Annotated in this window: 68 protein-coding genes, 5 tRNA genes and 2 pseudogenes (1 of these 75 running past the window's edge); 4 read left to right on the forward strand and 71 right to left on the reverse strand. The window is 45.1% G+C overall.

All coding sequences use genetic code 11. The annotated features are described in order from the left end of the window. Positions 1 to 121 precede the first annotated feature (121 nt). The 9 genes from ABGU93_RS06465 to ABGU93_RS06505 all read right to left on the reverse strand — a co-directional run bounded on the left by ABGU93_RS06465 (position 122) and on the right by ABGU93_RS06505 (position 7,659). Positions 122 to 197 (reverse strand) — tRNA-Thr (locus ABGU93_RS06465). Between the two features lie 10 nt (positions 198 to 207). Continuing rightward, positions 208 to 292: transfer RNA gene (locus tag ABGU93_RS06470), tRNA-Tyr, on the reverse strand. 61 nt (positions 293 to 353) lie between these two features. Continuing rightward, positions 354 to 962, reverse strand: a complete 609-nt coding sequence (locus ABGU93_RS06475) for a sigma-70 family RNA polymerase sigma factor (RefSeq protein WP_347412662.1) — start codon at positions 960 to 962, stop codon at positions 354 to 356. A gap of 12 nt (positions 963 to 974) precedes the next feature. Further along, positions 975 to 1,487, reverse strand: coding sequence for an NYN domain-containing protein (locus tag ABGU93_RS06480; RefSeq protein ID WP_347412663.1), 513 nt, complete (start codon positions 1,485 to 1,487; stop codon positions 975 to 977). Then, entirely contained in the window at positions 1,484 to 2,470 is a 987-nt protein-coding gene (gene rlmB / locus ABGU93_RS06485; protein WP_347412664.1) for a 23S rRNA (guanosine(2251)-2'-O)-methyltransferase RlmB, read from the reverse strand. The genes ABGU93_RS06480 and rlmB overlap by 4 nt, the downstream gene beginning before the upstream one ends. 69 nt (positions 2,471 to 2,539) lie before the next feature. Next, on the reverse strand, positions 2,540 to 3,733 hold the full coding sequence (locus tag ABGU93_RS06490) for a class I SAM-dependent RNA methyltransferase (protein WP_347412665.1): 1,194 nt from the start codon (positions 3,731 to 3,733) through the stop codon (positions 2,540 to 2,542). A gap of 161 nt (positions 3,734 to 3,894) precedes the next feature. Next, complete coding sequence (gene hisS / locus ABGU93_RS06495; RefSeq protein WP_347412666.1) at positions 3,895 to 5,139, reverse strand: histidine--tRNA ligase; 1,245 nt, start codon at positions 5,137 to 5,139, stop codon at positions 3,895 to 3,897. A gap of 11 nt (positions 5,140 to 5,150) precedes the next feature. Beyond that, positions 5,151 to 6,377, reverse strand: coding sequence for a tyrosine--tRNA ligase (gene tyrS, locus ABGU93_RS06500; protein WP_347412667.1), 1,227 nt, complete (start codon positions 6,375 to 6,377; stop codon positions 5,151 to 5,153). Positions 6,378 to 6,444: 67 nt separating this feature from the next. Next, complete coding sequence (locus ABGU93_RS06505; protein ID WP_347412668.1) at positions 6,445 to 7,659, reverse strand: AI-2E family transporter; 1,215 nt, start codon at positions 7,657 to 7,659, stop codon at positions 6,445 to 6,447. Between the two features lie 192 nt (positions 7,660 to 7,851). On the opposite strand from ABGU93_RS06505, the gene lspA reads away from it, so the two are divergent. Then, positions 7,852 to 8,331: a signal peptidase II gene (gene lspA / locus ABGU93_RS06510; protein WP_347412669.1), complete on the forward strand. Its 480-nt coding sequence runs from the start codon at positions 7,852 to 7,854 to the stop codon at positions 8,329 to 8,331. 91 nt (positions 8,332 to 8,422) lie between these two features. Here the strand turns inward: lspA and ABGU93_RS06515 are convergent, their stop codons facing one another. Together ABGU93_RS06515 and ispE are read right to left on the reverse strand one after the other, a co-directional pair. Further along, positions 8,423 to 9,106, reverse strand: a complete 684-nt coding sequence (locus ABGU93_RS06515; protein ID WP_347412670.1) for a GntR family transcriptional regulator — start codon at positions 9,104 to 9,106, stop codon at positions 8,423 to 8,425. Beyond that, complete coding sequence (gene ispE, locus ABGU93_RS06520) at positions 9,096 to 9,995, reverse strand: 4-(cytidine 5'-diphospho)-2-C-methyl-D-erythritol kinase (protein WP_347412671.1); 900 nt, start codon at positions 9,993 to 9,995, stop codon at positions 9,096 to 9,098. The genes ABGU93_RS06515 and ispE overlap by 11 nt, the downstream gene beginning before the upstream one ends. Before the next feature lie 119 nt (positions 9,996 to 10,114). Here ispE and ABGU93_RS06525 point away from each other — a divergent pair, with 119 nt between their 5' ends. Then, positions 10,115 to 10,795, forward strand: a complete 681-nt coding sequence (locus ABGU93_RS06525) for an HAD family phosphatase (RefSeq protein ID WP_347412672.1) — start codon at positions 10,115 to 10,117, stop codon at positions 10,793 to 10,795. Positions 10,796 to 10,798: 3 nt separating this feature from the next. Further along, positions 10,799 to 11,488: a uracil-DNA glycosylase gene (locus ABGU93_RS06530; RefSeq protein ID WP_347412673.1), complete on the forward strand. Its 690-nt coding sequence runs from the start codon at positions 10,799 to 10,801 to the stop codon at positions 11,486 to 11,488. A 37-nt stretch (positions 11,489 to 11,525) separates the two neighbouring features. Here the strand turns inward: ABGU93_RS06530 and aroD are convergent, their stop codons facing one another. From aroD to ABGU93_RS06820, 58 genes and pseudogenes are all read right to left on the reverse strand, one after another. Continuing rightward, positions 11,526 to 12,284 carry a type I 3-dehydroquinate dehydratase gene (aroD, locus tag ABGU93_RS06535; RefSeq protein WP_347412674.1) on the reverse strand — a complete coding sequence of 253 codons (759 nt, stop codon included), beginning with the start codon at positions 12,282 to 12,284 and terminating at the stop codon, positions 11,526 to 11,528. A gap of 59 nt (positions 12,285 to 12,343) precedes the next feature. Continuing rightward, positions 12,344 to 13,351 carry a nucleoid-associated protein gene (locus ABGU93_RS06540; protein ID WP_347412675.1) on the reverse strand — a complete coding sequence of 336 codons (1,008 nt, stop codon included), beginning with the start codon at positions 13,349 to 13,351 and terminating at the stop codon, positions 12,344 to 12,346. 86 nt (positions 13,352 to 13,437) lie between these two features. Further along, positions 13,438 to 13,514: transfer RNA gene (locus ABGU93_RS06545), tRNA-Arg, on the reverse strand. Positions 13,515 to 13,578: 64 nt separating this feature from the next. Next, positions 13,579 to 13,653: transfer RNA gene (locus ABGU93_RS06550), tRNA-Gly, on the reverse strand. A 12-nt stretch (positions 13,654 to 13,665) separates the two neighbouring features. Further along, positions 13,666 to 13,750, reverse strand: a tRNA-Leu gene (locus tag ABGU93_RS06555). 105 nt (positions 13,751 to 13,855) lie between these two features. Next, positions 13,856 to 14,416: a TrkA C-terminal domain-containing protein gene (locus ABGU93_RS06560; protein ID WP_347412676.1), complete on the reverse strand. Its 561-nt coding sequence runs from the start codon at positions 14,414 to 14,416 to the stop codon at positions 13,856 to 13,858. Between the two features lie 491 nt (positions 14,417 to 14,907). After that, positions 14,908 to 15,351, reverse strand: a complete 444-nt coding sequence (locus ABGU93_RS06565) for a hypothetical protein (RefSeq protein WP_347412677.1) — start codon at positions 15,349 to 15,351, stop codon at positions 14,908 to 14,910. Between the two features lie 222 nt (positions 15,352 to 15,573). Beyond that, positions 15,574 to 16,551, reverse strand: a complete 978-nt coding sequence (locus tag ABGU93_RS06570) for an N-acetylmuramoyl-L-alanine amidase (RefSeq protein WP_347412678.1) — start codon at positions 16,549 to 16,551, stop codon at positions 15,574 to 15,576. Continuing rightward, positions 16,541 to 16,741, reverse strand: a complete 201-nt coding sequence (locus ABGU93_RS06575; protein WP_347412679.1) for a holin — start codon at positions 16,739 to 16,741, stop codon at positions 16,541 to 16,543. Before ABGU93_RS06575 ends, ABGU93_RS06570 begins: the two co-directional genes overlap by 11 nt. An 11-nt stretch (positions 16,742 to 16,752) precedes the next feature. Beyond that, positions 16,753 to 17,034, reverse strand: a complete 282-nt coding sequence (locus ABGU93_RS06580) for a hypothetical protein (protein WP_250933307.1) — start codon at positions 17,032 to 17,034, stop codon at positions 16,753 to 16,755. A gap of 61 nt (positions 17,035 to 17,095) precedes the next feature. Continuing rightward, complete coding sequence (locus ABGU93_RS06585) at positions 17,096 to 17,227, reverse strand: CD1375 family protein (RefSeq protein WP_347412680.1); 132 nt, start codon at positions 17,225 to 17,227, stop codon at positions 17,096 to 17,098. 37 nt (positions 17,228 to 17,264) lie between these two features. Then, positions 17,265 to 17,369, reverse strand: a complete 105-nt coding sequence (locus ABGU93_RS06590) for a CD1375 family protein (RefSeq protein WP_347412681.1) — start codon at positions 17,367 to 17,369, stop codon at positions 17,265 to 17,267. Then, the gene (locus ABGU93_RS06595) at positions 17,369 to 17,620 is read right to left on the reverse strand and encodes a hypothetical protein (RefSeq protein ID WP_347412682.1); all 252 of its coding nucleotides are present in this window, start codon (positions 17,618 to 17,620) and stop codon (positions 17,369 to 17,371) included. Before ABGU93_RS06595 ends, ABGU93_RS06590 begins: the two co-directional genes overlap by 1 nt. Next, positions 17,607 to 18,683, reverse strand: coding sequence for an RNA-directed DNA polymerase (locus ABGU93_RS06600; protein ID WP_347412683.1), 1,077 nt, complete (start codon positions 18,681 to 18,683; stop codon positions 17,607 to 17,609). Before ABGU93_RS06600 ends, ABGU93_RS06595 begins: the two co-directional genes overlap by 14 nt. 347 nt (positions 18,684 to 19,030) lie before the next feature. Beyond that, positions 19,031 to 21,097: a hypothetical protein gene (locus ABGU93_RS06605; protein WP_347412684.1), complete on the reverse strand. Its 2,067-nt coding sequence runs from the start codon at positions 21,095 to 21,097 to the stop codon at positions 19,031 to 19,033. A gap of 23 nt (positions 21,098 to 21,120) precedes the next feature. Further along, positions 21,121 to 21,822: a putative phage tail protein gene (locus ABGU93_RS06610; RefSeq protein ID WP_347412685.1), complete on the reverse strand. Its 702-nt coding sequence runs from the start codon at positions 21,820 to 21,822 to the stop codon at positions 21,121 to 21,123. Next, positions 21,815 to 22,909, reverse strand: coding sequence for a baseplate J/gp47 family protein (locus ABGU93_RS06615; protein ID WP_347412686.1), 1,095 nt, complete (start codon positions 22,907 to 22,909; stop codon positions 21,815 to 21,817). Before ABGU93_RS06615 ends, ABGU93_RS06610 begins: the two co-directional genes overlap by 8 nt. Continuing rightward, a complete protein-coding gene (locus ABGU93_RS06620) occupies positions 22,909 to 23,304 on the reverse strand; it encodes a DUF2634 domain-containing protein (RefSeq protein WP_347412687.1) in 396 nt (131 codons plus the stop codon). The genes ABGU93_RS06615 and ABGU93_RS06620 overlap by 1 nt, the downstream gene beginning before the upstream one ends. A gap of 4 nt (positions 23,305 to 23,308) precedes the next feature. Then, positions 23,309 to 23,644, reverse strand: a complete 336-nt coding sequence (locus ABGU93_RS06625; RefSeq protein WP_347412688.1) for a DUF2577 domain-containing protein — start codon at positions 23,642 to 23,644, stop codon at positions 23,309 to 23,311. Continuing rightward, the gene (locus tag ABGU93_RS06630; RefSeq protein WP_347412689.1) at positions 23,637 to 24,641 is read right to left on the reverse strand and encodes a hydrolase; all 1,005 of its coding nucleotides are present in this window, start codon (positions 24,639 to 24,641) and stop codon (positions 23,637 to 23,639) included. The genes ABGU93_RS06625 and ABGU93_RS06630 overlap by 8 nt, the downstream gene beginning before the upstream one ends. A gap of 1 nt (position 24,642) precedes the next feature. Next, the gene (locus tag ABGU93_RS06635; protein WP_347412690.1) at positions 24,643 to 25,338 is read right to left on the reverse strand and encodes a LysM domain-containing protein; all 696 of its coding nucleotides are present in this window, start codon (positions 25,336 to 25,338) and stop codon (positions 24,643 to 24,645) included. A 9-nt stretch (positions 25,339 to 25,347) separates the two neighbouring features. Continuing rightward, the gene (locus ABGU93_RS06640) at positions 25,348 to 28,203 is read right to left on the reverse strand and encodes a tape measure protein (protein ID WP_347412691.1); all 2,856 of its coding nucleotides are present in this window, start codon (positions 28,201 to 28,203) and stop codon (positions 25,348 to 25,350) included. A 184-nt stretch (positions 28,204 to 28,387) separates the two neighbouring features. After that, positions 28,388 to 28,813 (reverse strand): phage portal protein, encoded by a 426-nt coding sequence (locus ABGU93_RS06645; RefSeq protein WP_347412692.1) that lies wholly within the window; start codon positions 28,811 to 28,813, stop codon positions 28,388 to 28,390. A gap of 46 nt (positions 28,814 to 28,859) precedes the next feature. Beyond that, positions 28,860 to 29,360, reverse strand: a complete 501-nt coding sequence (locus ABGU93_RS06650) for a phage tail tube protein (RefSeq protein WP_347412693.1) — start codon at positions 29,358 to 29,360, stop codon at positions 28,860 to 28,862. Positions 29,361 to 29,374: 14 nt separating this feature from the next. Next, positions 29,375 to 30,691 carry a phage tail sheath N-terminal beta-sandwich domain-containing protein gene (locus ABGU93_RS06655; protein WP_347412694.1) on the reverse strand — a complete coding sequence of 439 codons (1,317 nt, stop codon included), beginning with the start codon at positions 30,689 to 30,691 and terminating at the stop codon, positions 29,375 to 29,377. Beyond that, on the reverse strand, positions 30,691 to 30,879 hold the full coding sequence (locus tag ABGU93_RS06660; RefSeq protein ID WP_347412695.1) for a hypothetical protein: 189 nt from the start codon (positions 30,877 to 30,879) through the stop codon (positions 30,691 to 30,693). Before ABGU93_RS06660 ends, ABGU93_RS06655 begins: the two co-directional genes overlap by 1 nt. After that, the gene (locus tag ABGU93_RS06665) at positions 30,880 to 31,296 is read right to left on the reverse strand and encodes a DUF6838 family protein (protein WP_347412696.1); all 417 of its coding nucleotides are present in this window, start codon (positions 31,294 to 31,296) and stop codon (positions 30,880 to 30,882) included. Then, entirely contained in the window at positions 31,293 to 31,736 is a 444-nt protein-coding gene (locus ABGU93_RS06670; RefSeq protein ID WP_347412697.1) for an HK97 gp10 family phage protein, read from the reverse strand. The genes ABGU93_RS06665 and ABGU93_RS06670 overlap by 4 nt, the downstream gene beginning before the upstream one ends. Continuing rightward, positions 31,733 to 32,089: a hypothetical protein gene (locus tag ABGU93_RS06675; protein ID WP_347412698.1), complete on the reverse strand. Its 357-nt coding sequence runs from the start codon at positions 32,087 to 32,089 to the stop codon at positions 31,733 to 31,735. Before ABGU93_RS06675 ends, ABGU93_RS06670 begins: the two co-directional genes overlap by 4 nt. Further along, on the reverse strand, positions 32,080 to 32,415 hold the full coding sequence (locus tag ABGU93_RS06680) for a phage head-tail connector protein (RefSeq protein ID WP_347412699.1): 336 nt from the start codon (positions 32,413 to 32,415) through the stop codon (positions 32,080 to 32,082). Before ABGU93_RS06680 ends, ABGU93_RS06675 begins: the two co-directional genes overlap by 10 nt. 32 nt (positions 32,416 to 32,447) lie before the next feature. Continuing rightward, positions 32,448 to 33,839 (reverse strand): phage coat protein, encoded by a 1,392-nt coding sequence (locus ABGU93_RS06685; RefSeq protein WP_347412700.1) that lies wholly within the window; start codon positions 33,837 to 33,839, stop codon positions 32,448 to 32,450. A 23-nt stretch (positions 33,840 to 33,862) separates the two neighbouring features. After that, the gene (locus ABGU93_RS06690; RefSeq protein ID WP_347412701.1) at positions 33,863 to 34,468 is read right to left on the reverse strand and encodes a phage scaffolding protein; all 606 of its coding nucleotides are present in this window, start codon (positions 34,466 to 34,468) and stop codon (positions 33,863 to 33,865) included. Between the two features lie 165 nt (positions 34,469 to 34,633). Beyond that, complete coding sequence (locus ABGU93_RS06695) at positions 34,634 to 34,843, reverse strand: hypothetical protein (RefSeq protein ID WP_347412702.1); 210 nt, start codon at positions 34,841 to 34,843, stop codon at positions 34,634 to 34,636. Positions 34,844 to 35,287: 444 nt separating this feature from the next. Further along, positions 35,288 to 35,452 carry a hypothetical protein gene (locus ABGU93_RS06700; RefSeq protein ID WP_347412703.1) on the reverse strand — a complete coding sequence of 55 codons (165 nt, stop codon included), beginning with the start codon at positions 35,450 to 35,452 and terminating at the stop codon, positions 35,288 to 35,290. A gap of 14 nt (positions 35,453 to 35,466) precedes the next feature. After that, on the reverse strand, positions 35,467 to 37,329 hold the full coding sequence (locus ABGU93_RS06705) for a minor capsid protein (RefSeq protein ID WP_347412704.1): 1,863 nt from the start codon (positions 37,327 to 37,329) through the stop codon (positions 35,467 to 35,469). 65 nt (positions 37,330 to 37,394) lie between these two features. Continuing rightward, positions 37,395 to 38,879 carry a phage portal protein gene (locus tag ABGU93_RS06710; RefSeq protein ID WP_347412705.1) on the reverse strand — a complete coding sequence of 495 codons (1,485 nt, stop codon included), beginning with the start codon at positions 38,877 to 38,879 and terminating at the stop codon, positions 37,395 to 37,397. A 26-nt stretch (positions 38,880 to 38,905) separates the two neighbouring features. Then, on the reverse strand, positions 38,906 to 40,285 hold the full coding sequence (gene terL / locus ABGU93_RS06715; protein ID WP_347412706.1) for a phage terminase large subunit: 1,380 nt from the start codon (positions 40,283 to 40,285) through the stop codon (positions 38,906 to 38,908). Beyond that, positions 40,278 to 40,469: pseudogene (locus ABGU93_RS06720) on the reverse strand (transposase); the annotation flags it as partial. The pseudogene ABGU93_RS06720 and the gene terL, both read right to left, overlap by 8 nt. 138 nt (positions 40,470 to 40,607) lie before the next feature. Continuing rightward, positions 40,608 to 40,751: pseudogene (locus ABGU93_RS06725) on the reverse strand (HNH endonuclease); the annotation flags it as partial. A gap of 472 nt (positions 40,752 to 41,223) precedes the next feature. Further along, positions 41,224 to 41,739, reverse strand: coding sequence for a DUF1492 domain-containing protein (locus ABGU93_RS06730; RefSeq protein ID WP_347412707.1), 516 nt, complete (start codon positions 41,737 to 41,739; stop codon positions 41,224 to 41,226). Then, entirely contained in the window at positions 41,736 to 42,290 is a 555-nt protein-coding gene (locus tag ABGU93_RS06735) for a dATP/dGTP diphosphohydrolase domain-containing protein (protein ID WP_347412708.1), read from the reverse strand. The genes ABGU93_RS06730 and ABGU93_RS06735 overlap by 4 nt, the downstream gene beginning before the upstream one ends. 172 nt (positions 42,291 to 42,462) lie before the next feature. Beyond that, complete coding sequence (locus tag ABGU93_RS06740; protein WP_347412709.1) at positions 42,463 to 42,897, reverse strand: helix-turn-helix transcriptional regulator; 435 nt, start codon at positions 42,895 to 42,897, stop codon at positions 42,463 to 42,465. Next, positions 42,897 to 44,264, reverse strand: a complete 1,368-nt coding sequence (locus ABGU93_RS06745) for a DEAD/DEAH box helicase (protein WP_347412710.1) — start codon at positions 44,262 to 44,264, stop codon at positions 42,897 to 42,899. The genes ABGU93_RS06740 and ABGU93_RS06745 overlap by 1 nt, the downstream gene beginning before the upstream one ends. Then, entirely contained in the window at positions 44,261 to 44,545 is a 285-nt protein-coding gene (locus ABGU93_RS06750; protein WP_347412711.1) for a VRR-NUC domain-containing protein, read from the reverse strand. The genes ABGU93_RS06745 and ABGU93_RS06750 overlap by 4 nt, the downstream gene beginning before the upstream one ends. Before the next feature lie 164 nt (positions 44,546 to 44,709). Beyond that, on the reverse strand, positions 44,710 to 47,262 hold the full coding sequence (locus tag ABGU93_RS06755; RefSeq protein WP_347412712.1) for a virulence-associated E family protein: 2,553 nt from the start codon (positions 47,260 to 47,262) through the stop codon (positions 44,710 to 44,712). Positions 47,263 to 47,274: 12 nt separating this feature from the next. After that, a complete protein-coding gene (locus tag ABGU93_RS06760; protein WP_347412713.1) occupies positions 47,275 to 49,257 on the reverse strand; it encodes a DNA polymerase in 1,983 nt (660 codons plus the stop codon). Then, positions 49,254 to 49,982: a DUF2815 family protein gene (locus tag ABGU93_RS06765; RefSeq protein WP_347412714.1), complete on the reverse strand. Its 729-nt coding sequence runs from the start codon at positions 49,980 to 49,982 to the stop codon at positions 49,254 to 49,256. Before ABGU93_RS06765 ends, ABGU93_RS06760 begins: the two co-directional genes overlap by 4 nt. A gap of 92 nt (positions 49,983 to 50,074) precedes the next feature. Then, positions 50,075 to 51,232 (reverse strand): DUF2800 domain-containing protein, encoded by a 1,158-nt coding sequence (locus tag ABGU93_RS06770; RefSeq protein WP_347412715.1) that lies wholly within the window; start codon positions 51,230 to 51,232, stop codon positions 50,075 to 50,077. Beyond that, on the reverse strand, positions 51,229 to 51,687 hold the full coding sequence (locus ABGU93_RS06775) for a hypothetical protein (protein ID WP_347412716.1): 459 nt from the start codon (positions 51,685 to 51,687) through the stop codon (positions 51,229 to 51,231). The genes ABGU93_RS06770 and ABGU93_RS06775 overlap by 4 nt, the downstream gene beginning before the upstream one ends. Then, complete coding sequence (locus ABGU93_RS06780; protein ID WP_347412717.1) at positions 51,680 to 51,910, reverse strand: hypothetical protein; 231 nt, start codon at positions 51,908 to 51,910, stop codon at positions 51,680 to 51,682. Before ABGU93_RS06780 ends, ABGU93_RS06775 begins: the two co-directional genes overlap by 8 nt. Further along, complete coding sequence (locus ABGU93_RS06785) at positions 51,911 to 52,204, reverse strand: hypothetical protein (RefSeq protein ID WP_347412718.1); 294 nt, start codon at positions 52,202 to 52,204, stop codon at positions 51,911 to 51,913. It lies immediately after the preceding gene. Then, positions 52,201 to 52,434: a hypothetical protein gene (locus tag ABGU93_RS06790; protein ID WP_347412719.1), complete on the reverse strand. Its 234-nt coding sequence runs from the start codon at positions 52,432 to 52,434 to the stop codon at positions 52,201 to 52,203. Before ABGU93_RS06790 ends, ABGU93_RS06785 begins: the two co-directional genes overlap by 4 nt. Further along, entirely contained in the window at positions 52,434 to 52,610 is a 177-nt protein-coding gene (locus ABGU93_RS06795) for a hypothetical protein (RefSeq protein WP_347412720.1), read from the reverse strand. The genes ABGU93_RS06790 and ABGU93_RS06795 overlap by 1 nt, the downstream gene beginning before the upstream one ends. 88 nt (positions 52,611 to 52,698) lie before the next feature. Further along, the gene (locus tag ABGU93_RS06800) at positions 52,699 to 53,046 is read right to left on the reverse strand and encodes a hypothetical protein (protein WP_347412721.1); all 348 of its coding nucleotides are present in this window, start codon (positions 53,044 to 53,046) and stop codon (positions 52,699 to 52,701) included. Beyond that, positions 53,043 to 53,246, reverse strand: coding sequence for a helix-turn-helix transcriptional regulator (locus ABGU93_RS06805; protein WP_347412722.1), 204 nt, complete (start codon positions 53,244 to 53,246; stop codon positions 53,043 to 53,045). The genes ABGU93_RS06800 and ABGU93_RS06805 overlap by 4 nt, the downstream gene beginning before the upstream one ends. Continuing rightward, the gene (locus ABGU93_RS06810; RefSeq protein WP_347412723.1) at positions 53,243 to 53,416 is read right to left on the reverse strand and encodes a hypothetical protein; all 174 of its coding nucleotides are present in this window, start codon (positions 53,414 to 53,416) and stop codon (positions 53,243 to 53,245) included. The genes ABGU93_RS06805 and ABGU93_RS06810 overlap by 4 nt, the downstream gene beginning before the upstream one ends. An 88-nt stretch (positions 53,417 to 53,504) precedes the next feature. Then, entirely contained in the window at positions 53,505 to 53,906 is a 402-nt protein-coding gene (locus ABGU93_RS06815; protein WP_347412724.1) for a hypothetical protein, read from the reverse strand. Continuing rightward, entirely contained in the window at positions 53,903 to 54,103 is a 201-nt protein-coding gene (locus ABGU93_RS06820) for a hypothetical protein (RefSeq protein WP_347412725.1), read from the reverse strand. Before ABGU93_RS06820 ends, ABGU93_RS06815 begins: the two co-directional genes overlap by 4 nt. Positions 54,104 to 54,240: 137 nt before the next feature. Here ABGU93_RS06820 and ABGU93_RS06825 point away from each other — a divergent pair, with 137 nt between their 5' ends. Next, positions 54,241 to 54,435, forward strand: a complete 195-nt coding sequence (locus ABGU93_RS06825) for a hypothetical protein (RefSeq protein ID WP_347412726.1) — start codon at positions 54,241 to 54,243, stop codon at positions 54,433 to 54,435. Positions 54,436 to 54,443: 8 nt separating this feature from the next. Here ABGU93_RS06825 and ABGU93_RS06830 read toward each other — a convergent pair whose 3' ends face one another. Then, positions 54,444 to 54,866 carry a hypothetical protein gene (locus ABGU93_RS06830; protein ID WP_347412727.1) on the reverse strand — a complete coding sequence of 141 codons (423 nt, stop codon included), beginning with the start codon at positions 54,864 to 54,866 and terminating at the stop codon, positions 54,444 to 54,446. A gap of 85 nt (positions 54,867 to 54,951) precedes the next feature. Continuing rightward, on the reverse strand, positions 54,952 to 55,124 hold the 3' portion of the coding sequence (locus ABGU93_RS06835; RefSeq protein ID WP_347412728.1) for a helix-turn-helix domain-containing protein. 76 nt of this gene lie beyond the right edge of the window; the window shows 173 of its 249 coding nt (coding positions 77-249); its start codon lies beyond the right edge, outside the window; it ends in the stop codon at positions 54,952 to 54,954.

The raw sequence follows: 55,124 nt of genomic DNA on the forward strand, positions 1-55,124 counted from the left end.
TGTTCCAACATTTACATGGGGCTTATTTCTTTCAAATTTTGACTTTGCCATTTGTATTCTCCTTAAAAATCTAAAAATTATCGTTTTACTACTATGTCAATTTTAATTTATGATATAAAAATGGAGCCCTCATCCGGATTTGAACCGGAGACCCCCACCTTACCATGGTGGTGCTCTACCTACTGAGCTATGAGGGCTTATAATAAATGGTGGGAGAAGATGGTTTCGAACCATCGTAGACGTCGTCAACGGATTTACAGTCCGCCCCCTTTAGCCACTCGGGCATTCTCCCACTTGCTTATTAATTCAGCTTCTCTATAATAGTTTGTTTTTCCTTTTTTGTCAACTGTTTTCTATATTTTTTTACCAATTTTTTTTCGAATGCGTTGCAAGGCATTGTCAACCGATTTATTACCACAGTCCAGAGCCCTGGAAATATCGTAGTAGGAGGCGCCCTGAATGTAGTAGGCAAGGACTTTTTTCTCAAAACTGGACAATTCCCGTTTAACATCAATCATCAATTGTTCCAATTCTTCGGCTTTGATTAATTCCACCCCGGGTTCTACACTTTTTTTTGCGGCCAGCCGATCGATAATGATATTCTGAGGTTCTTCTTCCGACACCGCCGCATAAATCGATACCGAATTATTCAAAAGCATATGTTTCTGGCGGTTGGCTGAACTGATCGCGGTTTGGATTTGACGTTCAATACAAAGGTTGGCAAAGGTTGAAAACTGTGCTTCCCGATCCGGACGAAAGTCCCAAATGGCCTTGAGCAAACCAATCATCCCTTCTTGAATCAAATCTTCATTATCCCCACCAACCAGATAATAGGAGCGGGCTCGAATCAAAACACTTTTTCGATATTTTTCCAGCAAGAATTCTTCAGCTTCCTTGTCCCCCTGCTGGGCACGATGTACTATTTCTGATTCTGATATTTTATCATTGCTCATCTTTACCATTTAGTCCTCGCATTATTCTTTAACGCGCATTTTGTTAAATTGATCCAGCGTCTCAGCGTCTAAAAAATCACTGAGCTTGACTCCCTGTTTTTGGACACCTTTTTTCTTGTCATCACGAAAGTTCTTTAACGTTGCTTCCATATCCTGGATCAGTTCCCGGACCGGAACCCGCTCGGCCCCACTGGCCATCACCATCTGCTGCAAGGTAAAATCCGATGTCACCACCCGGACGCTGTAAGCTTTAGGCAGGCTATAAACCAGTTTTTCAATATAACTGTCGGCGGTTTTATTCTTTTCGGTAAAGACCACCTTGATCCGGCCCACCATTTCTTCGCGTTTTTCCAGGGATTGCTGCTGATAGGCATCGAAAACAAGGATGGTTTCCCATCCTTTGAATCCGCTGTAGCCACTTAAATCATTGATCAGCTGTACCCGCGCCTCTTCCAACTGAATTTCTGAAAGACGTTTTAAATCATCTGAACCATGGATGACATTATAGCCATCCACAATTAATATGGTTTTCATTGAAATCGCTGTTTGGCAGCCTCTGCAAAAATGATCGCCGCTGCTGCCGAAGCATTAAATGATTCGATCTCGCCATGGACGGGAATCGATACCGAAAAATCGCATTGTTTTTTAACTTTTTCACTGATTCCAGTGCCTTCATTACCGATGACAATGGCCAGCGCTCCTTTATAGTCGGCTTTATAATAAGGATTGCCCTTCATGTCAGTAGACATGATCCAGAACCCTTTTTTCTTGAGTTCATCAATCGTCTGGCTGAGATTGGTCACCTTGACAATCGGGGTGTGGGATACTGCCCCGGATGAAGCTTTGACCGAAACGGCTGTCAAAGAAGCGGATCGACGGTTGGGAATGATCACGCCGTCAGCCCCGCAAATATTGGCACTCCTTATGATCGCTCCCAGATTGTGAGGATCCGTCAGATGATCTAAAATAACAATAAAGGGGTCTCTTCCCTTGGCTTTAGCATGATTGAGGATATCCTGAAGGTTACTGTACGGGAATGGCGCCATCAACGCCACAATGCCCTGATGAACCTGACCGTCAGCCAGATACTCCAGTCTGGCTTTTTCGACTGAATGAATAATGATATTCTGTTTTTTGGCCATATCGGTAATCTTTTTAAGAACGTGATCGGTGTTGTCTTTTAAAATCAACAGTTTATCAATTTCCTGACCGGAACGGAGAGCTTCCATAACCGGGTTTTTCCCCACAACGATAAAGGTTTCTTCGGTTACGCCGTCATCTTCCCGATTAAAGCCATCATGCTTGCGCGGTGGTTTCCGATCGTCAAAGCGACGGGGACCACGCTCCTCTTTTGGCCCTCTGCTGTCAAATTTACGCGGTTTTTTATCGTCCTTGTCGCCACGCTCTTCAAACTTACGGGGCTTTTTATCGCCTTTTGAAGCATTGTCGTTTCTCTTGCTTCGGGGCTTATCACTGGTCTTGCTGCTATTCGATCGACTATTTGATACTTTTTTCATCTTTTCACCTATTCTTTTATTTTAATTCGATTTACTTCACGATAAATCGCTTTCGCATTTTTTGCGGTATTATTCGTTTGTTTCGGTTTCGGCATTTATGCCTTGGACTTCATCCATTGGTTTTCGTTTTCTCGGTGGCAATGGCCCATAATACTGGTAATAATGGGTCTTAATGTCGCCATTATACAGTTTTCTGTTTTTGGTTGAGGCTTCACCGAAATATTTTTCAAACTTTTCATACCCGGTAATAATAAAATAAGACCAGTCCTCCAGGCTTCGAAAGACTTTGCCCATATCCCGATACAAACGCTGGATTTCTTTTTCTTCACCAATTCGCTCACCATAGGGTGGATTGGTGATAATGACCCCGTATCTTTTCTTGGTGGAAACAGACTGGACCGGCAATTTTTGAAAAGCAACCAGATCCGATACTCCAGCCAGTTCGGCATTGGTTCGGGCCTGTTTCAGGGCGTCCGCATCACAGTCGGATCCCAGCAGTAAAAATTCCTTATCATTGATGGCCTCCCGGGCTTCCTGCCGGGCCTGTTCCCACAACTCAGCCGGAATGGCATCCCAGGTTTCGGACACAAAATCCCGTTTCAGACCCGGAGCAATATTTTTACCGATCAGCGCTGCTTCAATGACAATCGTCCCGGACCCGCACAGAGGATCCAGAAAAACGCGATCCGGCCGCCAGCGTGATAGATAAACCAGAGCTGCTGAGATGGTTTCTTTCAGCGGCGCCTCATTTCCGTATTGACGATACCCGCGCTTATTAAGACCCGAGCCACTGGTATCGATGGACAGGGTGACCTCATCCTTGAGAATTTGAATATGAATGGGATACTTGCCGCCATTCTCATCAAACCATTCGACATGGTATTTCGATTTTAATCGTTCCACCACCGCTTTTTTGACAATCCGCTGACCGTCCGATTTACTGAACAGGGTCGATTTGACGCTGGTGATTTTAGCCGCCGGAAATTCTCCGTCAACGGGGATCCAGTTTTCCCAAGGCAAGGCCTTTGTTTTCTCAAACAATTCATCAAAGGTTTCGGCTTTAAAGCGGCCAATCTCCAACAGTACCCGATCGGCACAGCGGAGCCACAGGTTTGAGCGGGGAATCGCTTCTAATGGGCCGGAATAACGGATTTTTCCATTCTCAACTTCTGTTACTTCGTATCCCAGTTTTTTTATTTCGTCCTTGACCACACTTTCGATTCCGAAAGCAACCGTGGCAATTAAATTTACTATTTTCGGCATTCATTTTTCCTTTATCGTTATTTTTGATCCACTTCAAACTATCAATATTACATTATAGCATAAAATTTCAATTTATTCTTAAATAATTAGCGTTGTAACAGAAAATTGAAAACAAAAACACCGGTATGACTATTGCACACCGGTGTTTGGGGTAATAAAAATTAATTTTCCTGAAATTTCTTTATTTCTTCATCCCGACCGAAGACCAGAAAACCTTCGTACTCTCCGTTATCCCAGACGGCGATCTGTTTGCCGAATTTTTTCTTCATCGCCACCAGATTCACCAGATAGCCTTTGCTCCGCCAGAGATCGCCGGCACCAATGACATCTGCCACGTTACTGGTTTGGGGGTCGTAGAACAGAATCACTGCCGGATCAACCTGCCGGGCATCTTTCTGTTCTTCCATGAGAATGGTAATAATCCGTTCGAAGCCAATTGAAAAGCCAACCGCCGGCACCGAAACCTTGTTGTACTTCCCGATCATGTTGTCATAACGGCCGCCGCCGGCAATGGAATAGCCATAGGGGCCATAACTGACTTCAAAGATCAGGCCAGTATAATAACCCATGCCCCGGATCAGCGAAAAATCGAAAACCACTTCAAATTGTTCTTTGGCCAGAGTTTTGACGGCATTGATCACCTCGGTCAATTCGCCGATGGCAGCGGTATCTTCCACCCACTGCTCCAAATTGTCCAGATTTATGCCGGTAACACAGGCCATCAGCTTGTCTACTTTTTCCTGCTCGTGTCCCTTTTCCAACAATTCGCCAGTTACTCCAGCGACTCCGATTTTATCCATTTTATCCAATGAAATACAAACCGTTCCGACCTGATCCAACCCAAAGCCCGCTTTTATAATGACTTCACTTAAGAGCTGGCGATGATTGACTTTTATCGTGAACCCGGCGAACCCCATCGCCAGCAGCGCTTTGGCCGTGGTATCCATCAGCTCAATCTCGGCCCGGACGGTGGGATCGCCGATAATATCGATATCACATTGTTTAAACGCCCGAAATCGCCCTTTTTGAGGTCGTTCCGCCCGAAAGACGTTGCCAATCTGTATGGCCTTAAACGGCGTCTCCAGCACTTCCTGATTGTTTGAATAAAAACGGCTCAAGGGCAAAGTCAAATCGAATCGCAAACCCATATCACATAGATCTAATACACTGGCATCCTGACTTAAGTCCAGCTTTTCACCACGCTTCAAAATGGTAAAAAGCATTTTTAAATTCTCGCCTCCATCACTGCCTAACAGCAATTCCAGATTTTCCATTACCGGAGTTTCAATCCGGTTGAACCCATGAGAACGATAGACTGCCAATATCTGTTGTTCCAACCGATCTCGAATTTTCATTTCCTCGGGTAAAATATCCCTGGTACCTCTTACAGGTTTTGAACTGATCATCTGGTCACCTTCTATATTAGATTAATTTGTTTGAATGCTTTTTTGCCCTTTTTGAGAACAATTTTTCCATCTTTAAAATCTGCCGGTGTTACCAACAGTTTAAAATCGGTTACTTTTTCACCATTGAGCAGAACCCCGCCCTGTCCAATCAAGCGACGTCCTTCACTACGGGTGGGAATCAGCTTGGCCACTTCCAATAAAGCCAAGATGTCCAATCCTTCGCCCAATTCGATTTTTGTCAATTCGACGCTGGGTATCTCAGCATCACCCTGATCTCCCGCAAAGAGCTTTCGGGCGGCATTTTGCGCTTCTTGAGCAGCTTCCGTACCGTGAATAATCTCGGTGACTGTAAATGCCAGGATTTCTTTGGCCTGGTTGATTTCTGAGTCTTTGAGCGCCCCCAGTCGACGCACCTCATCCATGGGAATAAAGGTCAGCAAAGCCAGACATTTTTCCACATCGGCATCCGCAATATTTCGCCAGTACTGGTAAAATTCATAGGGCGATGTTTTGTCCGGATCCAGCCACAATGCTCCTTTAGCCGTTTTCCCCATTTTAATGCCTTCACTGGTGGTCAGCAGCGAAAAGGTCATGCCGAAAACCTGCTCAACATCTTTACGCCGGACCAATTCCACCCCGGCAATGATATTGGACCATTGATCATTTCCGCCAAACTGCATCTTACAACGCTGTTCTTTATGCAAGACATAAAAGTCATAAGCTTGAAGCAGCATATAATTGAATTCCAGAAAGGTCAGTCCTTTTTCCAACCGCGATTTATAACAGTCTGCAGCCAGCATGCGATTGACTGAAAAATGTGCCCCGATTTCCCGTAAAAAGTCAATATAGTTAAGGGGTAACAGCCACTGGGCATTATTCAGCATCACGGCCTTGTCATCTTCAAAGGTCAGAAACTTTTCAAAAACCTTTTTAAATTTTTCGCCATTTTCGGCAATCCGTTCCGGTGTCATGACCTGACGCATGTCGGTCCGGCCCGATGGATCACCAATCATCGTGGTTCCGCCCCCGATCAGGGCAATGGGACGATGGCCATGCCGTTGCATGTGGGCCATGACCATGATCTGGATAAAATGTCCAATATGAAGGCTGTCCGCTGTTGGATCAAAGCCGATATAGAAAGAAACGGATTCTTCCGCCAATAGTTTTTTAATCTCATCTTCGTGGGTACATTGTTCTATAAACCCCCGCTCCTGCAATACGTCAAATACACTTTCCATTAATCTATGTCCTTTCCTTATTCAAAGGGGTTTTCCCCTGCAATTATGCTAATTATTCTGTTGCCGCTTATTCCAGTGGTTGCTCCAGCAATTCTTTTTTTCGTTCCCAACGGGTTAACGCTTCTTCAAAAAAGACTTTAATCACAGCAAACATCGGAATCGCGACAAACATACCCAAAACACCAAAGAGACTGCCGCCGACAATAACCGAGAACAACACCCAGAAGGGATTGAGCTCCACAATTTTCCCCAACACATTGGGGGCTAGAACATTGCCGTCAAACTGCTGCACCACCAGAATCCATATTCCTACCCATAGGGCCTTGGCCGGCTCGTCAATAAAGGTAATAATGACCGCCGGAACTGCTCCGATAATCGGACCAAAATAAGGAATCACATTGGTAATGGCCACAATCACCCCAAATAAGGGGGCATATTCCACGCCGATCACCAGCAGTCCCAGATAAAACAGAAATCCAATCAGCATCGATGTTAATATTTTTCCAGTGAAATACTTGTAAAATATTTCATCAATGGTCAGGATCGCCCAGTGGGATCCGTTGTATAAGGTCTTATTCAGCACTGCTTTGGCAAACCGATCAACCTGATCGCTGATTTTTTCTTTATCCAACATCAAATAGAGTCCGACAAAAAAGACGATAAAAAAACTGATGACAAAGCCAATGGTTCCTTTTAAAAAGACAAAAGCAAAATTCCCGATGTTTTTAATGGAATCCGGATTTGCCCCAAAATATGACGTGATCTGATTGAGCACATCCATTGCCGTCATATTTTGCAGACTGTCAATAGCCACTTTCAGTTCGGTTAAAATATCCTTTGCGGCGCCGCCTTTGGCCAGACTTTCTCCCAGATAATTGTCAATGATTGTTAGATATTGGGGAGTCTGGGCAATCAAACCGGTAAGGCTTTCAATGACTGACGGAATAGTGGCGTAAAAAAACAGGACGATTAAAATAATCGTGATCACATAAACAATCAGGATTGATATCAGACGAATCGTCCGCTCGCGGTTCTGGCTTTTGGGAATCGTCTTGAAAACAAACTTTTCAATGCCCCGCATTGGTCTGAACAGAAAATAGGCCAGTACCACGCCCACCAGAATGGGCATCAGCACTTCTAATGTACCGGTAATTACACCACCGATGGTAGCCGTAACCACGGCAAAGTTATCCAATAATTTATATATCAAAAGCAGGATGAGGCCACCAACTAACAAGTAGCTGTATTTTTTAACCAGTTCCATATCAATTTTAAATTTCAATAGCTCCTCCTGTACCTTTTTTAACTCGAGTTATATCTTAACATTTAACTTGAAAAATTTAAAGCAGTTTCAAATAGATTCTTAAATTATGATTAAACTAAAATAAAACAGCTATGAATTAAAGTTTTTCCTTGTATTTTAGAGAAAGTTATCATAATATTTTTATAGTTAATTCTTTATTTAGGAGAAATCATGATCTATATTGCCATTATTCTTTTTGCTATTTTTCTCGACCAGTATTCTAAATACCTGGTCGTTGCACATATAAAACCAATTGACACACTGCCGCTGATCCCCGATGTTTTTCACTTAACCTATGTCGAGAACACCGGTGCGGCCTTTAGTCTGTTTACCAACATGCAAATATTTCTGATTATTTTGACCCTGATTTTTATTGGTGTCTTGATTTACTTTTTAATTAAAATCCCGGATATTAAAGAAAATCGTGTCATTAACGTCTCCCTGGCCTTTATTATTGGCGGAGCGGCTGGAAACCTATTAGATCGTCTACGCCTTGATTTTGTAGTGGATTTTCTTGATTTCCGGATGATTAAATTTGCAATTTTTAATTTTGCGGATGTGTTCGTGGTATGTGGCAGTATTATTCTTGTTCTTGCCTTATTTAACAATAAGAACTTTTTGGAAAATAATGATTTCGGAACGCTGGAATAAACCCATAAAATGTCTTTATACTAAATAAAACGCTTCTAAGGGATAAAACAATCATTGTTTTATTCCTGGAAGCGTTTTTTTTATGATCAATTCACTCTGTTTTTTCCAGCAAACTGAGCATGCTGTCGCCGGTGGTGTAAATATGGTCGCAGGCGGCCAGATTGGCTTTTCTGCACTCACCTTTTTCAATTTGTCTGATTATTTCCATATGCTGATTCACCAGCGGGGTTTTATCTTCAATACGATGGACGTATTCGGCCCGAAACCGTTGCATCTGTTCCCGCAAACTATTGATCATCGACTGCAGTTTGACATTTTTTGAAGCTGCATAAATCGTCTCATGAATATGCATATCATGTTTGATAATGCCCTCTTCGTCATTATGCAGAGCTGATTCCCCGAATAGCTCGTTGGCTTCATAAAGCCTGCCGATTTCGTCTTTCGAGGCATTCATGGCTGCCAGTTCAGCTGCCAGACCTTCCAGCGCCCGCCTTATTTCCATCATTTCTTTGAGGTCATTAACCGACATCGGTGTCACATAGACGCCCTTTCTGGGCACCATTTTTACCAGTCCTTCCAGTTCAAGCTTCCGGATCGATTCTCTCACCGGTGTTCTGCTGACCCCCATTTGTTCTGCCAGCTGAACCTCCATTAAACGTTGTCCCGGCTGCAGTTCGCCGGTAATAATGGCACAGCGAATGGTTTCAAAAACAATTTCCCGCAATGGCTTGCAGGAACTTATATCAAGACTTAAGCCTTTTTTATCATCCCACATCGTTTTCTCCCTCACTTTCTTCGGTTTTACTTAAAAAACACATCATATATTTTTCTTTGAATTGTTGCCAGGACCTTACTGCCAATTCCTGATCCCGATAATAACCAATTACCGTCGATCCGCTGCCGGTCATAATGGCTGCCAGGGCTCCCTGCTCCAACATTTCTTTTTTAATCGCTTCTATTTCGGGATAATCGGTAAAGGCAATCGCTTCAAAGACATTTCCCAGGTTCGCTTGCAGCCCATCATAATCGTCATCTTCCAGCAACTCAATGATCGCCGCAATATCCGGATGTTTTGCAATGATTGCGTCGTCCAGTTTTTTGAAGGCCCAGGGAGTGGCGATATCAATGTCCGGCTTCACCACCAGAACAGCCATTTTTCGCAACTCTTTTAAGGGTGTTATTTTCTCCCCGATTCCTTCCACCAGAGCTGTACCGCCAACCAGACAATAAGGCACATCCGCCCCAATGGTAACACCAATTGCCAAAAGCTCCGACTGTGAGAGCCCGAGTTGCCAAAGGGTATTCAGACCCTTCAAGGTTGCCGCGGCATCGCTGCTGCCTCCGGCCAGGCCTGCCTGCGCCGGAATCCGCTTTTCCAGATGAATCTTAACCCCCTGTTTGACATCGCACTGACGGTGCAATGAGCGTGCCGCCTTAATCACCAGATTACGCTCGTCCAGGGGGATGGCATCCTCATTAGACGTCAGCCAAATTCCCTCGTCACAGGCTTCAAAGGTCAGCACATCATTCAGCTCGATGGAATGATTAAGCATTTTCATTTCATGATAACCATCTTCCCGAATACCGATGACATCCAGAGATAGATTTACTTTTGCTTTGGCTTTTTGAATAACCCTGTTCATGTTCCCTCGCATTGCACTCATAATATTGTATACTTTATCCATTATAGCATAATCGCCCTTTCATTGGAATAAAAAATCATGGTTGAAAACCTCGTTTTATAGTGTATAATCAAGGCATTACTTTCCTGAAAGGTTCCACCATGATAAGCAAACACATTCGCGCTATTATTTTCGATTTTGATGGCACCCTCGTCGATTCCATGAATCTCTGGCACCAGATCGATGTCGATTTTCTAGGCCGTCGCGGTCTTGTCTGTCCCGATGATTTGTCCATGGCCATCTCCGGAAAAAGTTTTACTGAAACTGCTGAATATTTTAAAGAGCGGTTTCTACTTCCCGATTCGATCGCCAAAATCAAGGCCGAATGGGACGAGATGTCCCGAAATACGATTCTCAACGAAATCGGGTTTAAGCCTGGGGCACTGCCCTTTCTATCCTGGGTTTATGCCCACTCCATCCCCATGGCGATAGCCACTTCAAATACCCGGTCAACCCTTGAACTATTCTTACCGCAATACGGTATTGACCGTTATTTTCATTCACTTCACTTTACCTGCGAAGTGGGCCGGGGCAAACCACATCCCGATGTTTTTCTCGATGCGGCAAAAGCTCTTGACGTGTTACCGGAACACTGTCTGGCCTTTGAAGATACCCTTGAAGGGATCCATGGCGCCCAATCGGCAGGGATGGCAGTCATTTCTGTCGATGATGCCCTCCAAACCCATCGGGTCGACCGCATTAAAGAATCCAGTCTATACCATATTCATAATTTTCGGGAACTGATGACCCCGGAATTCAGCAAAAATTTTATAGGAGATTAAACGATGCCAATTCATTTTGATAACGATTGGGAACAACCCATTCAACAGGAATTAAAAACAGACTACTATCTGACCCTACGACACTTTCTGATTAACGAATATCAGAGCCGGGTGGTTTACCCGCCCATGCATGATATTTTCAACGCCTTTCACTTGACGCCGTTATCACAAACAAAGGTTTGTATTATCGGCCAGGACCCCTATCATGGTCCGGGACAGGCCCACGGACTGGCTTTTTCCGTCAAACCCGGGGTTGCGATCCCCCCTTCGCTGCTTAATATCTACAAAGAACTGGAAGCCGATTTGGGCTGTCCGATTCCCAGCCATGGCTGTTTAACTGCCTGGGCTGAGCAAGGGGTGCTGCTGCTCAATGCTGTTCTGACCGTCCGGGGCGGTGAAGCCGGTTCCCACCGAAAGTCCGGTTGGGAGATTTTTACCAGCCGGATCATCGAACTATTAAACAGCCGGGCCGAACCGGTTATTTTTATACTCTGGGGCCGCGATGCTCAAAATAAAAAAGCCCTGATTACCAACCCCTGGCATCCCATCATCGAATCCCCTCATCCCAGTCCACTTTCGGCCCATCGGGGATTTTTCGGCAGCCGGCCTTTTTCCCGAGCAAACGAGCTGCTGAAGGCCCGGGGGATCGCCACCATTGACTGGTGTATAAAAAACAGTGATGCTACTGTCTAGGAAAAAAGAAATCTACGAAAAAGAATGGCTCTGATATTTATATCAGAGCCATTCTTTTTCGTAGATCGATTATTTCTTCCAGACTGAGCTGCCCCGGCGCTGTTTTGCCGGCTCCCGCCGTAAAGGTCAGGGAACCGCCGCACAGATCAGGCGCTATTCTGGTTATTGACCCCAATGAACCCATCGCAATGGCAATCATCGGTTTCCGGGATTTTTCGTTGTATGTCAGGGTAGCCTGAATTAAATGGCGCACGTCATCCATTGATTGGGGCATCACCGCCAGTTTAAGGACATCACCGCCGGCTTCTTCCATGCCCCTGAAAACAGCGTTTATTTCAGCTGTAGCCGGGGTTTTCTCAAAGTTATGATGGGAAACCAGCCATTGGGTTTCACTCATCTTTAGAGCCCCTTTAAGCGGCTCCAGCAAAGCCGGATCGCTGTTAAGTTCTACATCCACATAGTCGACCCGGTTACTTTTTATTGCGGTAGTCACTGCAGCGGCCCGAATCTCATCCCGAGTTTCACAAACGCCACCTTCCAGATGACTGCGATAGGTATAAATAAGTCCCTGATCAGGCATTCTGGTTTTTATTTCAATTAATAGCTCCTGTTCTTCGGCAGCTGTGAGCAGCACCCCCGGCATGAAATGATCCCGGCGCCATTCCAGAAAATCGCAGCCGTTCGCAACTCCCACTTCAACATCAGCCAATAGTTCATTCCGATTGGCGCTGATCAATGGAATACACGAGATAAAGGTGTTTTTTCTGATTAATTTAAATGCTTTTTTCATACTCATAAAATTCTTCCTTTCACATCTATGATTCATCATTGTAAAAGCGTCAACAGTGCGGTCATTTATTTCTGGTTCAGCAGTCCGATATTCTTAATTTCCACAGAGATGGTGCCATCCGGATTGTTTTTAAACTCAATGATATCATTTCGCTTCAGCTGATCCATGGGGATACTGATTTCAATGCCCGTATCCGTAATAAACTTTTGTTTGCCAAATATCTTTTTTTCAATATTCGGGGTAACCGGAATCTTCTTTTCATAAAGCCCTTTTTCTTCCAGAGACGACCTGAACCGATCCTGAATAGTCGAATCCCCATCAAAAACCGTTTTAGCCAGATTATCCACGTCAATTTCACTTTCGGTTTCATAATCATCAGCCAGCACCGTTTTAGCGGCATTCAACTTTTCATAATCGCCGCCATATTCTCTGACAATCACTTCCTTGACGGTTTTATCGATAATATCAAAGGCCTCTTTTTCTGAAATAGCCGGCTCACAGAAAATTAACTGACTGGAAATATAATAATCCTTCTCATTATTGATTGGATATTTCTTTTCCTTGATCAGTACCTCATCGCTGGCCAGATTGATGAGAATAAACTCATCCAGTTTCTGGCTTTCTGTTGGTAGTACGCAGGGCTGAACCAGAATGTCGTTGGTCAGACCGTTATCGGTATTGACATAGTGGATGTAGCCCTGCTTGTAGTTAAACTTGAAAATACCCAAATAGGTTTCGTGTTCCACATTAAAGTCCACAAAAACCAGATCGGCAGATGGTATTTCAATGTTTTCCAGCATATAATCAAAAAACAGCTGAGATATTTCAGAGCTGACTCGAATCAGCTCATGGGGATTATTTTTATAGTCAATGATCCGCTCTTTAAAAGGACTGCCTGAACGAAAGATTGTCCGTTTGATCTCCGGATCCTTCAGCGATCTTTCCACATGTTTTTCTACATATTCTTTTACCAACACGGTCATATTCAGAAGCATGTCCGATAACACCGGAATGTTTGCGTTAGTATCCAATACATGTAAGATCGCTTTGTTAATACTTATTTCTGATTTCATTTAGTTTTCCTATCTGGTTACAAATTGATTAAAACAAATTTTTGGTAAGAAAAAAACAGCCACGAATGACTGTTTAAGCACGTTTATGGTACGCCCAGAGGGGCTCGAACCCCCAACCTACTGGTTCGAAGCCAGGCACTCTATCCAATTGAGCTATGGGCGCACATAAGTAGATTAAAAAAGAATGACCAGAGTAATACTCAAGCCATTTCGAATTTATTAAATTTTGGAGCGGAAGACGAGATTTGAACTCGCGACCCTCGCCTTGGCAAGGCGATGCTCTACCACTGAGCCACTTCCGCTTATGATATGACTGGTGCGGATGAAGGGACTTGAACCCATACATCAATTGATACTAGATCCTAAGTCTAGCGCGTCTGCCAATTCCGCCACATCCGCTAAGCAATGTTGTTTTCTGTAACGTGCCTGATTATAATAACAAAACATATGGGTTTTGTCAACCCGTTTAGAAACTTTTTTTGACTTTTTTTTAATTATTTTTATTTATTCGATGCTATCTTTGAAAAGCTCCATAATGTTGCTCTTGGATCCATAAATTAAAACCCGGTCACCCTGTTTAATCTCATCAGATGCAATGACATGATCCATAATTGTATTGCCTCGTTTAATTAATAAAATATTTAATTTGTAGGTGTGTCGAAAATTCATTTCCAGCAAGGTTTTTTCTCTGATCTCTGTGGGAATGCAAGTTACAAAAACCTCAGCGATGAGTTTGTCGTGAAACATTTCTAAAATCCGGACATTATTGCAAAATGCCCCTTTCGTTTTGTTTTTGGCCAGCCGTTCCACCAGCTCATCAAATTTTCTGACAATCCATTTTGTTCGGGTTATTATCAGAATCACCACGAGAAAAACAAGTGAGTAGAGAATCGTCATCCAGTTGATCTGGTCGCCGGACGAACGTATAAACAAATTGACTAAAAGCGAAACCCCGGACACCGCAAAAAGATATCCAAATAGCATCATTACCCGGGCCAGGTTACGCCGGGCTGCAGAATTAAGAATCAATTCACTTTCCCTGGTCGTAAAGCCACTGTTAGTCATACAGGAGACCGCCTGGAAACGCGCCTTATCCTCCCTTAAACCGGTTAGACGGAAAAGCACAGTGAATATCTCCACCACGATAAAATAAGCGATTATAAGGACAAAAAACTTACCAGTGATAAATTAAAACTCATGCTGCTCCTTTTTCGCAAGGTCATCTATCTGAACCGTTTCCGGTTTGACCTTTTGTTTATACAATTCAGAATATAACATCTGTACCCTTTTCTAAATAGACTAAGTAGCAAATAACAAAAAAGTGTAAAATTGCTGTTGCAACTTTACACAAGTGGTTTTGATGGCTTTATTATCTTAATATGGAGCGGAAGACGAGATTCGAACTCGCGACCCCCGGCTTTACCCCTACCACTATATAATAAGGTAGATTGTTTTAAATTGCAACAAATTTTTTATAAGATACAGATCAAAATACTTTAAAACGGATAATAATAGGTAAAGTTATAGGTAATGAATCGGCAACATCGCCCAGCCCCTCAACCGGGGCTATTTTCAATCCAATTAAATTCTCTCCGCAATATAGACTTTAATATTATAATGCATTTTGGGTCCTTCTCTTTTTCTTCGAAAACTTTTTTAATTTTAACAACTGCATCTTGGTTTAATACATCATTCTGGTCAAATTCGCCGCTTCCACTTCTAATTATTATAATTTTGTTAAATGGGTTCGCTGACACCAGACAACCATTTCCAATATTTACCGCAGAGCAGAAAATTATATTTTTGTTATCTTTTGTCATCGCGAATTTATTCCCTTTGTGCCACCAAAAATTAAAATCTTTATTATGGTAAAAATTATGGTCGAGTTCATATCCGGATTCACACTTATGTGGAGATACAGGCTCATCGCCCAGCCATTGCTCTCGCGTTAACCCGAGGGTTTTTATCATATCGTTTTCCCAGTATTCTTTATCTTCCATTTCCGCCCCTTTACAATAAAAAAAAGACCACCTCAATCAAGAGATGGCCCGCCCCGGAAAATCCAACCCCGTCGAATTCGACGGGTTTAGATCCGGCAGCTTATAACTGTATAATAACCGAACATTTTGTTGGAGTCAACAAGTCATAAGAACGATTGTTTAATGCGGATCAAAAATAAGTCACCCGTCCGGTGCCGTCCTAAACTGTCCGGCCAGTCCGATCTATCCAAAATACGCCAAAACCCCGTCCAGAATCCCCAGCGCTTCCAATTCTGCCCCGCCATTGTTAAACAGCGCGCAATCTGCCGGTGAAGAAGCAAAAGAAGCTTCAGTGATCACAGCCGGCATATCCGAATAGGTCACATCAGAATCATCCCGCTGGATCAACCCTCGCTGTTGCAACCCTAAGCGGTTGTAAAGTCCGTTCAGACATAGGGTAGCCAATCTATAGCCATTTTCAGATCCCGGGTAGCAAATCGCACAGGTGCCGGACGCATTGGGATCATTCGCTCCGTTGTGGTGGATACTGATAAATAGATCAGCTCCGGAAACATTGGCGATTGCTGGCCTGTCTGATAGCGGTACACGGACGTCAGTAGTTCGAGTGTAAACCACATTCCCCCCGCGCTCTGTTAATAACTGGCCTAATCGCATGGCCACGGTCAAGTTCATGTCCGATTCCCGAAGATCTCCACAAGCCCCCGGATCACTTCCACCATGGCCGGGATTAATACAGATGATCTTTCCGGAAAGATTGCCCGCCGGTTTCGCTGGTTCAACGGGCGGTATCGGTTTCGGCTCGATGTTCACCCCAGCCCGGGCATCGTCAACGCTCAATGGTTCGGCCGATTCGATTAATTGGATTGCTTCAACCCGCAACCCACCACTAGTTGTTCCCGCCATTTCACCGTTTCTTGCCCAATCCAGCCAGCCGAAGTTTTCGGCGTGAACCCTGTAATTAACATCTTTACCATTGATCTCAATCGCTTCGATCCGTTTTCCCTCCCCGACAGTTCCGGCCACTTCACCAGCCTTTACCCAGCCTGACCAGTCTTTGTCTTGGATATGCGCCCGATAGGAATCAACACCCTCGATGATGATTGCTTCCAGTCTCAGGCTTTCCCCTGACGTTCCGGCTCGGCGGCCTTCTTCGACCCAGTCCGTCCAGCCCTTATTTTGGATGTGAACTTTATAGCGCATCTTTTTTAACCTCCGGTAATCCAGCTAAAGATGTTAATATCGACAATACCCCCGCCAAGCCTGACGCTGACAATACGACCAACCAATCGACCTCGGTCATTAACGCCGTTGTTCCAATCGTGGCAATTGCTGTTTGGCAACAAGTTTTTAGGGCGCGAACGCCTGCCGCTTTTATAAATTCTATATTCATTTTATTTCTCCTTATTTTTCATGTGATTTCCTCAGCATATACTCATCAATTTCATTAATCGAATCATCCACATTGCCATTACACCGTTTCCCGGACACTGCTTCAAGAGCTGCCTTTTGAGCCCTGAGCAATATCATACGTTCTTCCAGGCTATCATTAATGCAGTCGTCATGCTCCTGGATTTTTTCCTCGATTTTATCCGCCCTCCGGCAGAACTTATAAACCACCCCAAACAGAGCACCTATTGTCAATAGCGCCCCCGACCAACTCCCCAATACTGTGATGTCAACCATAAACCGTCACCTTTCAAATAAATAGGGACGGTTTCCCGCCCCTGGCAATAAAAAAAACAGCCTAAGCTGCTTCAGTCAAGTATTCACAATCCAGATCAATCAGAACTTGTCTGACCTGTTCTCTGATTCTTTCAGGAACTTCTGCAAAGGTCTTTCTGCCTTTGATAATTAGCGTTGCATAAATAACCGCCATCTCTTTCACCTCTTTTCTGTATAAAAATAAAATTAGATTAAGCATCGCCCAGGATCTCAAGCACCGCTGCCTTCAATTTCTCTGGCACATCATCGATTGTTTTTAACCCTTTGCGGATCAGATCTGCATAAATTTTAGCCATTATACTGCCATCCCTTCATAAATCTCGACCAGGGCAAGCTGGGTATCAGTTAGCCCGGCTTCTAGCTGGATATTCTTTTCAGCAATGAGTTGTATATACTCATCTTTGCCATATTGGATCAGATCATACTCAAACCCCTGGAATTCATCCTCTGCAATCTCGACGATGTTTTCACAGACCCAAACGCTTGACTCATCAACAACCAATGCCTCTGGGTTAACCGTGCTTCTGGTATTTTTAAATTCTTTCATGATATCTTTTTTCCTTCCCTTTGATGTTTTTTAAATAAAAGTTTTCTGTAAATTCTCGAATTGGTCCGATGTATTTATCTTCCAGCCGGTAACTGTCACAGTGCATCAGCCAACCTTTGTAAGAGTTGATCGAGCACCATTCTGAAAAGGCCAACTCCAAACCGGCCAGCTGCTTTTTATTGATCGCCCTCATTTTGCGTTTGAACTGGGTACAGGTCGATTTTCGCAGCAGTTTGTAATTCCGGAAAGTTCGATAGCCTACAAAATCAATCCCTCTGATAAATGTTGGAAATACTTGCCAATTGCCTTTTACTGCTAATTTTAAATTTTCTTTAAAATATGTATCAATCTCCTTTCTAAGCTGGTGTAGCGCTGCCTTATCAGCGCCGAGAAACACAAGATCGTCCATATAGCGGTAATAGTTTTTAATGCCTTTAACCTCTTTTACCCAGTGATCAAAATCTGAAAGGTAATAATTCCCGGAATACTGCGACAAATAGTTACCGATCGGGATGCCTGCTTCGCCTGGTGTGGAGTCGATGATCTCATCGATCAGCCACAAAAGATCAGGGTCCTTAAAAAGCTTTCGGTATTTACCTTTTAGGATCCCGTGATCAATGGAGGGATAATATTTTCTAGCATCCATCTTTAAACAAAACTGAGCGCCGGCATTATCTTTGTGAATAGCCCTATTAAGCCTTTCCAGGCAAAGGTGGATCCCTCTGCCTGGGATAGCTGAGTAGGTATCATTGGTAAGATGCCGCATGAGATACGGTTCAATGATCTGCAGCATTGCCCATTGACAGACTCGATCCGGGAAATAAGGCAGTTTAAAGATCTCTCGTTCTTTCCCACTATCTGTTTTAATAAAGGTCTCATATTCAGATGTTTTGTATGTCTTATCGATCAAGGATTTTTGTAGTTTCTCAAGATAATAATCAAGCCGGTTATCAACCATTTTGACCTCTTTATACCAGCCTTTGCCCTTTTTGGCATTCTGGTGGGCTAGTTTCAGATTATCCATATCATAAATCTTTTCATATAAATTTCCGTGTCGCTTCACATGTTGTCCTTACTTTCTGTCAAATTGTATGCACATTTCAAGCCGAATCTTCGGTTGTTAATCTACCAATACAGCTGAATGTTTTTAAAGCTTGTGTTTTGCCAAGAGGCAAGGCAATCAAAATCTCATTTTTTTTATGTTTGTTATTATATGTGCATGTACTGAGTGGCTGCTGATATTCCGATTCCGATTAGAAGCTGAATTATTAACATTCCAATTAAAGGGGCTGGTATTCGACGAATTATTCCAATTGCTACCAAGCAGAGTAATTAACTACCTTTATTGTTTTATTATTAATGCTAATCAGCATTTGATTGCCCGTATAACTGTCTTTTTACTTTATAATATTACGCCGTGGGTACATACACCGAGCGGCCGCCGATAGTCCGAGTCCGACTAGCAGCCGAAGTACCAACAGCCCAATAAAAGGGGCCGGCAGACGACGAATAAGTCCAATCGCCACCAAGCAGAGCAATCAACCAACTGGATGCCTGTGAATCTTGGTAGAGCATATCCCCAACCGGTACGGCTGAGCTTCCTGCTACCTCTGATGCAAAGAACAACCAGTCGAACTCTTCATTGTAAGCGAACGCTGAAATATACCCCGTCGTTTTTGCAATAGTTATTCCCGCATCTTTGTAAGGCGCGGTATTGATCCCGTCCGTAAAGCCATTGTCGGCGACATACAGGCTATGTTCGCCGTAGGCATAGATATTTAGCCCATCGACAAATTTCCAGATATTCCCCCAGAAATTTTCCTCGCCACGATATGAAACGATCTGGAAGCCGTTGATATTTGTAACCGCCCCTGAGGCATTACCCAGCACGGATGTTGCGCCGGTGCGTTCAGACATATTTGTCAGGCCGTCATCCGTTTTCGACACGTTCCCCATACCGATAGCCGTCTGCATATTAAAGGCCGCGTATTCGATCATCATCAGCATCTGTGAACAAGCCACCGTGGCCGCATATGCCTGTTGCCAACCGGTTCCACGATTCCGGGCCAGTATTCTTGTTTTTGCCCGGGTCAGATCTTGAGTTAATCCGCTGGCGGGTTTGGCATTGGCGATAGAACAGAGTTTATCCCCGGTTGTTGCCGTGAAATCTGCGATCTGCGCATCATCTAAAATGTATGTTTCGGTTGATACGTCAAATATTGATCCGTCAAACGCGGGTAGATAGATAACATCCTTTTCCACACCATTTACGATAAACGCGGGATGTAGCTTAAACCCGGCTTTTTTAGTGTCAGATACATAATATCTTGCCTTGCGCAGATGGAAGCCTTTACCGATGTAGCCGGGCTGTGTTTTTGTTACGGTGGCGGTTACGCCTGTGGCTGCAGCAGCAAACGTAGCGGTGATCTTTTTCCCGGTCACGTTGCAAGTAAATATTGCGGATGTACCGGACCCGGTGACTGTCCATCCTGCGAAGGTTGCCGCTCTAATCTTCGCAGCGACTAAGGAGGCCGTGTTATCCGCGGCAAGAACCGCAACCGTGAAGGGCACACCGTCCAGGGTGATCGTCAGTGACCCGTCCGCTGTGGCCCCGGCTGTAATGGCCAGCGTGTCAACTTCCTTAAAAGCGACCCTTTCCAATGCCATTGGCACAACTTTGTAATAAAACTTCGGCTGTTCCACCATGGTTTGCACAGCGGTTCCGACTGTGTAAGTAACCCCGGCCTTGATGATTTCCTGCAAAGTAACGCCGGATTCTGAATAGCCTGGTTCGCCATAATATGCCAAAACCTTCCCGTCGTCCGTCAAACTGCACCGGCGACGCCCGCCAAAGGCCTTGATCGCGTCGAACAGAGCCCCAGGGGTTTTATTGACGGCGCCTGCTTGCCGGGTAAAGGTTTTATTAACAAAATCAACCTCGACCCCGACAATATCGGCGTCGGTATACCCGATATAAGACTGCAGGTTTGTAATCTGGCCTTGAAGATCGGCAATATTCCCAATCGTGGCCACCGCGCCTGAGTCCACCGCCAGGCTGACGCTGGTCGCATTCGATACGGTGGTAATCAGTTTGAAAAACGCCCCGGATACATTGATCCCGTTATACGGCGGCATGTACCCTGCTACGTTGGCAATGGTAACAGCATAGAGGATTTCTCCCTCCTGGGGATCCATCGCATATAAGCCGATCGCTTTCATGTAATACCCGGCAACCAGCGCAGTGTTGGTTACGGCCCCCTCGACCTGAATAGCCACGTCGTTTGTTCGCAGCACTTTGCTGATCGTTGCAGTCTGCTTGATCCCAGTGAGTGCGGTTAACGCGGGAAGCTGGGCATCTGTATAAACGGTGTCTGAGACACAAATCTTTGTGAATTGCACGTTCCCTGTTCCTGCAATCATTTTAGCCATTAAGGCCTGTCCTTTGGTTGTAATAATTAACTGTTTAAATTCAGCCATGTGTTATTTCCACCTTTCAATTTTTAAATTATCCCGATGTCTGAGGTTATAGCAACCCCTGACCCGGCAATACTGTTTCCGTTAACTGTTATGTTTTCCACAAAATTATCAGACATGATAATCTCAACCCTGTCTGAGTAACCACCAGCGATTATTGAGTCGCCAGTTATATTAAATTCGGCTTTGCAGGAATCGGATAAATCAACTATTTCACAACTTGCCATTCCTGCTGCGACAACGCTGTTACCGTATGTCGTACAATGAATCTCGTTAGAGTAATCTATTACGAGATTGCAAGGTACAAACCGTTCAAGCAATCTTGCTAGTTCGTTTACCTGTCCCGGTAATTCAAGATAGGTAATGACCCCCATCCTGAAGACATCAAAATGGGGTACCAATTCAAAATTATACCCCCCGCACAACAGTGCCATTTTCTGGGTCAGGGTCCTAAATGTGTACGGTAGCTTTTCATTTTTCCGAGCCAGTAACCGAAACCGCCTGGCATCCAGAGTATCGGTCCCTTTTGGGACTATTCCCATGATCTTTTCCAGGCGGCTCAGCCCGTTTTCTGTCGCGGTCTCAATAAACTGATCACTAAATAGGTTTTGATAGGCTGATGCCATGAGGTTGCATTCTGCTGTTTCAGCCGCGCACAGGGCTTTAAACTCCGCCAGTTCCTGTAAATTTGGTGGCAGGTAATCAAGCAGATTAATTTCTCTATCCACTGATAATTACCCCCCTGACTGGTATAGCGTCAACGTCCAATGTCAGATTGCTGGCCACCATGTTAATCGTAGTGTTGGCAATATCCAAAACACCAACGATCCCCAGCAACCGGGTTTCAATCTGTGATATCCGCACAACCAGCCCGGTATTGGTTGTCGGTGTCTGCATATCTTGCCAGGTCTTTGCTAAATCGAGAAAATAACTATCGATCGAAGCCAGCGCAGCGGCTTGAATATCTGCCCAGGCATAATCATCCTGGTAGGTGATCGTTGTCACTATATTCACAGTCGTTTCTGTAACCCCGGATACCGTCACAACATGCCCTACCGGGGCGATGCCGTCACCATTACCCTGTGTCGCTACCGGGTCGATGGCCTCCTGCACCGATGCGATCAGCTCAGGCGTAGGCATTCGGTAGGTAGAGCCGATAATAACCAGCTTAACTGATCCACCGCCATCTGGGGCCCGGTATACCTTTGCTCCTCCGACCCCTGCAAGCTCATTGGCGTTTTGTCGGTAATCCGCCCGGTTGCCTCCAAATGGCACGTCGGAAAAGGAATCAAAGAATTCATTTCTTAAATCCTCTGTGGCTTGCGCATCTTCACCAGGAATCAATACTTGAGTCAGTTTGCAAGTCTCAAGCCCCTGCACATATAGCACCGGGACCATATCCCCTAAATTTTGATTGCCGATCACCCCGGCTGTTTCACATTGCATTTGATAAATTCCGTCTGAAACTTTTTCTTTTACAAAATAGTTCAGACCGCCCAAACTAAATCGGGTATCCAGAGCGATCTCTAAATTTGAGGGGGTAAATTCCCCTTTCAGAACCGCATAGGTGGCCGGATCAGGTTCAACGCCAGATTCAGCAGCCCGTTTTATTAAATTGTCCCGGGATGCCGTATCAGCAAAAGTCTCATTCATGATCACGTCCAATTGCTGATAATACTGCGTCTGTTCAGCAGAGTTGCCGGCCAGCGCGAAAAAGATTAAAGACCCTTCGCGCGTATCCACACTAGGGTCTAATTCGTTGATAATGGCGATTTTACGCCGCATCAATTCGTCATAAGTTTGGTCTTCATACATTATATTTCCACCTCCGTTTCGTTTGTAAAACCCCCAAAAATCGAGACAATCCGATAAGACGCCATCAGGTTGCCACCATCCTCTGTAAACTCAAAATCAACCACATCGATTATGCGGTCGTCCTGGGTTAATGCCTCTTTAATAAATCGTTCGGCCTCGATAGCAGCAAAATCCATCGGTTCTCCGAATAGTTGGCGCATCTCATGGCCAAAGTTCCAGGACAATGTAGGGTATTCAAAACGGTCAATGTCAAGGATTATAGCAGCAGCCTGTTTGACCGCTTCCAATCCATCAATCATCCCCACAACCCGCCCGTTTTCACTGTCAATAGCAAAAGTTTTGGAGGGTGCTACCTCTGTGTTTATTGTCACCGCCTCATTATATTCAGGTAACATTCCATCACATCCTATCTATCACGGTATATTTTTGGCCGCCCTGGTCCCGGATCATAAAAACGGATTCCCCAATTTTCAGGCCGTTATGGACCGTTACGGTTGTTCTCCCTGAGATGCTGTCGCCACGGGAATCAGAAACACCGTTAATTGTAATATCCACATCATGATCCTTTACAGCTGTAGTTAACCTCAACATCTTCCCGGTTAATAATATTTTTTGATCGATTCTGATCTTAACCGGGCTGACGGATTCCACAACGCCGGTTGCGATGATTACAGGGTTCAACCCCGCCCCCGTCTCAGCCGATAATTGTTTCAGGGCCTCAACGATATCAGCCATGTTCAAAACCTCCTTCCAGATCGAGATCCATTATATGGAACCCAGTTTTAAATCGATGAGTTACTTTCGTAACTATCATCCAGCCATGGTAGGTTATACCGTTATAAGCAAACCCCATATTGGCATAAGTGTCCAGATTGATTACTACACTCGATCCGCCTCTGACTCTGGCATCGCCGAAACAATCGATCATTCTCAGCGTTATTTTTTTCCATGCTTTTTGCTTTAGCAGAATCTCTGCCTTGTTATCGCCGTTCTCGTCATCGGTGAGGGTATCACTGTACTGCAGCAGCCCCCATTGGATAATACGGTCAGGGTTAGATTTAACAAATACTTCCCGGGTGCCGTCGTCCTTTTCCCGAAACAGCTTAATCTGGTTATAGGTATCGTCATCAATGTTTGTTTCAAAGTCAAAATCCCCCGCCGTGTCGTTGCCGATAACAAGCGGTATTTTATGAAATTCAGTATCGTGAAGGGCCACCTCTCCGAAATTATCCCAAAGAATATAAGTCTTTCCGGTATTCTGACCGGTCAAATCGATTGCTGACACAACCATGTCAAGATACGCTTTTTGTTCTTCGATCCGGGAAGGGATCACATAGCCAGTATCCATGATGTCCGCACCTGCTTTAATCTGGCAATCACCACAGATCATTCTAAGCAGTTCTGTTAATGTCTTATTTTCATAAACATAGGTATCGGTGTTTTTTAGATATCGGATCTGATCATAAGCCGTTACGTTAATAAAACCGTTTTTATCCGGCCTGAGCCGAAACACAAACCCCTTGAAAATGTTATGTGTTTCCCCTTTGGGCTCAATTTCATCAGATGTGAAAGTGACCAGGTTCCCCTCAACAATTTCGAGATTTTTCTTGTCCGATAGTAGCTTAAATTCCAAAACAGACACGCTATTTTTCTCCCGGGTGAGTGTGATATCGCCTTGAACAACCGGCAAATACACCCGGTCGCCGCCTTGTATTTTTAATTCAGTAGCCATGTCAAACCCCCGTCAAGTCGAGTTTCTGGCCAGGGAATATACTGCCTGGATCGGCGATATTGTTTTTCTTTGCCACATCCCAGCATTTCCCGCCATTACCCAACTCCCTGGCACAAATGGCCCATAAGGAGTCCCCAGACTTCACGGTGTAAGTTCGCCGTTGATCCGGGAGTCGCACAAGTGTTGGCTCTAACGGCCTGTCTGGTTCTTCAGGAGTCGCCACGTCGTTTTGGATCTTGAAGGTTTTAGTACCGTAATCAGGATGCGCTTTTAAGACAATGCTCATCATAATGTCAAAGCCGTTATCAGCGCTTTCCTTTTGTTGCAGATCCTCAATTGCGACTTTAATGTTTGTGCTGAATGATGTGTTAAACTTACTTGTAGTGTCGCCCGACGGCCTCCTGACAAACCGGGATAAAATAAATTGAAAAGGCGTTTTCGTGGCCCTCAGTTCGGTTAACTTTTTAATATAATATTCTGCTGATTTGAATTTATTGCCGTTATATACAGCAAACGGGTACCGCACCTGAGGGAGTAAAAAATCAAAGGTTATTTCTTCTAATCCCGGCACTCTGAGAATATTAACCTCAGAGCCGTTAAGCAAATCAAACGTTTCGTTTTTCCCCGGTGCGTGAATACTAATGTCGCCAGGCGTAACTGGAAGGGGTATTTTATTAAGGTATACTAAATATGACACTTTGCCCTCCTATGACGCCACGCTGGGGCGTGTGTTCATTTTTCCAACGATGATGTCACCTATTTTGTCGGCCACATCATTGACGTCCATATCGTTACTGAAAATATTGTCACCGGTAAGTTGAACGGTCAGGTAAGTAACGTTTTTCTGTGATCCACCGGCGGTGCTGTTGCCGAATGCGGTAAAGTTCTTTGTTTTTTTGGAATTAAGGACGGTTTCACCGCCGCCAAAACCGATGATCTCTGGCCCGTTTTCACCAACCAGGTGCAGTCCTGCTCTGGCTGACATCGTCCCAGATGAGTAGCCCCATAAGGCCCCCGGATCAATTGCTTGACCATCCTGGTACAACCCAAAGTGAAGATGAGGCCCAGTTGAATTACCAGTTGAACCGACGTAGCCAATTGTTTGGCCAGCTGACACTGTTTGGCCCAGTGATGCCGCAATACTTTCCATATGCGCATAAAGTGAAGTTAACCCGTTGCCGTGGTCAATTTCTACCATGTTACCGTAGCCGCCATTCCATCCAGCAAAGATTACCGTACCAGCACCAGCAGCTCCAATTGGTGTGCCTGCGGCGGCCCCGATGTCGATACCTTCATGGTATGTTGACCCAATACCATTTGTTTCTTCAGGAGGACGGTAACCAAAACCACTAGTTACATCGCCAGCTAAAGGAGTAATCAGCTGGCCCAATGAAGCACCGCCAATGCCGATCGATTTAAAGAACTCAGCAGCACCGCCGCCAAGGTATTCTACCCCTGCTTGAAGGTTAAAGTTTCCTGACTCAAAAGCGGCTTTCATATCGGCAACAATACTTTCACAGAAAGTCATCATTTCCGTATCACTTAAGCCTTCGATTAGACCGTCAATTGCGTAATAGCCAAACTCTCTAAATACCGTGGACGGGGAGTTAATCCCCATCGCCTTTTTGAAACTATCTTTTAACGCTGTAGCAGCTGAATCCCCGCCGGTTGCAATTTGGCGTTCTCGATCTTTTAAGCCTTGGATAAGGCCGTCACCGACGTAATTACCGGTTTGTTGGAATACTTTTGAGGGTGAATTAACATCTAAGGTCGAATTTGTAGCATCGATCAATATTTGCGCTGATGTTTTTCCGGCGTCGGCAATACCGGTGGGGTTTCCTAGTGCGCCCGCTATAAACCCGGCTGTTGCTTGCTGACCCGCTTGCTCGCTAGAGTACGGCAAAGCCGCGAATCCTACTTGGAAGCCGGTCGTCATTCCTGTACTGACGCTACTTCCTACACCAAGGCCTATTGTGTTTCCGGCCGCTGTTGCATTTGTTGTCAATTCAGTCAATGGCGTGGACACAGCAGACACCATATTCGCGGCAGCGGCGTCGACGGACCCCCTGTTTGCCTCCATTGCGCTCGCCAGCATAGTTGACGGGTCCGGCGCTTCACCAGATGCTTTGGCTATGTTTTCACTCATCCTGATTAAGTCTTGATCAAACTGAATAGCTGCATCTTTAAATGCTTCAGGCCCCTTAAAAAATGCGGTTTGCATATTCTGAACGTTTGTCATGATGGTGCCTAAATTAGTAAACATTGAAATCATCGAGCTTATTTTGTCGATCTCAAAATCCATCGCTGAAACAAGGCCGTCCTGCCAGTCGACGCCCTTCAGGGCTTCGTTATCTGCGGTGATACGATCATAAAATAATGTCCATGAACTTTTTGCATGATCTACTGATTGAATCATTTCTGGTGATTTTTCTTTTATTTTTTCGGTAATCTGATCAATGTTGGTTTTAAACATCGATGACGCAGCACTGAAACCCGTGCCGATATCCGTTGCCAAACTCTGAACTTCAGGGATGCTGAAAACAGCACCGATGCCACTGCCGATTGAGGTTAAAGCGCTTGCGGCCATCCCGACACCCCCAGCCAGCCCATCAAGAAATCCGTCAAGCGCATCACTGTTCGCTAACTGGCCCATCTGGGTAAACACACCCTGAAACGCTCTATTTGACTTATTTTGAAAGATCGTCCAGGCTTGGCCAAACGTCATCCCCATGGCTTCAAATTTTGCGTCAGTCGCATTAGCTGCCTTGAACATCGAGTTTTTAATAATATCCGCGGTGATCTCGCCTTCGGACGCCATATTTCGGATCTCACCGATCGGCACGCCTAAATAATCCGCAATGGTCTGAATTAGAGTCGGGGAGTTTTCAAAAATACTGTTAAGCTCATCACCCCTTAAGACCCCGGATGCCATAGCCTGCGTTAATTGGAGCATCGCATTACTGGTTTCACCAGCACTGGCCCCGGATATGACAAATTGTTTGCTTACCTGTTCAGCAAAATCTACAATCTCATCATTGTTTGAAAACGCATCGCCAGCCATCAGGCCCAGTTTTGAAACCATGTCAGACATTGATTGGTAACTGGCGTGAGAATCATTGGCAGCGTTAAATATTTCTGTCTGCAATTCGGCCGTGGTCTGTAAACCATCGTTCATCAGCCCTAATCGGGCCGTGGTCTGGGAATAGGTATCAGACATATCCATAACGCCTTGAATAGCCTGAAGTGACATATAGCCGGCAGCCAGAGCCCCGACTTTACCGATCAGACCGCCCATGGAGCTGGTGGAGGCTTTCGCCGTGCTGTTGAACTCTTTTTGGCTTTTTTCAGCTTCTTCTACAGATTTCTCAAATTGCTTCATAGCGGCTCCGGCTTTAGCCATTTCTGATCTGGCCATCGCCATGCTTTTCATGTCAAATGCTCCGGCGCTGGCTGTATTCATATGCTCAAACCCCGAAACCATGGCATTCATGCCTTTTAGCATGGAATTAATGGCCGGGCTCATTTGATCGGATAACCGGATACTACTTGATATCGAACTCATCGTTTTTTACCTCCTTTCTTTTTGCGTTCTTTCTCGGCTTTCTTCCGGGCTTTGACTTCCAGATCAACCGCCGCCATGATTAAAGCTTTTTCCCACACATCCATTGCCATAAAATCAGCGGGTCTGATGTGGTATTCTCTTAATATGAATATGGCGTAATTTGCATCCGGGTCGCCGCCCTCGATTAGTTTTTTGCTTCGTCAACCTTTTCCTTCGTAACGGCGTTGAATCCGTTTACTTCCTGAATCTTGTCGAACAACTTTTTATATTCTTTGATGTTCAGCATCGCGTTCAACAGTGCCCCGGGCTCCAAGACGTTGTAAAAATTCTGCAACTCTGCGTCATTTAGGTTCGGGAAAATAACCGACTCAACCATTAAGTTTTTTCGATACTCGCCCTCTTTAAATTTCGTGATGAGGTTTCCTTTCGCGTCAACGTCGGGGAATACCGCCTCACTCAGTAACTGATCGTTTTTTTCGGGGGTTACCGGTCTTAACACCCATTCCATTGGTTCGCCGTTTTCACCTTTAAAATCGACTGATGCGGGGTATTTGGTGGGCTCCTTAATCGCTCTGTTTTTCACCATAAATGCTTTTAAATTGTCTGCCATGTTGCTTACTTCCTTTCAAATTAAAAAGAGACGCATTAAGCGTCTCTTACAGCATCCCCGCAAGAATCGTAAACTCTTCGGGCATTGTTACTTTCTCGAATGTGAAATCCAATGTTTCAGTTAAATAGGTCGCGTCCGCATCAAATTGCGTGATAATGGACGAGTCAAGGTTGCAATCCTGTAAGATGACCGTCTGACGGCCAGCAGCGGATGTTGGATCTTCATTTGTTACCTGTGCATCAAAATAGAAATCTTCGCCGGTATTCATGTAGTGGATCATCAGTTTTCGCATGATAGAAGTGTTGTAATGCACCTCCATGGACCCGGAACCTTTACCACCCACCGCTTTATTCCCTTTGGAGATCCGGCCCAGAATGGGCACTTCTTCTTTCGACTTTTCAAATGATGCGTCCAAGCTGATCGCATTCATGAAATTGTATCGATCCGCCCCGATTGTCACAAAGCATTTAGCGGTGGCACCAGAAATCGAATCCTGGGCCCGCATTAATACCTCCGCGAACAGTTGTAAATTCATAGGTTTCTTCATTTTTTCAACCCTCCTTAATTAACCACAACGGTCATGTATAACTGACGCATTGCTTTGTTTGGTGTGACCGCATCGGTGACATAAACTTCATCGCCGCCATCGTTCCCGCTGACAACCACGTCTGTTGGGTTAAAGTTCTTAATTGCTTTGCCCATCATCTCATGCTGTTTGACGATGTCACTCCACAGACTGACTTGCCCGTCTTTGTCGCCGTTGATTTTGCCCAGGTACCGCTTATTGAAAATAAGCGAACCCACATCGATCGCGATCTGATCCAATACCCGGATAACCTGATTTTGAGCAAAGTCTTTTTCTTTGCCTGGGGCAAACGACGTGAAGCTGTTAATATCATCCAGTACACAGATGTCAGAGCCGTTTCGGTGATAGACATAAACCCCGTCATCGATGAAAGTCTCCAATTCGTTTTGTGTGTAGTCCGTATCAATGATGTACTCACCGATATATTTTGAGTTCAGAGTCGTGCCAGTAATAGCACACGATGCCTGATCGCCGGTGGTGTAAAATACCAGCTCATAACCGGTTGCACCAGCATCGGTAACGGTATTACCGATCTGGATCACACCCTCGTGGTCGACAGCGGTTGTTGATTTGGGGCGTACAGTCTGGAATTTTACCCCGATAGTATCCCGCATTCGCGCGGTATAGCTGTCAAACAACGCATGTACCAGTACGTCGGTTGACGGGCAACCCAGCGTGTTGAACGAATATTGTTCCAGTTTTGACAGGAAGGTCAGGAATAGCTCACCAGTGATGTCGGTGATGTTGGTGCCACCGGACAAAGCAAGCCCAGCATTGGCGGCTAAAGTCGCCCCGGTTTTAAAATCAACATAAGCATTGCTAACTAATCCCGCTGCAGTTGCCACGGTTTGGGTTTCAAAAACAGCATCATCGACCAGGGTCTTGACATCGAATTTAGTCACATCGTCAACATTGACAGCAACGACGATCTTAATATCATTTCCCCGGGTCCCAGTGTATTTCGCCGTCGCAAAAGTGTTTGACGCTTTGACGCCGCCGCCATCGAGACGATAGCAGTAAACTTTGACCGCTTTTTTAAACAATTCTCTGAGATTTTTCATTTTCTCATGTGAAAATGGGTAGCCAAAGATCTTTGCGCAATCTACAGAATAGAACTGCTCCTGAGTCACCTCAAAAACCTCGCCGCTGATCCCCCAATCCAAAAGAAGCGGCATCGCTGCAACGCCTCTGTCCGATAACGTAGCCGCGGCCCGTTTCGCGCTGATGAAATTGATATAAGAACCGGGAAGCTTTTTATTGTAGGCCGTAAATAGACCTCCTCCTAATGCCATTAGTTCACCTTACCTTTCAAGAATGTATCAGCCAGTTTATCAACCTCGCTGAATGTGTAAGTTTCCGAATCCAATAAAACAGCCCCCAAAACATCAGCTTTAGGGGCGTATTTCTTAGACTTTATTAATTGTTGTTTTGTGAATCTGTTTTCAGCCGGGATTTCCTCGACTGTTTTTTTAGTAGCCATTTATTTAATCCTTTCTGTGATTTCAATTGTTTGCATTTTCGCCACTGCTGGGCCCTGAATGTAAAGCGATGCGTCATAAGTCACGAAAATATGACCCTCACCGTCAATCGGCTTTCCGCTGATCTCAATCCCCCTGATCTTAGTACCATCAGGAAGCGATACAGTGCGCAAATTAGCCAGTAATATTGGGAGGTTAGCATTGATATCAGATAAGCCGTTTTCGGGAAAATAGACCACCTCAAAGGGCATGGAGTGAACAAACCTCCCAGCGATCCGATCCCGTTGATCTACGTCGATACAGTGGATATAAAACGCCGGTTCGACTAAACCCTGTTCAATTGGTTCCGTGTAGACCGTTGAATCAGGATAAAGGCCGGCAATCATCGTGGCCATGCCTGTTATAATTTGATCGATCATTTAAAAGCCTCCTTCAGGTACTCTGCCAGTCTTTTTTCCAATAGCGCCGGGGCCAGATCATTGACTTCATTTTCGCTGATTGTCAGGAAGAACTGGCCGTCAACCCAACCGCCACCACCTCTGGTTCGGTGTCCGTAGTTGACATAACTTGCATAATCCGCGGTATTGGTCAGCGTGCATTGATAAACCCCGCCAATGTGCTCCACATTGATCTTTAAGCTCTCGCCCGTTCCGGTCGATCCAATAGTCCAGCTTCTTCTCAGGTTCCCGCCATCTTCTTCACCGACAGGGGTCCGCTTGATCACCCTGGACAGTAGCCTCGTTAAAAGCTCGATCGTGCAATCCTCCATGAATTTCTGCCTGGACTTATTATCCAAAGTCTTTTCCAGCTTCTTTTTGAACTGCTCAAACTGCTTGTAATTAACGTTTTTTCCCATCATCCGTACTTATCGAAAATTACTAACGATATCTCCTGATGCGATGGGTAGACAGCGGGAAGACCGGACCCTTTAAAGTCCGCTGTCCTGCCATTCTGAGTAATTGTTATTTTAGACCCTGGCTTGATGTCAAGATCCGGGGAGATCAGCAGTTTGATTGATTGCGACTGCACCGCCACGCCATTCACAACCGCCGTGGTATCTGAGGACTTGTGTGTCATCTTACAAGGCTGGTCGGTCAGGACAACCACCGGGACCTGCTTTAAGATGTTTGTTACAGGATCTTTGACACCCTGCATTTCTGTTACGGTGCATTTGCCAGTGTAGCGGCTTTCAACCGCCTGTCTCATATCCATGACAAATCCCTGTAGCGATTAAGCTGGGAATAGTAGTTTTTCAGTAAAGACTTTGTGAAGGTCTCATTCACCCGGAAACTAACTGACGTGTCCCCATCTGATTGACTAGCTATTAAGCCGCCGTCAGATGCTACAGAACCAAAGTTTTCACCTCGGTACAGGTCCATAGCCATTCGGTAAGCCGTGTTTTCAAGTCCTGCCGGCAGCTCTTCCAGGTTGCAGTAGTTAAGAATCGCCTCGGTAGTATTGTCTAAACAAAATTGCAAGGCGAAATTCTTACCATTGTCGGTTATTCCCAAAAGCAGTTTTAGTTTTTCAATATCCATAACTTAACCTCTCAAGTAAGAAGAGGCTGTTATTAGCCTCTTGAAAGAATTCTTGCAATCGGGATCGCTTTGTGGTCGAAATAGGTTCCAGCACCATCGTTAACCAGTTCCCAGTTAGCACCGTTTTCAAATTCGGTATTGGTTGGGGATAAGGTGGCCTGTACTGCTTTTTTATACGAGAATCCGTAAGGAGCCAGGCATTTTCGTTGGCGACTGTATAGCGTATCCTCGCCACCATTAACTTTAGGATCCCGGTCCATTTCATAGGCTACTTTTGCGCCGATATCTTCATAATCGAACGCTCCTAAACCCATGGTGTAGGTGGTGTATTCGGTGTAGGCAGCAGCAGCGGCAACAGCAGCCACGGCGGTTACGCCCTCGGTTGTTTCTGTAATGGTCGCAACCAGGGTTCCGTCAGTATCGTTTTTATTAACGATCAGAGTTGGTACATCTTCAGCCAATGCGACCTTTTGGGTAATAGTAATAGATCCGCCAGTCCCCCCAAAGGTGTATTGCGGGAAGTCCGCGGCCAGTAAGGCTTTTAGTGCAGTTGCGTCAGCTGTAACGTTCGCCCCTGCATCCCATCCATCGGTTGTTCCGCATACATAGGATTTTTCACCAAGTGTTAGGGCGTCGCCCGCGATTGCTTTAGTAGTAACCGCCAGTGTGTACACTCCGGGAACGCCAGTAACAGCAGATACAGCATCCACGGCGGGAACTTCACGAACTGGCATGGAATCATCAACCAGTACGGTCCGGCCATTCCAGGTCGCAATGTTCAGTGATCGCTGGATTCCATTGGCGTCGGTGTACTTCATGTACTCTAACAATCCCAGGTTTTCCAGATTAGTCGCTACAACAGAGTGCATCAGGACGATCTGGAACTTATCTTTGTTCTGGCCGCAAGCTTTCTGGATCGCTGAGTTAAGCGTTGAAGCGCCAACAGCTGTTGCGATTTCGTAGGTGTGGTTGGTTGAGAAAACAGCACTCCCGGGATCAGTCGTGGCATAAATACCTTTGATCATGGAAAGCAGAACTTCCTGATCCACTTCTTCCCAGTAACCGGCTACCTGATTACCTACATTGCTCATAAATTTCACGCCGCCGGTAATGTCTTCTGAAAAGTCTTTTTCGGTCCAGGCTTTTGCTCGACCAAAGACAACAACGCCACGCTCAAAAGTAGCGGTGCTGGTTGACGTAATGTCGGTCTGGCCGTCATAGTTCAGGGCCTCGCCACCAAGGTTGCCAAACATGGGAATAATCCCGTAAGCGGTGGTTGTTTGGGAATTAAACAGAGCTCTGATCTCTGCATTGGGTGTCAATGCTCTGGATTTCAGCAGCTCGTTTCGTTTCAGATTAGGGACTTTTTCAACATACTTCCCAAATGCTTGGGGGTTGAATGATTTAGAATCAAATTTACTCATGTGTTAAATCTCCTTTTAATTTTTTATTCTTTGGGTAGAATTGCGCATAATTCCTCATAAGAGGGGTTCGCTGGGTTGTCTAAGTTCTTTGGTGTTCCGTCTCCACCTTCGGCGGGGTTAATCCCCCTAAAGTTGGGCTTCGGGTCTTCTGCAGCATCAAACAAAAACTTGGAATCCTCGCCGGTGGTCAGTGCTGTAATCTGGTCGTCAAGTCCTTTGAGGTTATCCCCGTCAAGCTCGACCTTTTCCATATCCAGCAGGGCTTTGACCGCTCTGAGGTTCTTTGCTTTCGCCCCGGATAACGCTTTTTCAATTGCATTATTCAGTTTTATTTGTTTGATTTCTTCCTGATACTTTGCTTCTGCCTTGGTGTTTTCCTGCGCCATCGTTTCGATGGTTGTCTTCAGGGTTTCAATATCACCAGCAGAATCTTTCAACTCTTGCAGCTGGGTGTCTCTGGTTGCGATGTCTTTTTTAGCCTGTTTCAGATCGTTGCTGACAGCATTAAAGGTTTCCTTTGGCACTGCCTGTTTCGGGAACTCTGCGCTAATCTGGGCCATTAATCCATCTATATCAAGAACACCTTCATTGATCTTTGCTGCTTCTAATAATTTCTTTAACCATTCCATCTTTTATATCCTCCATAGCTTTTTATGCTGGTCGCTGCCAGCTGGATTCAGTTGTTCTTTATGCCCTGCAACATATAAAAGGGCAGTGGAGCCATAACCCCGGCTCTGGGGAAGATTATCGACCACTTCCTTTGCTAAAGATTTTGGACAATAAAAAAACACCGGTCAATGTATCGCGAGCCTTTCGCCCCAATTCGCCCAATGCGAAGGATAGTAATTGCCACCGCTTCTTGCTTCGCGAAACTTTTCCCAGTGCCCTCCTAGTGACAACAAATCATCCTCTGTTGTTACTTTAATAGTTTCTGCTTTTCCAATAAGGGATAAATTTTCATTGGGCAAGACAACACTGATTGAAACATCTTTTCCAACTACCATTTCGCTTTACCTTCCCTCTGGCAAATACCATTTTCTTTATACTTGCAATCCCACCGATCCATACAAAACTTACAGCTTTCATCTTTTGGGTAATCTGTAAAATTTACCCCGACATATAAAAGACAGCCGGTTTGCTTATAGGGATCTTTTAACGCCGGATCAAGGCAGGCGCCATCCCGATTATGCTGGCACGTTGAGTGGATGCAGTCGTTGGTCATATCCAACCCCACCAAATCACCAGCCTGAATAAAATAAGGATTATGATCGTTTGAGTTGTCAAATTAATTAAGAGTACCAAAAATGTCCGCAAAAACGGATGTTTTCTTGCAAATTCTTCCTCTGGCGTTTCGTCCTTTAGAACGACGATTCTTTTTTCGCTCATAGTTGACTCCTTTCAAATTCCGGGCATTAAAAAACCACCTAACTTTTTACAGTTGGTGGTTTTTATTCTGGTTTGTATTTGGCAACAGGTGCTTCGAATAAGTGCAACTCGTAAGGAATGTTTATACCTTCGGCCTTCGCCTCGTTACGGTCTGTAATTATTTCATCAATGTACTCGCCATCCCAACCGAGTTCTTTCATTTTTTCTCTGAATTCATTATCTGTCATGATCAAAACCTCCTTTACTGATTTCCGAATTTACTTTTATAAGCATCTTCGATAATTTCTCCGATTGTTTTTGCGATCTCCCTGGGATCTGGGTTGTTGCAATATTCTGCCCATGCTTCAGCGACCATTTCGCTATATTTATTCGGGTTTGTATTTTTCCACGAGTATGTTGATAGGGCTTCAGTTATTTCTGTAGTGCTTCTACTGTTGTAAAGCTTCTGAACATCAGGCAAGCCGCTGATTCCCAGTAGATCGTCGAGCTGATGCCCGATCTCATGATCAAGCATTGATCGAATCGTATCACAGCCCACCGGATGGAATTTTACGCTGGTGTTTCTTTTTAAGGCTTCCACAAATACAGCCGAATCTTTTCCCCAATCCCCATTCACAACAACACCCCTAAAATCAGACAGCGGTGCGATTTGCGGTGACCAACTCTCTGCGAAAGTCTTTTTCTTAACCCCCATCTTTTGCATAAACAGCTTAATTTGCTTATCCGCATGTGGCTCTAGTTGCGCCAAGGTGTGATTGGGATTATTTTTAACAAGTTGATCAAGTATATGTTGCCTATAAATCGGCTTAAGCGCCTTATTTCTTTCGCGCGCCTCGCCAACAAAACCAAAGTTATTCTTAAGCTCAGGGAACTTTTCAAATGACTCAGCCAGCCCTTGATTCCAGGCATTTGCTGTTTCCACATCAACGCCTTTGTAAGAAACGTTTTTAACCCCAAGTTCATTCCTTGCGTATTCTTCGGCATCTTTAACAGATGTTGCTGGTTGGAATGGATTGCTTACATTGATTATACCACCTTTCAAGACTTCTAAACCATCTTTGCTGCCACCATCAATAAAACTTTTCTCCCAAGCAGGGTATTTCATATCCGCCGGCACGTGGTAGGTTTTGCCTGTCTCTGGATCTCTGGCAGCCCGTTTGGTGTTTAGTTCAAATTCATCATTGAAATAGGGTGCCGATGTGGTTCTGCAACGACCGTGAAAAGGCGAACAGGTCACTCCCGGCTTACGGTCTTTCATATCAAATACTTTGCCGTCCATCGACCTACAGATTGGAGAGGTTAGTCCGTCAAGGGTCGCTATGATCTCATACTGCTTGACGCCCAGATCATTAAAGCAGTCTGTCTGCGATGCTGAGCTGAAAAAAGCTGACTCAGTAATAACCAGGTTCTTTGCCTGCGATTTTGAGACGTTGAACCGGTCGGCCAATAGTTTTGTCGTCTTTGCATAGCCATCGCCCCTGATCGTCGCCTGAGTGAGAATAGAGGGCATCTCTGTCATGAGTTTATTCCTATCCCGCCAGATCCTTGATGAAAAGTTTTGACCGTCCGGGGCCCACGGTTTAGCAATCAATTTACCAATCTTGTTATCATCCAGCTTCATGACATCAAAGCCAACACCGAACCCTTTCTGAAACTCAAACATCGTTTTGTAATACCCGGCTTTGTATTGATTGGCAATGAATTTATCAAAGGTGTCCAGCTCATATCCGTACATGACTTCTATTTGCTGCTGCATCTGTAATTGCATGGCTTCCAGTCTGGTTACATGGAACTTAGCAGAGGCCCGTTCCAGCTCCTTTTTCCATTGGTCAGAGTAGGGAAGTGTTTTACCCTTCTTGATATAGTCATCAACGGACATTTTAAAAGCGCTCAGTTCGCCTTTGGATAACACTTGCTTAGCTTCAGCAAAAGTAATACCTTCGTTTTTGGCAAATCGGGTATACCAGGAGGCCAGTTCTTTATCTACATTCCGTGCCGCCCTGCTGAATTCATCTTCCAGAGTGGAGTAATAATCCAGGGCCTTTTTGTTTTGGGCGTCTTCCAGCTGGGTGAACCGGTTCTTCCAGTAATCAGCCTGTTTCATCGTCGTCGCTCCTTCCGATAAAATATATTGATGGCGACACTACACCTAATAATTTTTTTAGCCTTTTAATTATCAATTTCACCATCATTCACCGGGTCGCTTTGCTGTTCCAGGGGGAAGGGCCCATAAGAATCAACCATCTGTGCTGTTTCTGCTTTTAATCGATCAAGTTCTTCGACAACGTCATCCACAAATGGGTGTTTAGCCAGGATCGTTTCTTTACTGACAAGGCCGCTCGATTTCTGGCAATTGTCGATCAGCTCAGCGGTGTTAATTAAAACATTCCGGTTAAAAGTAATTTCAAAATCAACATCTGCAAAATCTTTACCAGTTGTGTTGTAAATGTGTGTATCGATAAAAAAGGCCAGTTCTTCAATAGCCGCCTGGTATTCGGTTTCCATGTCGTCAGCATCCAGATCAATGTCAGAATACATCGACTGGATGTTCATCTGGTTCGGGTTGCTGCTCATGCGGTCATCTTTGGCATCATAGCCCCGGGCATTCTCAATCAGGGCTTTTTTAAACAGCTCAAGGATCGCCTTGAAGTTATCCGCTGTAAATGCAATGTTTAAGGTCGATACGCCGCCGTGACTTCCTTCTTCAGATCTGACTTTAACCGCTCCAAACTGTGCTAATTTCTGCCTAAACTCACTGAGATCAGCACCGTCGTAGTTTTCCAGGACGATAATGGTGTTCCAGGCATCCTCCTGCATTCGGTTCTCAAAGTCGGATAGCATGATGTTAATACCATCTTGAAGACTCTTGACCCGCTTGATCAGTGGCATTTCTTTATTGTTCGCCTTAAATGCGATTAGAGGAATCTTGCCCCAGTTGTAACGCTCGGCGTCCTCGCCATTTTCGATTACCAGATAATCGCTGTGCGGGTTCTCTGGGTCAGGGATCAGGCTGCCATCATCCAGAGTGTAACGGTCAATACCTTGCTTGGTATAGACCTCGACCTTTTCAACCAGCTCCATCGTCTCATTGTCTTTGTAGACATCGACCTCGTAGAGTCTCACCGCGTATTCCAGATCAGTGTGGTCCTTGTCGTTCCAAAATGGCAGGATCTCGTAAGCCTCAAACCGCTTAAATTTGAGTTTTCCGTCTTCCCCGTAAAAAGGGTGCACCCATCCTTTACCCTGATTAAATGCGTCCTCAGTGACGTTTTTAAGGGTGCGCGTGAAAGCTTTATCGAAAAAACCTTTCAGGGCTTCCACATAGGTCTTGTCATCGCTGGTGATTGTGAAGGGTTTGCCGATCAGGTAGTTCTTTTTCTGGTCCACCATCTTTGCGTATTGGTTGTCAATGATCTTGTTATTGGGAAGACCTTGCAACTCAACGGGTTCGCCATCTTTTCCGATCATTGTTCGCTTCCGGAATAAAATATCATGCTCATTGCCATAGTATTTTTCACCGGTTATTTGCAGCTTTCGTTCAGGTCCCTTTTTCCATCGGGATATTTCCAACTCAAGGAACCTTAGATCACTGATAACGTTCTGGGCTCCCTGGGTAATGATTGCATTGATTCTCGATGTTTCTGATATAATCAAGTTACCGCCTCCTTTCAAAATTGTGTTTAGTCGAAACCGACTAAAGATTTTCGGTCGATCTTCTCAGCAACGCCTGTCATTGCGTCCTGAGCATCGTCATGTTTGTTTTTGCCTTCTCGCTGATATTTGATCATTGAATCGTAAAAGTCGGGCCAGCGGTTATGCCAGTCCTCGGGGTAATAAGCGTGATCCATTACCCAGGTTGCATTTGTTAATATACGAGCCTGCTTGTTTTTAGATTGGTGGAACCATTGGATTTTTGTTTTGTTGCTTTTAAGTAGTCGCTCAACATTTCGGGCAAAGCCGCGGCCGCCGTTATTTGACTCAATGTTCGCAACATTAACATTATCTTTTTCCAGCATTCTTGCCGTTTTCGACTCGGTTATTTCCATAGGGTCCTTAGTAAAAAGAACATCCAGAATATAAGCCTCGTTGGCAAACGTCACGCCATAATTGATAGAGCATAAATAGTCATCCCCAGTGTCAGCGGTATCAGTGTAGTTCTTAATCGCTTTGAAGTCTGGCAACTCGCCGGAATAAGTTTTGAACTGGCTGTATAACCGGCCTTTAAGGTCAATCGGTTCTTGCTGGTAATTTGCTGAAGCGATGTCGGGACCCATGGCCGATACCTTGGTCATGTATGATTTATAGCTTAATATCTCAGGACAAAGCATTTCGCCAGTCTCTTTATTCAGCGCCTGCATTCTGACATATCGGTGTTTTTTGCCTTCTTTGACACACCAGTCCAATATCTTACCGGCCAAATCGTTGCTGTGCCAGCGGGTCATGATGACGATGATCTTTCCACCTTCTTCAAGCCGGGATAGCATGGTATCTGTGAACCATGACCAGTGCTTTTCTAAAACATCGGCGTTGTTTGCTTCAAGGGCCGACTTGATTAAATCGTCAATGATCATGATGTTACAGCCGAACCCTGTGGCGGTTCCTGTCGGACTGGTGGCCAGGTAATTATTATAGCCACCTTCAAGGCTCCACAGATTCATGGCCCCGTCCCCTCGTTTTATCGTGACGCCGGGGAAGATATCCGAAAAAACAGGCTTTGACAGATCTGCCTTTTCTTCCTGAATCGTGTTTCTAACATTTTTCGAGAACATGGTAGACAGGGTCTCATTATAGGACCCGGTCATGATCTTTCGGGTCTTATCTTTTCCCAGCAGCCACTCGACCAGGTTCCCGCCGGTTCGGCTTTTGCCGTGGCGCGGCGGCTCTGCGATAACAATAACTTCTTCGTCGGACTCAATAAAATCCTGCAACTCATTGCAGAGGTCCTTTAAATAAACCCGGTCTTTTTTATAGAATCCCGGGGCCTTTGTCCGACAATAAAAATAGAACTCACGCCTTGCAAGCTCTAACTTTGCCTGTAAAGCGATTTGTTCTTTATCCATCATCTTCCCCCGCCAATTTCAACAGTTGCTCTTTTGTCAGTTCCTCAAAGGGGTTATTAAGGGCGACACCGCCGGAATGCTCAACATCTCGCTTATCCCGGTAGTCGTTCGGCTTTCGGTTCTTAAGCCAGAATATTTGGGCTGTTGTGTCCGGCGCAACCATTTTAGTAACTACTTTAGTGACGACCAAATCACCTGTATTCGGCTTATCGATTTGGCTGAAATCAAGCGCAAAATCAACATAAGCAACAATTTTCTCGGCTTTTTTAGGATCATAAAACTTTTGGCTTTGAAACCATGAGAGCCACTGCTTATCTTTCTTTGAACTGTTACAACTCTGGCAAGCCGGGATGATATTTGAAATAGTCAATCCCCCGCCGTTTGCCAGCGGGTCAAGGTGATCTTTCGTTAAATTACCAGATCCGCCGCAGTAAGCACAAGAATGTCCAAAATAAGATTTTGCCATTTCCCATTGTTTTTCTGTCAATTCGGACTCGCCACCATGGCGCTGGGCTTGTCCTGTATCAATGATCCGCTCTTTGGTCACTTCTTCATACTCAAAACCAAGGGCTCTTTTTAATAAAGCATTCTCGACTTGGCGATCAACAACTTCTTTGCCCTTTTTTAGGGACTCAGAAATCTCAGGATATTTGTTTTTCCAAGCATAAAGAGTTGTCGCAGTTATCCCAGTATTGTGGGCAATTTGTTCGTCTGTCAGCCCGTCCCGGGCCCATCCTTCAAGCAAGGTGAGACCGTCTTCTGTTAACCAATATTCATATTTTCCTTTAGCCACTGGCCTCACCTCCTTTTCTGGGCGCTAAAAAAGACACCGGTTTCCCGATGCCTATAACAACAATGATAACGCCGAACCCTATTAGGTGGTTGCCGATATCATCAGTTGTTTATTTCATTGTATCATAATAACACGATCTCATGGCTCATTGTGGCTCATGTTTTAAAATTTTCAATGCCTCATTGTGCAATCTCCTTACATGCTGGTAAGAGTATTTCATTTCACAGCATATTTGCTCAAGGTATAAACCGTCCACGTACTTGTAATAAAGCACCAGCTGCAATTTGTCATCAGGAACGGCGTCAATCGCTTTTCCGATCTCAGCCCTAACTTTTGTCGACTGCGATATTTTCTCTTGAATTTGACCCCGTATGTCTGAAATTTCAGCTATGCAGTCGTCAATCCCTAATCCACTTGATCCATGAACCACAACCGGCAACATATTATTGCGTCTTAGCTCTTGCCGGGTCATCTTTGCCAGGACTTTCTGGTCACTTTTATTATTGCTGTCATAATATTTAAAATGAACTGGCGCTGGGACTGTATTTGTCGCCCGGGATCGCCACCGCTCGGCTTCGGCTTCTAGGCGCTTAATCTGGTTCTCTAAGATCCGGTACCGGCTTAACCATTTTACTTTTTCTGTTCGTTCTTCAGGTGTCATAATTCCTCCATCTCAATCAAAAACGCAACGTTTGTTGCTACATGCCAAATATGGGGTAACCCACTCTCTGGATCAATACCCTCGCCTTCCAAGTAGGCCAGCCAATGCCGGTATAAAGCGTCCTTGTATCGTTGTGGTTCGACTGACATCCAATTATCATCGCTTTTGTACTTCGTCGCGCCATACTCACGGATAGCTGTCACGGCCCGGATCAGTGATGTTGGGGTCAAGGTTGGTCGTGGTTTACCGTTGTCTGCTTTTGCTGATTGGCTTGTGGCTGGGGGCTCCCAATTAAGATATGTACCCTCCCCACTACAACAACCTTCGCACGGTTCTTCTTTCGGTAGCGTTTTTGCCCATCTACAAACATAACAGCTTTTTTCGGGCTCTGGTTCGATTGGCAGCCACTTATCATAGCCATAACAACTTTTAGTGCATTTTATTTTTGACCCGTCATTGTTATCACAGTTATCACAGCTCTTTTCAATCCCTTCTTTTAATCCAAACACTTTCATGAAATTTTCTTTTATTTCTTCCCCTAACTTTTTCATCGCTTACACCTTTCGCACTCAAAAATACAAATCTCAATCGATCCCTTATAGTTCGGGCAATCTTCACAATCCATGTCGTCCGGCTCATCAGGGTGTTTCCAGATATCATATCCAAAATAAACATACAGTGTAGGAACCAAGACAACTAAGATTATCAATAAAATGTCTAAGGTCATCGCAGCCCTAACCTTTCTAATCCCTGCAATTGTCCATGCGTCAAGTCCTGGGATCTGGCCCGTTCGTTGTATTCGGCATAATTTACTTTGGCCCGTTTCTGTTCGGCTTTCGCTTTCCTTTTTTCGTCGTATCTTTTATTGATCCCCCACGGTCTACCGGTGTAATACTCCGAACACTCACTGCTGCAATGATGCTGGTTTGATGATCGCTGGATAAATTTCTTACCGCATTCACAAGTTGAATAAATAACATACTGCTCACACTCATCGCCCAGCACTGATATTAAATTCTTAGCTGTTCGAGGACTGTATTTGTTATGTCGTCTGATCGCTGAAATATGGTTCTGGTGTACCCCGGACCGCTTTGAGACTTCTGCGCCAGACAGACAATATTTTTCCATATATTGGTTTAATCGTTCTTGTAGGGTCATTATTTTTTCCTCACTTTCTCGATTCTTGCTTTCAAGCTTTCCAGCAGATCCCGCTGGGTAACGTGTTTCTCTTCCAGGGCGGCGGCGATATCTTCATCGCGGCCACCTTCTACAATCAGCCGATGGATAATAACTTTCTGCTGCTGCCCCTGGCGGTGTAGTCTTTTATTAGCCTGCTGATACAGTTCCAGTGACCAGTTAAGCCCAAACCAGATAATATGGTTCCCGCCATCTTGAAGGTTTAGGCCGTAGGCTGTACTGGCGGGGTGGGCAAGTAGGACATCAATCTTTCCGGCGTTCCAATCATCCTCATCCTGTGGGGTTTTAAATACCCGAACTTCCAGGCCGCTTTTTAATAGCGCTTTGGTGATCCGGTCCAGATCGTGCTTAAAACTATAAAACACGATGGCCGGTTTGCCGTTTAGTTCTTCAAGCAGTTCCAGGAACCGTTCGATCTTAGAACTGTGAATTTCATGAACGCCATGATCCTCGTCATAGATCGCGCCATTACAAAGCTGTTGAAGTTTATTTGATAATACTGCTGCACTGGTAGCATCCACGATGGTTTCCGGATCGACTTCTAACAACATCTTCTTTTCCATTTCCTTGTAGGCTGTTTTACCTTTGCCTTCCAGGATCACTGGGATATCATCCACAATTACGTCAGGCAGATCCAGATAATCCTCGGACTTCATGGAAATACAAAGACCTTGTAATTTATCCCGGATGGTGTCTTCAGCGCCGGGCTTGATGTTGTATCCAAAACCATAGGACTCATTGTCAAAATACCGGTTTCGATAAGCAGTAATGGTTTTGCCTAATCGCTCGCCCTGATCCAGTAAAAAGATCTGTGCCCATAGGTCAATATATCCTTTCGGGGCCGGTGTACCGGTTAACTCGATCAGACGGTCAATTTTAGGTCTGACACTTTTTAAAGCTTTGAACCGTTTGGCCTGGTGGCTTTTAAAACTGGATGCCTCATCAATGACCACCGTATCAAATGGCCAATCATTTCGGTAATAGTCAACCAGCCATTGGACATTTTCCCGGTTGGTAATGTAAATATCGGCGGGTAGATTTAAGGCTCTGATTCTCTGGGTCTGGCTGCCTAACACCTGGGATATTCTCAAAAGCTTCAGGTGCTGCCATTTATCCTTTTCCCGGTTCCAGGTTCCCTGGGCGACCTTCTTAGGTGCAATGATCAGGGTCTTGGTAATTGCGAACCGGTTGTATTTCAGATCATTAATCGCTGTTAAGGTGATTGAGGTCTTGCCTAATCCCATATCAAGCCATAGGGCCAGATTTTTATTGATGATCATCTGGTTAATGCAGTATCGCTGGTAGGCGTGGGGGTTAAACTGCTTCACGGCCACTCTCTCCAAAATTCTACCAGGCCGTTGATGGTTTCTTTATTATCGATCACAAAAACGTCACACCCAAGATCATGCAATTTCTTCATTTGGTTATTCTGATCTGGTCTGGTTTTGCAACCAGGGGCTTTCAGTTCTACAAAAACAATTCTTCCCCCGGGAAGACACACCAGTCTGTCTGGCACACCGTTGTTCCCGGGGCTGGTAAACTTAAAAGCCTTCCCACCAATTTCTTTAACCTTCTTTACCAGATATTGTTCAACTTCTTTTTCTCTCATAAATCAAACCTTCTTTCAAAATAGAGGTCTTAGAAAGTGTAACTGAAACAATGTAACGCGCGTATACGCGTATTTACGTACAGGCGGTACGTGTGCGCCCTCTATCTCCCTAATACCTCTATTTATTTTATTTATATAGATTAATGTTACAATGTTACAAAACCCTATAGCCCTTTATCTGCCTTGCTTTCAGGCGTAACATTGAATGTTACAATGTTGTTACAATGTTTCACTTCATTTTGTAACATTCTCTGAATGTTACAGTTTGTTTCAGCTGAATGTTTCAGCTTTTCAAACCCTCTTTGAACGCCATAAGATTTACCAAATCGCTGGGTGCTTTTACTCTTTTTCCACTCCTTTGCATTCTCAAGAACGTTGTTTATTTCTACCGTATCTTGTCTTTTCATGTATTTGAGATCCCCTCCCAAACACTCGCAAAATACTTCGGCGGCACACACTTTGTCTCTTTCAACCAAATCGCCGCTGCCCTGCGTCTGTTCGGTAGCCCAGAACATCCGACGCTCGTTAAGGTTTCTTTTCTCCCAGTTTGGTGGTACCTTCCTTTCAAGAAATTCCAGGATGATCCCTTCTTTAATACTGACTTCCCGGTGTCCTTCCTGAATCTCTTTAGCCATCGCCTCAATATCTCCGGACAAAAACAGTTTTTCGCCTAATTGCCAGGCCACATAAGCCTCAGCCCATATTTGGCTTACTTCAACTTTTAAGGTTGAAAATATATCTTTTGTCGGTTCCACGATGCCAACATCAACCGGCCAGAAACGGCGATTCCCGGTTCGATCTCTTAAATATTCATTATCGTTGGTGGTTCCAAAGAACACACAGCGCCGCGGGTAAATCCCGGTTCGGCGCCCATACGGTTCTCGATAGATATCTTCCGTTCGGCTTAGAAACTGCTTAACTGCGTTATTTTCTGACCGGGAAAGCCCGGTTAATTCACCTAGCTCATTAATCCAGATCCCCTGGATCATCTCACTGGCTTCTTTGCCTTCAAAGGTCTGTAAGCTGTCGGAATACCATTTGTGGCCTAATAGTCTTAAAAAGGTACTCTTGCCAATCCCCTGGGGTCCGCCCAGTATTGGCATGTAATCATATTTGGTACCTGGGATTATGGCTCTGGCCACGGCTGCGGCTAAACTCTTTCTAGCCACGGCCCGGGTGTAAATATTGTCCTCAGCGCCCAAATAATCAGTAAAAATAGTATCGAGACGCTTAACGCCATCCCAAGTCAAACCGGTCAGGTAGTCTTTCACGTCATTAAATTTATGCCGTTGTGAGCAGATTGTCATAGCAGCATAAAGCCGCTTATCAGATAGCTGGATCTTATAAACATGTTCCAGGTAGTGGAGCAGCCCCGCATCATCCGGGTCACTCCATGCCCGGCGTTCGCCCCGGACATCCCAAGGGAGGGATCCCATCGCTAAACCACGGTTGGCGAACTCATCGAAAGCCAGTTTGCCTTTAAGTCGGGGGTCGTTTTCCAGAATGATCAGCACGTTGTCAATTGTTTTAGTCGGTAAGCCGGTTGTCGGTGCCACTTCCATCTGGTTGATCCAGTCGAGGTTCTCTGGTTCTGGCAAAACGTTGGTGGTTCCCTCAACGGTTCCATTAATATTTACTTTGGAAAATTCTTCGGTTGCCTGTTCATAGCGTTCCTGATTCATCAGCCCAGTTACCGCTTGATCAGCGACCGCAAACTGACACATCGCCGTAAAACTTGGTAACCGGTTCGCCGGCGTTCCTGGCACGATGTTATCATCCTGATCGCCAAACTTATGCAGCCTTACCAGGTCAAACGCATTAACCAGCTTACCGCTGCAGGGGTCTGTTGCATGATGGGAGTATAAGAAAAGCCCATCCTCATAGACAACAGCGCCTCCGGTCGTTGATCCGCCGGTAAAGGTCAACCGGTTATCAGCGGTATCACAAGCAGCATATTCCCCAGGTATGAAAGTCTCAATTGCTTTATAGATGTCATAGGTTTTACAGAACGCACCCACAACACCTTTTTTAGTAGTCGGGTCTTCCTGCTTTTTAAGAAGTCGTTCATGCGCTTGATCCGTCCCTGGCACCACTGGCCACTCGGAAATATTTCGCCAATCGGTGTACATTCCCAGCATTCCATCTGTGTTAATTAGTGGATTATCCCAGACGTGGAACACATATTGACTGTCAGAGCAACACGACGGCCAGTACATTAAGCGCATTGACTGGAAGGTTGTCGGATCACAGAACTCAATGCCTAAAATACTGGCAAGCTTTCTGGCTATCGGCTCATACTCATCAGCGGTTGCCGTTCGGCTTAGCGGTGCCACAATTCGTAATCTCGGTTTAATTGCTTCATGTTTCCGGGTCGAATAAACCGCACAAGCAAAACCCATGGACCCGATCCGTTGTAAAATGCCGGTGGTACCTTCAGAGGGGATATTATCCATATCCAGCGTGATCAGATCCCGACCGATCACATGACCGGCCTTTCTGATGTTACCTTCCAGGGTTCCCCCCACAAAGCCCCCAACGTCCTTCAGATCGTCCTGGATGCCTTTGTTATAGTTCAGATATTGCTGTAAAGATTCCGCACTTCTAACAGGCGTTTTCAGCCGGTCAACGAATTCAGACCACATAAGCGTCTGTGGTGGCCAGGAGGTGGCTTTTCGGCTGCCTGCTGCGGAGATTGTTAGTTGTTTATCGTGATTCAATAGATAGCCCTCCTAGTCTTTTTTATAGTAGTTGGTAATATAACCTTCGGCGTTGAGTAAAAGCCCCGGCGCCCATTCAATGGGGGCGCCCATGATCGCGTTGATCCGTTCCAGATCCGCCTGTTCAACCGGGCAATCGATAATAACCTCATCGTGAACCGACATCACCACCTCATAACCCTCCTGGGCTAATCGATCAATGGCCACAGCCAAACAGTCCCGGGCGATTGCCTGGACAATGTTTTCCACCAGCTTACCGCCATAGGTCTGTTGAACACCCCATTTACCAGTTTTCTGGTCCATGCCCTGGTAGAATAACGCTGGCTTTTCCCATTGATTAGGGGCAAGAAAAGGTTTGACGTAGAATAGCTGCCTCCCGCTGGGTAGTCGTATTGTTAAAAAGTCCTGGTTATTTTCAAAATCACCTTCCCGGGCAAAGATAACACCCTTTACTCCGGTTGGCTGCCCGGTCTCCAAAACACCAATGGCGGCGTTGTCCATTTTGTACCAGAGATCCACGATCCGCCTGTTCGATCCCCGCCACCGGCTGACAATATCAGGCAGCTCATCCTCGGACAAGCCCATTTTAAGGGCGCCCATGGTGATCAGGGCGCCGGCCGCTCCCTGGTAACCCAGGGCCAGTTCTGCGATCTTTCCTTTTTGTCTGAGTGCATATTCCGGGTTGCCTTTTTTAATCTTTTCGAGCGGCACGCCGAACATGGCGCTGGCTGAAGCTTCATAGATCTTGCCGTGGGTGGCAAACACTTCCTGTCGCCACTGTTCGCCGGCTAACCAGGCAATGACCCGGGCTTCAATGGCACTGAAATCTGAAACGACAAACGTTCGCCCTTCAGAGGGGATAAACGCCGTCCGGATCAGCTGAGACAGTGTATCCGGGATATTTCCATAAACAATTTTTAAGGCGCCAATGTTTCTATCAATAACGCAATCCCGGGCATGATCCAGAGTATCCAGATAATTTCTTGGAAGGTTCTGCATTTGCACAAAGCGCCCCGCCCAGCGGCCCGTCCGGTTCGCTCCATAGAACTGCAAGAGTCCTCGGATCCGGTCATCGCCCATGACGGTCTCAACCATGGCCTGGTATTTCTTTACACTGGTTTTGGCGCTTTCCTGCCGGATCTCAAGCACCCGTTTATAGGCGCCGGTGGCTTTAACCATCAGCTCTGCAACGGTGGCTTTTTGGAGGTTATCCGTCTCAACGCCCTGAGTTTTCAACCAGTCGATCATTTGGGTAACGCTGTTCGGATTATCCAGTTCTGTGAGCTCCACGGCTTCACTTCTTAATTCGTCCATGACCACGTCATTACAATAAATAGCGCTGTTGATCAGGTCGGTGTTAACCCGGATGCCCCGGACATTCATCACCTGATCCAGATACCAGTAATACTGTTCTAAATTCGGCACCGGGAAGCCGGATAACCGCTTTTCAATCTCCATCTCCACGACAACATCCTGCACACAATAATCCTTGAACAACTCCCAGCGATCCGTGTCATGGTGCGGGAAATTCCGTGTTCGGCCACCATTTGATTTACTGGGTTTACACGGTACACAAAAATATTGAATCAGGGCTTTCCCCGACCGGTCTTTCTGCTTGTCATCCGGGAACCCTAAAGCCTTTGCTGTAACGCCCAGCCCTTTGGTGTAGCCGCAATAAAGGCCGTGGAACATTGTGCATTGCCACTGTAATAACCAGGTATTGCGGTTTTGAATATTAAAATGTTTCGATAAACAAAACCACTCAAAGGGGGCATTGTATGCGTGTTTGATAATGTTGGGATCAAAGAGAGCGCTTACAATCGAATCGGGCAACTGTTCCCCCTGAGCCAGATCAGCGATCTCAACCGGGGCGCCGTCCAGAGAGTAAGCAAAAAGAAGAACTTGAAAATTAGGGGACTCTACATATTTGTAGAGTCCCGATTTAGTAATATTTACATCGCTATAGGTTTCAATATCGATTGCTAGATGCCTCATATCCCATACACGCCCCCGATAGGAAGCCCGGTGATCGGATCAATTTGCTGTGGAGCGGGTTGCTGTTGATATCCTTGTTGGTAACCTTGCTGCACTGGTGGTGCCTGGTATGTTTGGGGCGGCGCCTGGTATCCTTGTTGAGGTTGACCGCCTAATTGATCGGGCCACTGGCTATTCTGCTGTGCTTGCGCCACACTGGCGAAATCATTAGCCGCGGTAGTCCGTCCGCCTAATGGCTCCCCGTCCGCGACCTTGGCGACGTTATTTAGGCCAATTCCAATACCTTTGTTTCCGCTAGCTGCATAAGGGAAGAAATTAAGTGATACCAGGGCGTAGATACCAGAGTAGATCTGCGATTCGTTTAAGATTCTTTCAAGACCTGGATAATTGACCACTTCAGGCGCATTCTTACTGGATGCCGTAAAGACCCAATGCCCTTTACACTCAGGTCCAAATGCTTCGCCATTAGGTCGCACCCCGTCACCGTCATGGATTGACAGATTAATTTTTGGAGGGCGAACGCCGTTCCAGCTCTTGGTGATGCCCAGTTCAATGGCTGCATTAATGGCGGCGTCAATGGCGGCTTTTGTGGCCACATCGGATTTAGGCAGCAGCATGGTGGTTGAATACTTTGGCTCTTGACCTGGCTGATTTGAATAAGGCTGGAATAAATGAGGGAATGTCAATCTTACCTGTCCGGTTACTACTTGCGTTGGTTGTTTCATAATTTTATTTCTCCTTAAGATTTATTAATTATTTTTTCAATTTGGTCTAACTGCAAGGCCTCTATGTAGGCCAACTCACCACGATCCATGGTTTATACTTGAGTGTTTGCAAAGTCTGTCTTTGCATCATTTTTCAGGGTTAAGGGTTCTCGCTTATCGGTTGCTTTTGCCAGCGCCGGCTTTCCGGGTGGCTTTACCACAAACTCAGATAAAGCGGTATTAAATTCTTTCTTACCTAAAAGAGTCTCTGTTTCAGTCAGTGTGATCGGCTTTCTGATATAGAGGACTTCTTCTTTAGCCAGCCCCTTTGTCGTCAGCTCTTTAAAGGCGGCATCAACATCGGTAAAGCATCGATTAGACCGCCCTTCCACAGCTTTCCATCCGGGAACAGTCTCGCCGGCTAAACACATTTTTAAAGCGTGTTCTTTCAGATCCTCCGCCCACTTTGCCAGATCCTGGGCTTTTAATAACAGATCTCCAACTTCTTCATTACTGAGTAAAGGGGGTAATTTCCCTTTGAAATCTTCCAGTGCCGTGTTGGTTACGCTCCGGGCCCTGCACACCGCTTTGGCCCGGCAGAATCGGCAATGATCGCCCGGGATAAACTCACCCTCACCCTTGAACGCCTGCTGGGCTAAAGGCTTAACAAAAGCATTACCCCAGTTTAATAAAGTTTCGGCTTCCATTGCGTCTACAGAAATATTATCCAGTCTCGGTTGAAAAATCACCATTTGGACACTTTTGATCGCATAGATGAAGTCATATTCTTTAAGAGCGCCCAGCGCATACAAGCGCATCTGAGGGTTTTTCTCAGCCGATACCGGCACCCCTTTACCATATTTAAGGTCAATAATGTGAAGCGTATCACCGCTGATTAAAATACAGTCGGCCGTGCCAAATCCCTCAGGGGCATAGGATGAAAAGTCCACTTTTTTTTCTATTGTAATAGTCGGTTGAGACGGGTATCGCAAAGCAGTTTCCTTGATATAATCCAGGTATTCGTCTGTATAATCCTCCATTTCTTTGGTGTAGAGTGGATCTGCCTTGATCTTGTTATGGCGTTTCGTGAAAGTCATTTTTGACATCGGGGTAAAATATTTTTGCAGTTTCAGCTCACCCAGCGCATGAGCCAGCGTGCCTTCGGCTGCGGCTTCACTGGTTGAGTCTGGGAAATCCTGTTCTAAGCGGGCGCTCGGTGGGCAATTAAGCCACCGCGACGCCCCGCTTGCATTAAGCAGCGCATGACTCATAATTTCGCCCCCATTTGTCGCAATTCATTTGCGAAGGCTCCATACATTTCTTTAGGCAACTGCATCAAGGAAGGGGCATTAAAGCGGTTCAATAGCGCTCTGACTGCGTCCATTTTACCGGCATCCACTAAAGAGGTCATCGCCACCGCCAACTGTTCATTGGTGTAATTCACATCCGATGTTGGAATCCCGGCAGGAGGTGTTTGAATCGGTTGCTGCACTGGTTGCTGTATTGGCTGATCCACGGGAACCGTTACCGGCGAGGCCATCTGTTGAGGGGCCGGCGCATATACTGTCGGGGGATCTTGGTTAGCAGGTGGCGCTTGCAAGGGTTGTTGAATCGGCTGGGCTGCACTACCTATCTTTATATCCTGCAGCACATGAGGGCTAGCCATCCCCTTTAACGCTTCCACCAAACTTTCTAATCCTGGGATATTTACTGTAATTTCAATCATTTATTTTTTCTCCTTTTTTAATTTCATAATCGTCTTCATCTACAAAAGACACTCTTTCAATTGCGAACTTGATCATATTTGAAGCGGCTTTTTGAACCGAAATCCCGGCTTCATGCGCCACTTTGACAATCTCGTTATAGGAATCGCCATCAACCCGAATAACCTCACTTTTGGCTAATGACTTAGCTTTGCTTTGTCTCACAAATATTAGTTGATCAGCCATTTAAACCCCTTTCTTTTTTAACCTGTTTGAAACATCTCTGAATTCTACAATACCGACAACAGATGAGTTTTTACTTTTGTACTTCAGAATCACACCGTTTGACGTGGGCTCAAATCCCAGAATATCAATCTTTTTATTTTTCATGAATTTCAAGTAAGGTTGTTCAGCGATCATTGCCGTTTCGCCGGTTGCAGTTACCACCGGTATCAATTTCCGGTATAAAGAACCAGATCCACGAGGTTCTTCAAAATGATAATTTTCTCTAAGTCGTTCCGCTTCTTCAATTGTTATCATTTTGCCCCCGATCTTTCCATCGCCTTGTCCAGTCTTGTCAGCATCCAACCGTTGACCCGGAACAGATGCCCGCCGGCAAAGCCCTCAACAACCTTGATGTCATGACAGCCAGGTCTTGAATAAACAAGTCCTTTATCCTTCTTGCCGTTATAGCCGTTCGCTTCCAGGATCTCCTTGATCCGTTCGGTAGATAAAGTATGATCAATTGCTTGATCAGCACAAATTTCCATCAATTTACCCCCTCAAAATACTCTGGGTGGTTATGTCGTAAATAATTCCAGCATTCCCCTGCTGACATCGAATTAATCAGCTTTCCATCTTTCATGATCCGTTTCTTGCTCGGATACTGGCTCGGCCAGGACTCATAACCCAATTCTGTTAAAATGTCATTTAATGATTTACTCAATTTGCAATATCCTCCAATTCGTGATATATTTGTAATAACTATTTTTGTAACGGCTCCAAACATCGACTGCAATCGATTGGAGTCTTTTTCATTTAACCCCACACTTCTTTTTGTATACTGTGTATCCCCCGACGGCTACATCATGGTCGCCAGCGTCGTGTGGTTTGCGTTCCTTGTCAAAGCAATCCCAAAATTGGACATCTGTGATAGTGGTAAATTCACAACCGTCAACTGACATCAATCTTTCATGAAGATTTTTACAATAACCTCCCCAAAGTAAATGAGGACAGAATTTATAATCTCCATTGCACCATTTCCCCTTAGGCGGTATCAACAATGTCTGAGCCTCTGGTACATATGGCGCATATTTTTTAGCGGCCTGTTCAAGGCGATACTTAACGTGTTCATGTTCTTCACATATTTGTTCAGGTGTCATTTCGTACCCTCCTTCTTAACAACCTGCAGTTTATAACCCAGTGCTTCGAGAACCATTTGTAATCCATCAACGCGCGGTACTGAAATCCCTTTCTCCCATTTGTGAATTGCTGTATTTGAAATTCCTGACATCTTTTCAAGATCCCTTAAACTAAGATCCTGGGTTTCTCGTAAAGACGATATCACGAGGCCAGCATTCATCTGCCACCTCCACAATAACTGGGTCGCTGTCTGGCCCGTTGATCCAATTCGACCTGAGCTTTAAACTTATCTGAATCACCCTGTTTTTCAGCGAAATAATGACCAACTTCCCGGTTGATCTTCCTGGTGTTAAGCATCTGGTTCTGTTGGTCGTATGTCAGGTTACTCATTTCTTCACCCGCGGTGTTATATCCACAGCCTGGCCGACGATCACACCGACGAACAAGCCAACCAGCAACGCTGATAAATATCCAAAAATCATTTACTTACCTCCATTTCATTTTTCAATCCTGCGATCTTGCTCTGTAGCCGCACATTCTCATCATTGGCCCGGGTCTCACGCTCTTTAATGGTTTTGAGTTGTTTTAAGAAACTAGATCTTAACTCCTGTGTTTCTTCCGTGTGTTTGATTCTCAGATCACGAATATCTGAAACCAGTTCACATAACGCTTTACCGGCATCCACATGGCTTTTAGCATATTCAGCATGAAGATCGTTGATGTCTTTTAGCAGTTCGGTGTTTTCTTCCTGCAGCAGTTTGATCTCACCGCACCGGCAGCCATCGCCAAGGCTATCCTCAGCTTCTTGCAATATGTACTTCAGTGCCTCGATTTCGGCTCTTAATAGCCGGTTGTAATCTTTAAGTTCATGTTTTTTCATTGTGTTCGATCCTCCAATTGTTTTTGAAACAGTTTCCTTTTCCACTCCGGCAATCGTTCCGGCAATACTTTAATGTTCCGGTCCCCCAGCACCACATAAGGAAATGTGGGGTCGCTATGGATTAGACCGTAAACACAGTTGATACCAACGCCAAGGACCTTAGCAGCCTCCTTGACAGATAACAGTTCTTTTTGCATTAGATTGGCTCCTTTCTAACTTTTCATTACATTATTTGTTGTTTTCATGACATCGCCGTAGTTTCTTTTTGTTCCTACTCCTATACTTAAGTTATCAGCGTCGCACCGCTGAAATTTAGGAAAGGAGGTGAATAGTAATGTTAAAACCATTTACAGGCCACTGTCCAACGTTTGATGAGGATCGGACGATTATGGTTTATTTCAAACCCTTTAATGTGCTTGGCGGAGATTCACCAGTACATAAAGCCGCAACACATGACTGCGATGATGTTAATGAGTGCAAAATTGGCAATTGTCCGATATTTTTAAAAGCGGCTAAAACCAGAGTTTAATCTATAAGCTACTCTTTATCCTTGCCCGATGAGAGTAGCTTTTTTCTACCATGTCGGATTTTCATTCCGGTAAACTTGATCACTTCGTCTAAGTTGTCGAATGCATAAAATTCACATTCTCCCAAATAAAGTAATGGGCAGAACGTACAGGCTTCACCTAAGCTGGCGGGTCTGCTGTCTGATGATTGATCAAACAATGCGTTATAGTGTCGCATCAAGCAAACCAATGATATTAAACTAATTTCTGTTGTATCGTTGATATCTCTACCTTTTAGTGACTCAATCTGTTCGTCCAATTTTTTAATCATCATCCCGGTATCGTCCGGCTGACCTTCTATCGCTTTTAAAGCTGCGTCTTTCTTTTCTTCAAAAGACATTTTGAAATATGGATTGTCCTCCATTTTGATTTTCCCCCATGCTTGCATTTTCATTTAATTTATTCCTTTCTTTAATATACTGAATTCGCAGCAGTAACTTGTTCTCGTATCTGTTTCCCTAATTCATTTAAGTCACTTATTAAGTGACTTTCTTTGCAAAAAAAATCTCCACTGGGTTTTCGATCTTCAGAATCGAAATCATTTGTTCTATTTCATCGGAATCGAAAACACCTTTTTTCATCTTTAAATGAAAAGTTTTCGGCGTAATACCAAGGATATCAGCCATTTGCGCCTGTGTTAAGCCATTGGCAA

The organism is Acetobacterium sp., from assembly GCF_039830195.1.
In the GTDB taxonomy this organism is placed as follows: Bacteria; Bacillota; Clostridia; order Eubacteriales; family Eubacteriaceae; genus Acetobacterium.

Coding starts and splice junctions, on each gene's coding strand:
- lspA (WP_347412669.1), top strand. CDS start 7,852: ATGATCTATATTGCCATTATTCTTTTTGCTATTTTTCTCGACCAGTAT.
- ispE (WP_347412671.1), bottom strand. CDS start 9,995: ATGAGTGCAATGCGAGGGAACATGAACAGGGTTATTCAAAAAGCCAAA.
- ABGU93_RS06640 (WP_347412691.1), bottom strand. CDS start 28,203: ATGAGTTCGATATCAAGTAGTATCCGGTTATCCGATCAAATGAGCCCG.
- ABGU93_RS06705 (WP_347412704.1), bottom strand. CDS start 37,329: ATGAAACAGGCTGATTACTGGAAGAACCGGTTCACCCAGCTGGAAGAC.
- ABGU93_RS06810 (WP_347412723.1), bottom strand. CDS start 53,416: ATGAGTAACCTGACATACGACCAACAGAACCAGATGCTTAACACCAGG.
- ABGU93_RS06575 (WP_347412679.1), bottom strand. CDS start 16,741: ATGAATATAGAATTTATAAAAGCGGCAGGCGTTCGCGCCCTAAAAACT.
- ABGU93_RS06690 (WP_347412701.1), bottom strand. CDS start 34,468: ATGGAATGGTTAAAGAAATTATTAGAAGCAGCAAAGATCAATGAAGGT.
- ABGU93_RS06490 (WP_347412665.1), bottom strand. CDS start 3,733: ATGCCGAAAATAGTAAATTTAATTGCCACGGTTGCTTTCGGAATCGAA.
- ABGU93_RS06650 (WP_347412693.1), bottom strand. CDS start 29,360: ATGAAGAAACCTATGAATTTACAACTGTTCGCGGAGGTATTAATGCGG.
- ABGU93_RS06565 (WP_347412677.1), bottom strand. CDS start 15,351: ATGGAAGATAAAGAATACTGGGAAAACGATATGATAAAAACCCTCGGG.
- ABGU93_RS06665 (WP_347412696.1), bottom strand. CDS start 31,296: ATGATCGATCAAATTATAACAGGCATGGCCACGATGATTGCCGGCCTT.
- ABGU93_RS06515 (WP_347412670.1), bottom strand. CDS start 9,106: ATGTGGGATGATAAAAAAGGCTTAAGTCTTGATATAAGTTCCTGCAAG.
- hisS (WP_347412666.1), bottom strand. CDS start 5,139: ATGATCAGTTCAAAACCTGTAAGAGGTACCAGGGATATTTTACCCGAG.
- ABGU93_RS06750 (WP_347412711.1), bottom strand. CDS start 44,545: ATGAGAGAAAAAGAAGTTGAACAATATCTGGTAAAGAAGGTTAAAGAA.
- ABGU93_RS06820 (WP_347412725.1), bottom strand. CDS start 54,103: ATGCAAAAAGAACTGTTATCTGTCAAGGAGGCTGCTAAGGTCCTTGGC.
- ABGU93_RS06660 (WP_347412695.1), bottom strand. CDS start 30,879: ATGGCTACTAAAAAAACAGTCGAGGAAATCCCGGCTGAAAACAGATTC.
- tyrS (WP_347412667.1), bottom strand. CDS start 6,377: ATGGAAAGTGTATTTGACGTATTGCAGGAGCGGGGGTTTATAGAACAA.
- ABGU93_RS06625 (WP_347412688.1), bottom strand. CDS start 23,644: ATGGCTGATATCGTTGAGGCCCTGAAACAATTATCGGCTGAGACGGGG.
- ABGU93_RS06780 (WP_347412717.1), bottom strand. CDS start 51,910: ATGGCTGATCAACTAATATTTGTGAGACAAAGCAAAGCTAAGTCATTA.
- ABGU93_RS06670 (WP_347412697.1), bottom strand. CDS start 31,736: ATGATGGGAAAAAACGTTAATTACAAGCAGTTTGAGCAGTTCAAAAAG.
- ABGU93_RS06605 (WP_347412684.1), bottom strand. CDS start 21,097: ATGGCTGAATTTAAACAGTTAATTATTACAACCAAAGGACAGGCCTTA.
- ABGU93_RS06700 (WP_347412703.1), bottom strand. CDS start 35,452: ATGACAGATAATGAATTCAGAGAAAAAATGAAAGAACTCGGTTGGGAT.
- ABGU93_RS06475 (WP_347412662.1), bottom strand. CDS start 962: ATGGTAAAGATGAGCAATGATAAAATATCAGAATCAGAAATAGTACAT.
- ABGU93_RS06595 (WP_347412682.1), bottom strand. CDS start 17,620: ATGAAAGAATTTAAAAATACCAGAAGCACGGTTAACCCAGAGGCATTG.
- ABGU93_RS06590 (WP_347412681.1), bottom strand. CDS start 17,369: ATGGCTAAAATTTATGCAGATCTGATCCGCAAAGGGTTAAAAACAATC.
- ABGU93_RS06525 (WP_347412672.1), top strand. CDS start 10,115: ATGATAAGCAAACACATTCGCGCTATTATTTTCGATTTTGATGGCACC.
- ABGU93_RS06695 (WP_347412702.1), bottom strand. CDS start 34,843: ATGGTAGTTGGAAAAGATGTTTCAATCAGTGTTGTCTTGCCCAATGAA.
- ABGU93_RS06620 (WP_347412687.1), bottom strand. CDS start 23,304: ATGTTACCTGAATATAATGAGGCGGTGACAATAAACACAGAGGTAGCA.
- ABGU93_RS06655 (WP_347412694.1), bottom strand. CDS start 30,691: ATGGCATTAGGAGGAGGTCTATTTACGGCCTACAATAAAAAGCTTCCC.
- ABGU93_RS06480 (WP_347412663.1), bottom strand. CDS start 1,487: ATGAAAACCATATTAATTGTGGATGGCTATAATGTCATCCATGGTTCA.
- ABGU93_RS06765 (WP_347412714.1), bottom strand. CDS start 49,982: ATGAAACAACCAACGCAAGTAGTAACCGGACAGGTAAGATTGACATTC.
- ABGU93_RS06615 (WP_347412686.1), bottom strand. CDS start 22,909: ATGTATGAAGACCAAACTTATGACGAATTGATGCGGCGTAAAATCGCC.
- ABGU93_RS06675 (WP_347412698.1), bottom strand. CDS start 32,089: ATGGATATGAGACAGGCGGTTGAAAGCCGCTACACTGGCAAATGCACC.
- ABGU93_RS06680 (WP_347412699.1), bottom strand. CDS start 32,415: ATGGATATTGAAAAACTAAAACTGCTTTTGGGAATAACCGACAATGGT.
- ABGU93_RS06585 (WP_347412680.1), bottom strand. CDS start 17,227: ATGGCGGTTATTTATGCAACGCTAATTATCAAAGGCAGAAAGACCTTT.
- terL (WP_347412706.1), bottom strand. CDS start 40,285: ATGGATAAAGAACAAATCGCTTTACAGGCAAAGTTAGAGCTTGCAAGG.
- ABGU93_RS06540 (WP_347412675.1), bottom strand. CDS start 13,351: ATGAAATCAGAAATAAGTATTAACAAAGCGATCTTACATGTATTGGAT.
- ABGU93_RS06775 (WP_347412716.1), bottom strand. CDS start 51,687: ATGATTGAAATTACAGTAAATATCCCAGGATTAGAAAGTTTGGTGGAA.
- ABGU93_RS06560 (WP_347412676.1), bottom strand. CDS start 14,416: ATGACTAACAGTGGCTTTACGACCAGGGAAAGTGAATTGATTCTTAAT.
- ABGU93_RS06740 (WP_347412709.1), bottom strand. CDS start 42,897: ATGACCCTACAAGAACGATTAAACCAATATATGGAAAAATATTGTCTG.
- ABGU93_RS06530 (WP_347412673.1), top strand. CDS start 10,799: ATGCCAATTCATTTTGATAACGATTGGGAACAACCCATTCAACAGGAA.
- ABGU93_RS06805 (WP_347412722.1), bottom strand. CDS start 53,246: ATGAATGCTGGCCTCGTGATATCGTCTTTACGAGAAACCCAGGATCTT.
- ABGU93_RS06785 (WP_347412718.1), bottom strand. CDS start 52,204: ATGATAACAATTGAAGAAGCGGAACGACTTAGAGAAAATTATCATTTT.
- ABGU93_RS06770 (WP_347412715.1), bottom strand. CDS start 51,232: ATGAGTCATGCGCTGCTTAATGCAAGCGGGGCGTCGCGGTGGCTTAAT.
- ABGU93_RS06685 (WP_347412700.1), bottom strand. CDS start 33,839: ATGAGTAAATTTGATTCTAAATCATTCAACCCCCAAGCATTTGGGAAG.
- ABGU93_RS06815 (WP_347412724.1), bottom strand. CDS start 53,906: ATGAAAAAACATGAACTTAAAGATTACAACCGGCTATTAAGAGCCGAA.
- ABGU93_RS06645 (WP_347412692.1), bottom strand. CDS start 28,813: ATGGCAGACAATTTAAAAGCATTTATGGTGAAAAACAGAGCGATTAAG.
- rlmB (WP_347412664.1), bottom strand. CDS start 2,470: ATGAAAAAAGTATCAAATAGTCGATCGAATAGCAGCAAGACCAGTGAT.
- ABGU93_RS06570 (WP_347412678.1), bottom strand. CDS start 16,551: ATGCGCTATAAAGTTCACATCCAAAATAAGGGCTGGACGGACTGGGTC.
- ABGU93_RS06730 (WP_347412707.1), bottom strand. CDS start 41,739: ATGACACCTGAAGAACGAACAGAAAAAGTAAAATGGTTAAGCCGGTAC.
- ABGU93_RS06790 (WP_347412719.1), bottom strand. CDS start 52,434: ATGGAAATTTGTGCTGATCAAGCAATTGATCATACTTTATCTACCGAA.
- ABGU93_RS06760 (WP_347412713.1), bottom strand. CDS start 49,257: ATGAGGCATCTAGCAATCGATATTGAAACCTATAGCGATGTAAATATT.
- ABGU93_RS06735 (WP_347412708.1), bottom strand. CDS start 42,290: ATGAAAAAGTTAGGGGAAGAAATAAAAGAAAATTTCATGAAAGTGTTT.
- ABGU93_RS06800 (WP_347412721.1), bottom strand. CDS start 53,046: ATGACACCTGAACAAATATGTGAAGAACATGAACACGTTAAGTATCGC.
- ABGU93_RS06630 (WP_347412689.1), bottom strand. CDS start 24,641: ATGGCTACTGAATTAAAAATACAAGGCGGCGACCGGGTGTATTTGCCG.
- aroD (WP_347412674.1), bottom strand. CDS start 12,284: ATGAGTATGAAAAAAGCATTTAAATTAATCAGAAAAAACACCTTTATC.
- ABGU93_RS06580 (WP_250933307.1), bottom strand. CDS start 17,034: ATGGTTGACATCACAGTATTGGGGAGTTGGTCGGGGGCGCTATTGACA.
- ABGU93_RS06825 (WP_347412726.1), top strand. CDS start 54,241: ATGTTAAAACCATTTACAGGCCACTGTCCAACGTTTGATGAGGATCGG.
- ABGU93_RS06830 (WP_347412727.1), bottom strand. CDS start 54,866: ATGAAAATGCAAGCATGGGGGAAAATCAAAATGGAGGACAATCCATAT.